The 55,346-nt window shown below is 63.7% G+C and carries 55 protein-coding genes and 2 pseudogenes (1 of these 57 running past the window's edge); 29 read left to right on the top strand and 28 right to left on the bottom strand.

The genetic code is table 11. The features are described 5' to 3' along the window. Positions 1–240 carry the final stretch of a C40 family peptidase gene (locus M1B34_RS12810; protein ID WP_123327626.1) on the top strand. It extends 387 nt beyond the left edge of the window, so only the last 240 of its 627 coding nucleotides appear in the window; its start codon lies off the left edge, out of view; the stop codon is at positions 238–240. A gap of 90 nt (positions 241–330) precedes the next feature. Here the strand turns inward: M1B34_RS12810 and M1B34_RS12805 are convergent, their stop codons facing one another. Beyond that, positions 331–1,365 carry a type IV pilus twitching motility protein PilT gene (locus tag M1B34_RS12805; RefSeq protein ID WP_268265326.1) on the bottom strand — a complete coding sequence of 345 codons (1,035 nt, stop codon included), beginning with the start codon at positions 1,363–1,365 and terminating at the stop codon, positions 331–333. Between the two features lie 57 nt (positions 1,366–1,422). Between M1B34_RS12805 and M1B34_RS12800 the strand changes: the two genes are divergently transcribed. The 11 genes from M1B34_RS12800 (at position 1,423) to M1B34_RS12750 (ending at position 9,074) form a co-directional block, all read left to right on the top strand. Beyond that, positions 1,423–2,121, top strand: a complete 699-nt coding sequence (locus M1B34_RS12800; protein WP_123327628.1) for a YggS family pyridoxal phosphate-dependent enzyme — start codon at positions 1,423–1,425, stop codon at positions 2,119–2,121. A 33-nt stretch (positions 2,122–2,154) separates the two neighbouring features. Next, on the top strand, positions 2,155–2,973 hold the full coding sequence (proC, locus tag M1B34_RS12795; protein WP_268265325.1) for a pyrroline-5-carboxylate reductase: 819 nt from the start codon (positions 2,155–2,157) through the stop codon (positions 2,971–2,973). A gap of 11 nt (positions 2,974–2,984) precedes the next feature. Further along, the gene (locus tag M1B34_RS12790) at positions 2,985–3,575 is read left to right on the top strand and encodes a YggT family protein (protein ID WP_123327630.1); all 591 of its coding nucleotides are present in this window, start codon (positions 2,985–2,987) and stop codon (positions 3,573–3,575) included. Positions 3,576–3,584: 9 nt separating this feature from the next. Beyond that, positions 3,585–3,878 (top strand): DUF167 domain-containing protein, encoded by a 294-nt coding sequence (locus M1B34_RS12785; protein ID WP_268262727.1) that lies wholly within the window; start codon positions 3,585–3,587, stop codon positions 3,876–3,878. 209 nt (positions 3,879–4,087) lie between these two features. After that, positions 4,088–5,227, top strand: a complete 1,140-nt coding sequence (gene metX / locus M1B34_RS12780; protein ID WP_268262726.1) for a homoserine O-succinyltransferase MetX — start codon at positions 4,088–4,090, stop codon at positions 5,225–5,227. 7 nt (positions 5,228–5,234) lie between these two features. Beyond that, positions 5,235–5,855 carry a methionine biosynthesis protein MetW gene (gene metW, locus M1B34_RS12775; protein ID WP_268265324.1) on the top strand — a complete coding sequence of 207 codons (621 nt, stop codon included), beginning with the start codon at positions 5,235–5,237 and terminating at the stop codon, positions 5,853–5,855. 27 nt (positions 5,856–5,882) lie between these two features. Continuing rightward, a complete protein-coding gene (locus M1B34_RS12770) occupies positions 5,883–6,317 on the top strand; it encodes a DUF4426 domain-containing protein (RefSeq protein ID WP_268265323.1) in 435 nt (144 codons plus the stop codon). Further along, the gene (rdgB, locus tag M1B34_RS12765) at positions 6,314–6,910 is read left to right on the top strand and encodes an RdgB/HAM1 family non-canonical purine NTP pyrophosphatase (protein WP_185039006.1); all 597 of its coding nucleotides are present in this window, start codon (positions 6,314–6,316) and stop codon (positions 6,908–6,910) included. Before M1B34_RS12770 ends, rdgB begins: the two co-directional genes overlap by 4 nt. Beyond that, entirely contained in the window at positions 6,907–8,109 is a 1,203-nt protein-coding gene (hemW, locus tag M1B34_RS12760) for a radical SAM family heme chaperone HemW (RefSeq protein ID WP_268265322.1), read from the top strand. The genes rdgB and hemW overlap by 4 nt, the downstream gene beginning before the upstream one ends. A 9-nt stretch (positions 8,110–8,118) precedes the next feature. Next, on the top strand, positions 8,119–8,442 hold the full coding sequence (locus M1B34_RS12755; protein ID WP_123327637.1) for a DUF3392 domain-containing protein: 324 nt from the start codon (positions 8,119–8,121) through the stop codon (positions 8,440–8,442). 83 nt (positions 8,443–8,525) lie between these two features. Then, positions 8,526–9,074: an RNA 2'-phosphotransferase gene (locus M1B34_RS12750; protein ID WP_123327638.1), complete on the top strand. Its 549-nt coding sequence runs from the start codon at positions 8,526–8,528 to the stop codon at positions 9,072–9,074. A 77-nt stretch (positions 9,075–9,151) separates the two neighbouring features. Here the strand turns inward: M1B34_RS12750 and trmB are convergent, their stop codons facing one another. From trmB to M1B34_RS12730, 4 genes are all read right to left on the bottom strand, one after another. Next, on the bottom strand, positions 9,152–9,877 hold the full coding sequence (trmB, locus tag M1B34_RS12745; RefSeq protein WP_123327639.1) for a tRNA (guanosine(46)-N7)-methyltransferase TrmB: 726 nt from the start codon (positions 9,875–9,877) through the stop codon (positions 9,152–9,154). A gap of 9 nt (positions 9,878–9,886) precedes the next feature. Beyond that, positions 9,887–10,681: a thiazole synthase gene (locus tag M1B34_RS12740; protein ID WP_078473523.1), complete on the bottom strand. Its 795-nt coding sequence runs from the start codon at positions 10,679–10,681 to the stop codon at positions 9,887–9,889. 68 nt (positions 10,682–10,749) lie between these two features. Continuing rightward, positions 10,750–10,950 (bottom strand): sulfur carrier protein ThiS, encoded by a 201-nt coding sequence (gene thiS, locus M1B34_RS12735; RefSeq protein WP_185039009.1) that lies wholly within the window; start codon positions 10,948–10,950, stop codon positions 10,750–10,752. Between the two features lie 71 nt (positions 10,951–11,021). Beyond that, positions 11,022–11,402 carry a DUF423 domain-containing protein gene (locus M1B34_RS12730; protein WP_123327640.1) on the bottom strand — a complete coding sequence of 127 codons (381 nt, stop codon included), beginning with the start codon at positions 11,400–11,402 and terminating at the stop codon, positions 11,022–11,024. 75 nt (positions 11,403–11,477) lie between these two features. On the opposite strand from M1B34_RS12730, the gene mtgA reads away from it, so the two are divergent. Further along, positions 11,478–12,200 (top strand): monofunctional biosynthetic peptidoglycan transglycosylase, encoded by a 723-nt coding sequence (mtgA, locus tag M1B34_RS12725; RefSeq protein WP_123328116.1) that lies wholly within the window; start codon positions 11,478–11,480, stop codon positions 12,198–12,200. 156 nt (positions 12,201–12,356) lie between these two features. Here the strand turns inward: mtgA and rpoH are convergent, their stop codons facing one another. The 4 genes from rpoH to ftsY all read right to left on the bottom strand — a co-directional run bounded on the left by rpoH (position 12,357) and on the right by ftsY (position 16,526). Continuing rightward, complete coding sequence (gene rpoH / locus M1B34_RS12720) at positions 12,357–13,211, bottom strand: RNA polymerase sigma factor RpoH (RefSeq protein ID WP_123327641.1); 855 nt, start codon at positions 13,209–13,211, stop codon at positions 12,357–12,359. 113 nt (positions 13,212–13,324) lie between these two features. After that, positions 13,325–14,347 (bottom strand): permease-like cell division protein FtsX, encoded by a 1,023-nt coding sequence (gene ftsX / locus M1B34_RS12715; protein WP_123327642.1) that lies wholly within the window; start codon positions 14,345–14,347, stop codon positions 13,325–13,327. Then, positions 14,344–15,015 carry a cell division ATP-binding protein FtsE gene (ftsE, locus tag M1B34_RS12710; RefSeq protein ID WP_123327643.1) on the bottom strand — a complete coding sequence of 224 codons (672 nt, stop codon included), beginning with the start codon at positions 15,013–15,015 and terminating at the stop codon, positions 14,344–14,346. The genes ftsX and ftsE overlap by 4 nt, the downstream gene beginning before the upstream one ends. Beyond that, on the bottom strand, positions 15,012–16,526 hold the full coding sequence (gene ftsY, locus M1B34_RS12705) for a signal recognition particle-docking protein FtsY (protein ID WP_268265321.1): 1,515 nt from the start codon (positions 16,524–16,526) through the stop codon (positions 15,012–15,014). Before ftsY ends, ftsE begins: the two co-directional genes overlap by 4 nt. Here ftsY and M1B34_RS12700 point away from each other — a divergent pair. From M1B34_RS12700 to M1B34_RS12675, 6 genes and pseudogenes are all read left to right on the top strand, one after another. Next, positions 16,525–16,719: a hypothetical protein gene (locus tag M1B34_RS12700; protein WP_123327645.1), complete on the top strand. Its 195-nt coding sequence runs from the start codon at positions 16,525–16,527 to the stop codon at positions 16,717–16,719. The genes ftsY and M1B34_RS12700 overlap by 2 nt on opposite strands. A 151-nt stretch (positions 16,720–16,870) precedes the next feature. After that, positions 16,871–18,226, top strand: coding sequence for a M16 family metallopeptidase (locus M1B34_RS12695; protein WP_268265320.1), 1,356 nt, complete (start codon positions 16,871–16,873; stop codon positions 18,224–18,226). Continuing rightward, positions 18,219–19,708: pseudogene (locus M1B34_RS12690) on the top strand (M16 family metallopeptidase). The gene M1B34_RS12695 and the pseudogene M1B34_RS12690 overlap by 8 nt, the downstream one beginning before the upstream one ends. After that, positions 19,708–20,328 (top strand): 16S rRNA (guanine(966)-N(2))-methyltransferase RsmD, encoded by a 621-nt coding sequence (rsmD, locus tag M1B34_RS12685; RefSeq protein WP_123327648.1) that lies wholly within the window; start codon positions 19,708–19,710, stop codon positions 20,326–20,328. The pseudogene M1B34_RS12690 and the gene rsmD overlap by 1 nt, the downstream one beginning before the upstream one ends. 58 nt (positions 20,329–20,386) lie before the next feature. Then, positions 20,387–21,388 (top strand): hydrolase, encoded by a 1,002-nt coding sequence (locus tag M1B34_RS12680; RefSeq protein ID WP_268265319.1) that lies wholly within the window; start codon positions 20,387–20,389, stop codon positions 21,386–21,388. Between the two features lie 3 nt (positions 21,389–21,391). Then, positions 21,392–22,219 carry an AraC family transcriptional regulator gene (locus tag M1B34_RS12675; protein WP_123327650.1) on the top strand — a complete coding sequence of 276 codons (828 nt, stop codon included), beginning with the start codon at positions 21,392–21,394 and terminating at the stop codon, positions 22,217–22,219. Between the two features lie 35 nt (positions 22,220–22,254). Here M1B34_RS12675 and M1B34_RS12670 read toward each other — a convergent pair whose 3' ends face one another. Further along, a complete protein-coding gene (locus M1B34_RS12670) occupies positions 22,255–23,109 on the bottom strand; it encodes a sulfurtransferase (protein ID WP_268265318.1) in 855 nt (284 codons plus the stop codon). 33 nt (positions 23,110–23,142) lie between these two features. Beyond that, on the bottom strand, positions 23,143–23,814 hold the full coding sequence (locus tag M1B34_RS12665; RefSeq protein WP_268262717.1) for a TetR/AcrR family transcriptional regulator: 672 nt from the start codon (positions 23,812–23,814) through the stop codon (positions 23,143–23,145). A gap of 147 nt (positions 23,815–23,961) precedes the next feature. On the opposite strand from M1B34_RS12665, the gene M1B34_RS12660 reads away from it, so the two are divergent. The 5 genes from M1B34_RS12660 to M1B34_RS12640 all read left to right on the top strand — a co-directional run bounded on the left by M1B34_RS12660 (position 23,962) and on the right by M1B34_RS12640 (position 28,572). Beyond that, complete coding sequence (locus M1B34_RS12660) at positions 23,962–25,392, top strand: coniferyl aldehyde dehydrogenase (RefSeq protein ID WP_123327653.1); 1,431 nt, start codon at positions 23,962–23,964, stop codon at positions 25,390–25,392. A gap of 41 nt (positions 25,393–25,433) precedes the next feature. Then, positions 25,434–25,979 (top strand): twin-arginine translocation pathway signal protein, encoded by a 546-nt coding sequence (locus M1B34_RS12655; protein ID WP_268265317.1) that lies wholly within the window; start codon positions 25,434–25,436, stop codon positions 25,977–25,979. Between the two features lie 45 nt (positions 25,980–26,024). Further along, positions 26,025–27,620, top strand: a complete 1,596-nt coding sequence (locus M1B34_RS12650; RefSeq protein WP_268265316.1) for a GMC family oxidoreductase — start codon at positions 26,025–26,027, stop codon at positions 27,618–27,620. 114 nt (positions 27,621–27,734) lie between these two features. After that, positions 27,735–28,214, top strand: a complete 480-nt coding sequence (gene coaD, locus M1B34_RS12645) for a pantetheine-phosphate adenylyltransferase (protein ID WP_123327656.1) — start codon at positions 27,735–27,737, stop codon at positions 28,212–28,214. Positions 28,215–28,320: 106 nt separating this feature from the next. Next, on the top strand, positions 28,321–28,572 hold the full coding sequence (locus tag M1B34_RS12640; protein ID WP_123327657.1) for a YfhL family 4Fe-4S dicluster ferredoxin: 252 nt from the start codon (positions 28,321–28,323) through the stop codon (positions 28,570–28,572). Positions 28,573–28,663: 91 nt separating this feature from the next. On the opposite strand, the gene mutM is transcribed toward M1B34_RS12640, so the two are convergent. Both mutM and M1B34_RS12630 read right to left on the bottom strand, forming a co-directional pair. After that, the gene (mutM, locus tag M1B34_RS12635; RefSeq protein WP_268262715.1) at positions 28,664–29,476 is read right to left on the bottom strand and encodes a bifunctional DNA-formamidopyrimidine glycosylase/DNA-(apurinic or apyrimidinic site) lyase; all 813 of its coding nucleotides are present in this window, start codon (positions 29,474–29,476) and stop codon (positions 28,664–28,666) included. Positions 29,477–29,509: 33 nt separating this feature from the next. Next, positions 29,510–30,322 (bottom strand): HDOD domain-containing protein, encoded by an 813-nt coding sequence (locus tag M1B34_RS12630; protein WP_185039041.1) that lies wholly within the window; start codon positions 30,320–30,322, stop codon positions 29,510–29,512. Positions 30,323–30,539: 217 nt separating this feature from the next. Between M1B34_RS12630 and M1B34_RS12625 the strand changes: the two genes are divergently transcribed. Next, positions 30,540–31,736, top strand: coding sequence for a class I SAM-dependent rRNA methyltransferase (locus M1B34_RS12625; protein WP_123327660.1), 1,197 nt, complete (start codon positions 30,540–30,542; stop codon positions 31,734–31,736). 56 nt (positions 31,737–31,792) lie between these two features. Here M1B34_RS12625 and M1B34_RS12620 read toward each other — a convergent pair whose 3' ends face one another. The 3 genes from M1B34_RS12620 to M1B34_RS12610 form a co-directional block, all read right to left on the bottom strand. Beyond that, positions 31,793–33,469 (bottom strand): DUF4153 domain-containing protein, encoded by a 1,677-nt coding sequence (locus M1B34_RS12620; RefSeq protein WP_268265315.1) that lies wholly within the window; start codon positions 33,467–33,469, stop codon positions 31,793–31,795. Positions 33,470–33,602: 133 nt separating this feature from the next. Then, positions 33,603–35,315, bottom strand: coding sequence for a DUF4153 domain-containing protein (locus tag M1B34_RS12615; RefSeq protein ID WP_268265314.1), 1,713 nt, complete (start codon positions 35,313–35,315; stop codon positions 33,603–33,605). Positions 35,316–35,344: 29 nt separating this feature from the next. Then, positions 35,345–35,923 (bottom strand): hypothetical protein, encoded by a 579-nt coding sequence (locus M1B34_RS12610; RefSeq protein WP_123327663.1) that lies wholly within the window; start codon positions 35,921–35,923, stop codon positions 35,345–35,347. Between the two features lie 298 nt (positions 35,924–36,221). On the opposite strand from M1B34_RS12610, the gene ilvD reads away from it, so the two are divergent. Continuing rightward, a complete protein-coding gene (gene ilvD / locus M1B34_RS12605; protein WP_123327664.1) occupies positions 36,222–38,063 on the top strand; it encodes a dihydroxy-acid dehydratase in 1,842 nt (613 codons plus the stop codon). 153 nt (positions 38,064–38,216) lie between these two features. Here the strand turns inward: ilvD and M1B34_RS12600 are convergent, their stop codons facing one another. The 4 genes from M1B34_RS12600 to M1B34_RS12585 form a co-directional block, all read right to left on the bottom strand. Then, complete coding sequence (locus M1B34_RS12600; protein ID WP_268262711.1) at positions 38,217–39,443, bottom strand: SGNH/GDSL hydrolase family protein; 1,227 nt, start codon at positions 39,441–39,443, stop codon at positions 38,217–38,219. A gap of 1 nt (position 39,444) precedes the next feature. Then, complete coding sequence (locus M1B34_RS12595; RefSeq protein WP_268265313.1) at positions 39,445–40,608, bottom strand: SGNH/GDSL hydrolase family protein; 1,164 nt, start codon at positions 40,606–40,608, stop codon at positions 39,445–39,447. Next, positions 40,595–41,995 carry an MBOAT family O-acyltransferase gene (locus tag M1B34_RS12590; RefSeq protein WP_268265312.1) on the bottom strand — a complete coding sequence of 467 codons (1,401 nt, stop codon included), beginning with the start codon at positions 41,993–41,995 and terminating at the stop codon, positions 40,595–40,597. The genes M1B34_RS12595 and M1B34_RS12590 overlap by 14 nt, the downstream gene beginning before the upstream one ends. A 224-nt stretch (positions 41,996–42,219) precedes the next feature. Beyond that, entirely contained in the window at positions 42,220–43,275 is a 1,056-nt protein-coding gene (locus M1B34_RS12585) for an HAD family hydrolase (RefSeq protein WP_123327668.1), read from the bottom strand. Positions 43,276–43,517: 242 nt separating this feature from the next. On the opposite strand from M1B34_RS12585, the gene M1B34_RS12580 reads away from it, so the two are divergent. After that, entirely contained in the window at positions 43,518–44,909 is a 1,392-nt protein-coding gene (locus M1B34_RS12580; protein WP_123327669.1) for an L-cystine transporter, read from the top strand. 87 nt (positions 44,910–44,996) lie between these two features. On the opposite strand, the gene M1B34_RS12575 is transcribed toward M1B34_RS12580, so the two are convergent. After that, positions 44,997–45,509 carry a dihydrofolate reductase gene (locus M1B34_RS12575; protein ID WP_268262708.1) on the bottom strand — a complete coding sequence of 171 codons (513 nt, stop codon included), beginning with the start codon at positions 45,507–45,509 and terminating at the stop codon, positions 44,997–44,999. 96 nt (positions 45,510–45,605) lie between these two features. On the opposite strand from M1B34_RS12575, the gene M1B34_RS12570 reads away from it, so the two are divergent. Together M1B34_RS12570 and M1B34_RS12565 are read left to right on the top strand one after the other, a co-directional pair. Beyond that, the gene (locus M1B34_RS12570; RefSeq protein WP_268265311.1) at positions 45,606–46,985 is read left to right on the top strand and encodes a DUF2868 domain-containing protein; all 1,380 of its coding nucleotides are present in this window, start codon (positions 45,606–45,608) and stop codon (positions 46,983–46,985) included. Next, positions 46,978–48,366, top strand: a complete 1,389-nt coding sequence (locus M1B34_RS12565) for a GTPase/DUF3482 domain-containing protein (protein WP_268265310.1) — start codon at positions 46,978–46,980, stop codon at positions 48,364–48,366. The genes M1B34_RS12570 and M1B34_RS12565 overlap by 8 nt, the downstream gene beginning before the upstream one ends. Positions 48,367–48,412: 46 nt before the next feature. On the opposite strand, the gene M1B34_RS12560 is transcribed toward M1B34_RS12565, so the two are convergent. The 7 genes and pseudogenes from M1B34_RS12560 to M1B34_RS12530 form a co-directional block, all read right to left on the bottom strand. Then, positions 48,413–48,967, bottom strand: a complete 555-nt coding sequence (locus tag M1B34_RS12560; RefSeq protein WP_268265309.1) for a phosphonate degradation HD-domain oxygenase — start codon at positions 48,965–48,967, stop codon at positions 48,413–48,415. Further along, entirely contained in the window at positions 48,967–50,100 is a 1,134-nt protein-coding gene (locus tag M1B34_RS12555) for a TIGR03364 family FAD-dependent oxidoreductase (protein ID WP_268265308.1), read from the bottom strand. The genes M1B34_RS12560 and M1B34_RS12555 overlap by 1 nt, the downstream gene beginning before the upstream one ends. 59 nt (positions 50,101–50,159) lie before the next feature. Beyond that, the gene (locus M1B34_RS12550; RefSeq protein WP_123327675.1) at positions 50,160–51,185 is read right to left on the bottom strand and encodes a putative 2-aminoethylphosphonate ABC transporter substrate-binding protein; all 1,026 of its coding nucleotides are present in this window, start codon (positions 51,183–51,185) and stop codon (positions 50,160–50,162) included. A 48-nt stretch (positions 51,186–51,233) separates the two neighbouring features. Then, positions 51,234–52,958, bottom strand: a complete 1,725-nt coding sequence (locus M1B34_RS12545) for a putative 2-aminoethylphosphonate ABC transporter permease subunit (RefSeq protein WP_268265307.1) — start codon at positions 52,956–52,958, stop codon at positions 51,234–51,236. 1 nt (position 52,959) lies between these two features. Next, on the bottom strand, positions 52,960–54,048 hold the full coding sequence (locus M1B34_RS12540) for a putative 2-aminoethylphosphonate ABC transporter ATP-binding protein (RefSeq protein WP_425273511.1): 1,089 nt from the start codon (positions 54,046–54,048) through the stop codon (positions 52,960–52,962). 124 nt (positions 54,049–54,172) lie between these two features. Next, on the bottom strand, positions 54,173–55,036 hold the full coding sequence (locus M1B34_RS12535; protein ID WP_123328117.1) for a LysR family transcriptional regulator: 864 nt from the start codon (positions 55,034–55,036) through the stop codon (positions 54,173–54,175). Positions 55,037–55,192: 156 nt separating this feature from the next. Then, positions 55,193–55,346: pseudogene (locus M1B34_RS12530) on the bottom strand (aminoacetone oxidase family FAD-binding enzyme); the annotation flags it as partial.

Below are 55,346 nucleotides of genomic sequence, written 5' to 3'. Positions count from 1 at the left end.
GGGCAGAAAGTCGAGCGTAAGGACCTGAAGCCGGGCGACCTGCTGTTCTTCAACATCAAGAGCCGCAAGGTCAACCACGTGGCCATCTACCTGGGCAACGACCGCTTCATCCATGCCCCGCGCCGCGGCAAGGCCGTGACCATCGACACCCTGAAAAAGCCCTACTGGCAGAGCCATTACGTGGTGGCCAAGCGCGTGTTGCCGAAAGAACAGGAACCCCTGCGGGTCGTTCAGCGCTAACACGCGGCGCCCCTCAAGCCTCTATCGCCGGTACGCCAGCTCCCACGGAGCCGGGCGACCCGCGATAAGCTTGCCCCTTCTCTTCCCCCTTCAGAAACTCTCCGGCACCCGCGCCTGTTCACGGGCCTGCTCGCGACTGATCAAGCCTTTGCCCAGCAGCTCCTTCAAGCTCATGTCCAGGGTCCGCATGCCCAGCAGGCCGCTGGTTTGAATCGCCGAGTACATCTGCGCCACCTTGTCCTCACGGATCAGGTTACGAATGGCCGGGCTGCCCAGCATGATCTCGTGGGCCGCCACGCGCCCACCCCCAACCTTCTTCAGCAAGACCTGGGCAATCACCGCCTGCAACGACTCCGCCAGCATCGACCGCACCATGGCTTGCTCATCACCGGCGAACACATCCACCAGCCGGTCGATGGTTTTCGCCGCCGAACTGGTGTGCAGGGTGGCCAATACCACGTGCCCGGTTTCGGCGGCCGTCAGGGCCAGGCGGATGGTTTCCAGGTCCCGCAACTCCCCCACCAGGATCACATCCGGGTCTTCCCGCAGGGCCGAGCGCAGGGCGGTGGCAAAGCTCTGGGTATCACGGTGCACCTCGCGCTGGTTCACCAGGCAACCCTTGGGCGGGTGGATGAATTCGATGGGGTCTTCGATGGTGAGGATGTGTTGCCGCCGAGTCTGGTTCAGGTGATCGATCATCGCCGCCAGGGTGGTGGATTTGCCCGACCCAGTGGGCCCGGTGACCAGCACCAGCCCGCGAGGCACTTCGGCAATCTGCCGAAACACTTGCCCCAGGCCTAGTTGATCCAGGTTCGGCACCCGCGAAGGGATGCTGCGCAACACCGCACCGGCGCCGCGCTGATGCTGGAACGCATTGACCCGAAAGCGCCCCACGGCGGCCAACTCATAAGCGAAGTCGAGGTCCTGTACGGCCTCGAACTCCCGGCGCTGGGCCTCGCTCATCAGGCTGTGAATCAGCGCCAGTACCTGGGGTCGCTGCAGCACCGGCCAGTCGAGGGGCTGGATGTCGCCATCGATGCGCACCATGGGTGCCAGCCCGGCGGACAGATGCAGGTCGGAGGCGCCCCGGGCAGCGCTCAGGAGCAACAGCTCAGTGATGTCCATAGTGTTCCGCAATTCCAGTAGAATGCCGCCAACCTCAAACCCGCTGGCGCAGATCGAATGTCCACGATAGCAGACAACATTGCCCTGGTCGGCGCACGCATCCGTGCCGCGAGCCTGGCCGCACAGCGCGCTGAAGACAGCGTGCAACTGCTGGCGGTGAGCAAGACCAAACCCTCGCAAGCCCTGCGTGAGGCTTACGCCGCCGGGCTTCGCGACTTCGGTGAGAACTACCTGCAGGAAGCCCTGGGCAAACAGCAGGAGTTGAGCGACCTGCCCTTGATCTGGCACTTCATCGGCCCCATTCAGTCGAACAAGACGCGTTCTATTGCCGAACATTTCGACTGGGTGCATTCCGTGGACCGCCTGAAGATTGCCCAACGCTTGTCCGAGCAACGGCCAGCCGAGCTGCCGCCGTTGAACATCTGTATTCAGGTCAACGTCAGTGGTGAAGCCAGCAAGTCCGGCTGCACCCCTGCCGACCTGCCTGCCCTGGCCAGCGCCATCAGCGCCTTGCCGCGCCTGAAGCTGCGCGGGCTGATGGCGATTCCCGAGCCGACTGAAGATCGCGCCGCCCAGGACGCCGCCTTTGCTGCCGTCGGTGCCTTGAACAAGCACCTGCAAGACAGCCTCAACCTGCCACTCGACACACTGTCCATGGGCATGAGCCACGACCTCGAAGCGGCCATCGCCCAGGGCGCCACCTGGGTGCGGATCGGTACCGCGCTGTTTGGCGCCCGTGACTACGGCCAGCCCTGACGTGGCTGGCTCTTCTATTAATAAGGATCTGTCATGAGCAAGACTCGTATCGCCTTTATCGGCGCTGGCAACATGGCTGCCAGCTTGATCGGCGGCCTGCGGGCCAAAGGGCTGGACGCGGCGCAGATCCGCGCCAGCGACCCGGGCGCCGAAACCCGCGCCAAGGTCCAGGCCGAACACGGCATTGACGTGTTTGCCGACAACGCCGAGGCCATCCTCGGCGTGGACGTTATTGTCCTGGCCGTCAAGCCCCAGGCCATGAAAGCCGTGTGCCAGGACCTGCGCCCGCACCTGCAAGGCAACCAGTTGGTGGTGTCCATCGCCGCCGGCATCACCTGCGCCAGCATGCGCAACTGGCTCGGCGACCAACCGATTGTGCGCTGCATGCCCAACACCCCGGCGCTGCTGCGCCAGGGCGTCAGCGGCCTGTACGCCACCGAAGAGGTCAGTGCCCACCAGCGGCAACAGGCCGAAGACTTGCTGTCTGCCGTGGGCATCGCCCTGTGGCTGGAGCAGGAGCAACAACTGGATGCGGTGACCGCCGTCTCCGGCAGCGGCCCGGCGTACTTCTTCCTGCTGATCGAAGCCATGACCGCCGCTGGCGAGAAACTCGGCCTGCCTCGGGAAACCGCAGCCCAACTGACCCTGCAAACCGCCCTGGGCGCCGCGCACATGGCCGTATCCAGTGATGTGGACGCCGCCGAACTGCGCCGCCGCGTGACCTCGCCCGCCGGCACCACCGAAGCGGCGATCAAGTCGTTCCAGGCCAATGGTTTCGAAGCCCTGGTGGAAAAAGCATTGGGTGCCGCCGCGCACCGCTCGGCCGAAATGGCCGAACAACTGGGCCAATAAAGGAGCCGATGATGATTGGATTGAATACTGCGGCGGTGTACGTGCTGCAAACCCTGGGCAGCCTGTACCTGCTGATCGTGCTGCTGCGTTTTGTGCTGCAACTGGTCCGCGCCAACTTCTACAACCCGCTGTGCCAGTTCGCCGTGCGCGCCACTCAACCGCTGCTCAAGCCAATGCGTCGGATCATTCCCAGTGTATTCGGCCTGGATATGTCGTCCCTGGTCCTGGCGATCCTGGTGCAACTGGCACTGATGGCACTGACCCTGCTGCTGACCTACGGCACCACCGGCAATCCGCTGCAGTTGCTGGTCTGGTCGCTGATCGGTGTGACCGCGCTGTTCCTGAAGATTTTCTTCTTCGCCCTGATCATCAGCGTGATCCTGTCCTGGGTCGCCCCCGGCAGCCACAACCCTGGCGCCGAACTGGTGAACCAGATCTGCGAACCGGCCCTGGCGCCGTTCCGGCGCATCCTGCCGAGCATGGGCGGCCTGGATATCTCGCCGATCCTGGCGTTCATGGTGCTCAAGCTGCTGGACATGCTGGTGATCAACAACCTCGCGGCGATGACCATGATGCCGGAAATCCTCCGTCTGCTGATCTGACGCCGACCCATGAGTTATTTCCGCTGGGACGGTGACGATCTGCTGCTCGATTGTCACCTGCAACCCAAGGCCAGCAGCGACGAGTTCGCTGGCCTGCATGGGGAACGCCTGAAGATCCGCCTGACCGCGCCCCCGGTGGAAGGCAAGGCCAACGCGCACCTGATGGCGTTCCTGGCCAAGGCCTTCGGTATCCCCAAGAGCAATGTCAGCCTGGTCAGTGGCGAGTTGAACCGGCAAAAGCGCGTGCGCTTGCAAGCGCCGAAAAAACTCCCGGACCTGCCAGGCCTGACACGCCCCACCTGATACTCACCACGCCACTCCGCACCTGTAGAAGCTGGCTTGCCAGCGAGGGTGTCGCCCAGATTGCCGCCCTATCCGAAGGCCCTTCGCCGGCAAGCCGGCTCCTAGATGATCCCCGTCGTTTTGGACAATAAAACGCCGGCCCGGGCTTTGCTTGCCGCTGGGGGCAGTGGTCTTTAGACTTACGCCTCATTTGAATGAGAGCAGGGTCGATGCCAACTGCCTTCCCCCCCGATTCTGTTGGTCTGGTCACACCGCAAATAGCCCATTTCAGCGAGCCCCTGGCCCTGGCCTGCGGCCGTGCGCTGCCAGCCTACGATCTGATCTACGAAACCTACGGCCAGCTCAACGCCACGGCGAGCAATGCCGTGCTGATTTGCCATGCCCTCTCCGGCCATCACCACGCCGCCGGCTACCACAGCGTCGACGACCGCAAGCCCGGTTGGTGGGACAGCTGCATCGGCCCTGGCAAGCCCATCGATACCCGCAAATTCTTTGTGGTCAGTCTGAACAACCTCGGCGGCTGCAACGGCTCCACCGGACCCAGCAGCCTCAACCCGGAAACCGGCAAGCCCTTTGGCGCCGACTTCCCGGTGCTGACCGTGGAAGACTGGGTGCACAGCCAGGCACGCCTGGCGGATCGCCTGGGTATCGGCCAATGGGCAGCCGTGATCGGCGGCAGCCTCGGCGGCATGCAGGCCCTGCAATGGACCATCACCTACCCGGACCGGGTACGCCATTGCCTGGCCATCGCCTCGGCCCCCAAACTCTCGGCGCAGAACATTGCCTTCAACGAAGTGGCGCGCCAGGCGATCCTGACAGACCCCGAGTTCCACGGCGGTTCGTTCCAGGAACAAGGCGTGATCCCCAAACGCGGGCTGATGCTCGCGCGCATGGTCGGGCACATCACCTACCTGTCCGATGACTCCATGGGCGAAAAATTCGGCCGTGGCCTGAAGAGCGAGAAGCTCAACTACGACTTCCACAGTGTCGAGTTCCAGGTGGAAAGCTACCTGCGTTATCAGGGTGAAGAGTTCTCCGGGCGTTTCGACGCCAACACCTACCTGCTGATGACCAAGGCCCTGGATTACTTCGACCCGGCGGCCAACTGCAACGATGACCTGGCGAAAACCTTCGCCGACGCCACCGCCAAGTTCTGCGTGATGTCCTTCACCACCGACTGGCGCTTCTCCCCGGCCCGCTCCCGGGAGCTGGTGGACGCGCTGATGGCCGCACGCAAGGATGTCTGCTACCTGGAGATCGACGCGCCCCAGGGGCACGATGCCTTCCTGATTCCGATCCCGCGTTACCTGCAGGCCTTTAGTCACTACATGAACCGCATAACCCTGTGAGGACACGATGAGAGCCGATCTGGAAATCATCCAGGAATGGATCCCCGCCGGCAGCCGCGTCCTCGACCTGGGCTGCGGTAACGGCGAGCTGCTGAGCTGGCTGCAGGAGCACAAGCAAGTCACCGGCTACGGCCTGGAAAACGACCCGGACAACATCGCCGATTGCGTGGCCAAGGGCATCAACGTGATCGAGCAGGACCTGGACAAGGGCCTGGGCAACTTTGCCAGCAACAGCTTCGACATCGTGGTCATGACCCAGGCCCTGCAAGCCGTGCACTACCCGGACCGGATCCTCGACGAAATGCTCCGGGTCGGCCGCCAGTGCATCATCACCTTCCCCAACTTCGGTCACTGGCGCTGCCGCTGGTACCTGGCCAGCAAGGGCCGCATGCCGGTGTCGGAGTTCCTCCCGTACACCTGGTACAACACGCCGAACATCCACTTCTGCACCTTCGAGGATTTCGAAGCCCTGTGCCGTGGACGCGAAGCCCGGGTGCTCGACCGACTTGCCGTCGATCAACAACACCGGCACGGGTGGGCCAGTAAGCTATGGCCTAACCTGTTAGGTGAGATCGGTATCTACCGGGTAAGCAGCCCCGGCCTGCAAGAACACAAGGTCGCGGTATAACCCCCCTTTTGCATGAGGAGAACGACCATGGGTCGCTTGGTGACTTTTCTATTGGCAGCCTGCCTGAGCATGTCGGCGCTCGCTGCCGATGCGATCAAGGGCGAGCGCAAGGAAGTGTTCGGTGACATCACCGTGCACTACAACACCTTCAACTCCACCTACTTGCAACCGGACGTCGCCAAGGCTGCCGAGTTGATTCGCAGCAAGAACCAGGGCGTGATCAATGTCTCGGTGATCAAGGCAGGCACCCCGGCCATCGCCCAGGTCAGCGGCACCATCAAGGACCTGACCAGCAAGAGCCTGCCCCTGAACTTCAAGCAGGTCACCGAGCAGGGCGCGATCTATTACATCGCCCAGTTCCCGGTGGAACAGCAGGAAACCCGAACCTTTACCATCAATGTGCAAACTGGCGGCGATACCCACAGCTTCAGTTTCAACCAAGAGCTTTTCCCAGGCGAATGATGAACCTCACCCAACTCGTACTGGCCAGCCATAACGCCGGCAAACTCAAAGAACTCCAGGCCATGCTCGGCGCCTCGGTGCAATTGCGCTCGATCGGTGAGTTCAGTCAGGTTGAACCGGAAGAGACCGGCCTGTCGTTCGTCGAGAACGCAATCCTCAAGGCCCGCAACGCCTCGCGGATTTCCGGCCTGCCGGCCCTGGCGGATGATTCGGGCCTGGCGGTGGACTTCCTCGGTGGCGCGCCGGGCATCTATTCCGCGCGTTATGCCGATGGCCAGGGCGATGCGGCGAACAACGCCAAGTTGCTGGAGGCCCTGAAAGAAGTGCCGGATGCCGAGCGCGGCGCCCAGTTCGTCTGCGTGCTGGCTTTGGTTCGGCATGCCGACGACCCACTGCCGATCCTCTGCGAAGGTCTGTGGCACGGGCGTATCCTCCACGCCGCCAGCGGCGAGCACGGCTTTGGCTACGACCCGTTGTTCTGGGTTCCGGAGCGTGATTGCTCCAGCGCCGAGCTGAGCCCCGGCGACAAGAACCAGATCAGCCACCGTGCCCGCGCCATGGCTATCCTGCGTCAACGCCTGGGTCTGCAATGACCAAAGACGCCTCTGCGCCGCCGCTGATTCACGGCAGCGCACCCACCCCTCGAGCGGCCCTGCCCCAACTACCGCCCCTGGCGCTGTACATCCATATTCCGTGGTGTGTACGCAAATGCCCTTACTGCGATTTCAACTCCCACACCGCCAGCCCCGAGCTGCCGGAAGAAGCGTACATCGACGCGCTGCTGGCCGACCTCGACCAGGACCTGCACGCGGTCTACGGCCGTGAGCTGAGTTCGATCTTCTTCGGTGGCGGCACGCCCAGCCTGTTCAGTGCGGCGGCCCTGGGTCGCCTGCTGGAAGGGGTGGAGCAACGCATTGCGTTTGCCAGCGACATCGAGATCACCCTGGAAGCCAACCCCGGGACCTTCGAGCAAGAAAAATTCACCGCTTACCGCGCCCTGGGCATCAACCGCCTGTCGATCGGCATCCAGAGCTTCCAGGAGCAGAAGCTCAAGGCCCTGGGCCGGATCCACAACGGTGCCGAAGCGATCCGCGCTGCCGACATGGCGCGCCAGGCCGGCTTCGACAACTTCAACCTGGACCTGATGCACGGCCTGCCCGACCAGTCCCTGGAAGACGCCCTCGACGACCTGCGCCAGGCCATCGCCATGCGCCCGACCCATCTGTCCTGGTACCAACTGACCCTGGAACCCAACACGGTGTTCTGGAACCAGCCGCCGGTGCTGCCGGAAGACGACACCCTGTGGGACATCCAGGAAGCCGGCCAGGCGCTGTTGGCTGAGCACGGCTACGCCCAGTATGAAGTCTCGGCCTATGCCCAGCCTGGGCGAGCAGCGCGGCACAACCTCAACTACTGGAGCTTCGGCGATTTCATCGGCATCGGTGCCGGCGCCCACGGCAAGCTCAGCCATCCGGACGGGCGCATCGTGCGCACGTGGAAAACCCGCCTGCCCAAGGATTACCTGAACCCGGCCAAAACCTTCAAAGCCGGGGAAAAAGCCCTGGCCAATGAAGAGCTGCCGTTCGAGTTCCTGATGAACGCCCTGCGCCTGACCGATGGCGTCGATGCGGCACTGTTCGCCGAGCGCACCGGCCTGTCCCTGGACAGCCTGGGCGAAGCCCGTCGCGATGCCGAACAAAGTGGCTTGTTGCAGGTCGAACCGTCACGCCTGGCGGCTACGGCCCGTGGCCAACTCTTCCTCAATGACCTGCTGCAACACTTTCTGATCTAAGGAAATCGAATGGATTTGGTACTCGATCTGCTCGCCACCGTGTCTCGCTGGAGCCGCAGCAACCTTTCGGAAATTTCCCTGGCCCTGGTGGGCTGCCTGCTGGTGCTGTTCGGCGCTGATATCAAAGGCTGGGTCGAGCAACGCCTGGGCGGCGTCGCCGGCGCCCTGCGGGTACCTCTGATGGCCCTGCTGTGCATGATCGGCAGCGGCCTGGCACTGATCTACGCCACCCCGTGGATCGTTCGTGGCCTGAGCCAGTTCAACAACTACAGCCTGGCACCGGTGTTGCTGGTGGTGTTGGTGCTGATTGGCGTGGTGGCGGATCGTCGCTGATTCGTCAGAGTTTGATCGCCGGCAAGCCGCCTCCTAAGGCGGCGCGGGGACGTGAGCGGGGATACCCGCTATCAAGGATGAGCATGAGCAAGAAAATCATCGACGACACCAGCAAGTTCCTCAGCTACGTGCTGCGCCATGAACCCCAGGCCATTGGCCTGGAACTGGACAGTGAGGGCTGGGGCGATATCGACGCGCTGATCGGCGGCGCGGCGCAAGACGGTCGGGCACTGACTCGGGCGTTGATCGAACAAGTGGTGGAGAGCAACGACAAGAAGCGCTTTGCGCTTTCGGCCGACGGCCAGCGCATCCGCGCAGTGCAAGGCCACTCCAGTAACAGCGTGCAGCTGCAATTGGACGAAAAACAGCCACCGGCCATTCTCTACCACGGCACGGCCAGCCGTTTTATGGATTCGATCAATGAGCAGGGGCTGATTCCGGGTTCACGGCATCACGTGCACCTGTCCCAGGAGATCGAAACCGCCAAGGCCGTGGGCCAGCGTTACGGCAAGGTGGTGCTGCTGCAGATCGATGCGCAGGCCATGCAGGCCCAGGGCTTCAAGTTCTATCAGGCAGAGAATGGGGTGTGGCTGACCGACCAGGTGCCGGTGAGCTTTATCAGCACGTTGTAGGGGCCAGCTTGCTTGCTGGCGAAGGCGTCCTCACGGGCCCCTTCGCCGGCAAGCCGGCGCCTACAGGGGCTGGCTCGTTAAGCCAGCTTTTCGAACTTCAGGTCCCACACGCCGTGGCCCAGGCGTTCGCCGCGACGCTCAAACTTGGTGATCGGGCGTTCGGTCGGGCGCGGCACGCATTTGCCGTCCTCGGCCAGGTTACGGTAACCCGGGGCCACGTTCATCACTTCCAGCATGTATTCGGCGTAGGGCTCCCAGTCGGTAGCCATGTGCAGAATGCCGCCGACCTTGAGCTTGCTGCGCACCAGCTCGGCGAAGGAAGCCTGGACGATGCGACGCTTGTGATGACGGCTCTTGTGCCAAGGGTCGGGGAAAAACAGCATCAAGCGATCCAGGCTGTTGTCCGCGATGCAACGGTTGAGCACTTCAATGGCGTCGCAATCATAGACCCGCAGGTTGCTCAGGCCCTGGGTCAGCACGCCATTGAGCAGCGCGCCGACACCCGGGCGGTGAACTTCCACGCCAATAAAGTCCTGCTCCGGCGCCGCCGCAGCCATTTCCAGCAGCGAGTGGCCCATGCCGAAGCCGATTTCCAGGGAGCGCGGGGCCGAACGGCCGAACACCTGGTCGAAATCCACCGGCGCGTCGGCCAGGGGCAGCACGAACAGTGGCGCGCCCTGCTCCAGGCCTTTTTGCTGGCCTTCGGTCATGCGCCCGGCACGCATCACAAAACTCTTTATGCGGCGGTGCTGGCGCTCGTCGCCGGCTTCCGGCTGGATAGGCGTGTCGTTTGATTCAGTCATCAATGGCTCTTACTTGATCAGACCATCCAGCGGCGAAGAGGCGCTGGCATAGAGTTTTTTCGGCATGCGGCCGGCGAGGTACGCCAGGCGGCCCGCGACAATCGCATGTTTCATGGCTTCGGCCATCAAAATCGGCTGCTGGGCGTGGGCGATGGCGGAGTTCATCAGCACCGCTTCACATCCCAGTTCCATGGCGATGGTGGCGTCGGAGGCGGTACCGACACCGGCATCCACCAGCACCGGGACCTTGGCTTCTTCGAGGATGATCTGCAGGTTGTAAGGGTTGCAGATCCCCAGGCCCGTGCCGATCAGGCCCGCCAGCGGCATGACCGCGATGCAGCCCATTTCCGCCAGTTGGCGAGCGATGATCGGGTCATCGCTGGTGTACACCATCACGTCGAAACCTTCCTTGACCAGCACTTCGGCGGCCTTGAGGGTTTCCAGGACGTTGGGGAACAGGGTCTTCTGGTCGGCCAGCACTTCCAGCTTGACCAGGTTGTGGCCGTCCAGCAGCTCGCGGGCCAGGCGGCAGGTGCGCACAGCTTCCACGGCGTCATAGCAGCCGGCGGTGTTGGGCAGGATGGTGTAGCGATCCGGCGGCAGGATATCCAGCAGGTTCGGCTCACCCGGGTTTTGACCGATGTTGGTGCGGCGCACGGCCACGGTCACGATCTCGGCACCCGAGGCTTCGATGGCCAGGCGGGTTTCTTCCATATCGCGGTACTTGCCGGTGCCTACCAGCAAACGTGACTGGTAGGTACGACCGGCCAGGACGAAGGGCTTGTCGCTACGAACATTGCTCATCGGAAATCCTCTGTTGGGGTGAGGTTCTTGCAGAATTCTTGCGCTATGCGGGGCCTGGGCCCAAGGGGCTAGCCGCCGCCGATGGCGTGGACCACTTCGATTTGGTCACCCTCTTTAAGGAGGGTTTCGCCGTGCTGGCTGCGCGGAACGATATCCAGGTTGAGCTCTACCGCGATCCGCCGCCCGGTCAGTTCCAGGCGGGTCAGCAGGCCCGCAACGGTCTCGCCGTCAGGGAGTTCAAAGGATTCACCGTTCAACTGAATGCGCATGCTCGAGGCCGCCATCATTTTTAGGGGCCAGCATTCTAGCCCGATCGTGACCCAAAGGTCAGCTACAAGCGTCAGGCGGCGAGCTGTAGGCGCCAGGCGGCAAGGCCCAGGAAGAACCAGCCAAGCAGGAAGGCCAGGCCGCCAAACGGGGTGACGATGCCCAGCTTGCTGATGCCGGTCAGGGTCAGCAGGTACAGGCTGCCGGAGAACAGCAGGATACCGATCACGAACGACACCCCGGCCCAGGTCACCAGGCGCCCGGGGATATGGGTGGCCAGCAGGGCTACGCCGAACAGGGCCAGGGTGTGCACGAGCTGATAGGTGACGCCGGTGTGGAAAATCGCCAGGTACTCGGCGCTGAGCCGACTCTTCAGGCCGTGGGCGGCAAATGCGCCGAGGGCGACACCGGTAAAGCCGAAAAAGGCGGCCAGCATCAAGAAGCCACGCAACATGGGGAACTCCAGTCAGAATCATCGGGCAGGGTCTGTATAATGGCCCGCTTCCACGGGTTCGGCCAAGCCATCTCTATGCTGCGTTTACTCTTTCGTCGCCTCACTAAAGCCCTGCTCTGGTTTGTAGCGGGCAGCATCTTGCTGGTCCTGGTGTTTCGCGTGGTGCCGCCTCCGGGCACGGCGCTGATGGTCGAGCGCAAGGTCGAGTCGTGGTTCGATGGCGAGCCCATTGACCTGCAACGCACCTGGAAACCCTGGGATGAGATTTCCGACAACATCAAGGTGGCGGTGATCGCCGGTGAGGACCAGAAGTTTCCCGAGCACTGGGGCTTCGATATCGACGCCATCCAGGCAGCCCTTGCCCACAACGAGCGCGGCGGCTCGATCCGCGGCGCCAGCACCCTGAGCCAGCAAGTGTCGAAAAACCTATTCCTGTGGTCGGGGCGCAGTTGGCTGCGCAAGGGCCTTGAAGCCTGGTTTACCGGGCTGATCGAAATCTTCTGGCCCAAGCAGCGGATTCTTGAGGTTTACCTCAACAGTGTGGAGTGGGATGAAGGCGTGTTTGGCGCCGAAGCGGCAGCACGGCACCACTTTGGCGTCAGCGCGGCCTCACTGACACGCCAACAGGCCAGCTTGCTGGCGGCGGTGCTGCCTAACCCGCGGGTCTGGAGCGCCGGGCATCCCAGCACCTATGTCCTGCAGCGCGCAGGCTGGATTCGGCGGCAAATGAGCCAATTGGGCGGCGCCGAGTACCTCAGCAAGCTGAATGATTCACGCACAGCGCCCTGGACCAACTAACCGCAGGAGCCGGCTTGTCGGCGATAAAGCCCTTGAGGTTGGCCTTGAATCTGTTGGCGCTATCGCTGGTAAGCCCGCTCCCACAAGGTCACAGCGTGGGCCGGAAACAAAAACGCCCCGATCAATGATCGGGGCGTTTTTTTTACGCGTTGCGGCTTACGCGGCAATCGATAGCTTCAGCTTGTTCATCGCGCTTTTCTCAAGCTGGCGAATCCGCTCGGCCGACACGTTGTACTTCTGTGCCAGGTCGTGCAGCGTGGCTTTCTCTTCCGCCAGCCAGCGCTGATAGAGGATGTCGCGGCTGCGGTCGTCCAGCACTTCCAGGGCTTCGTGCAAGTTGCTGGTAGAGTTGTCGGTCCAGTCGGCATCTTCCAGTTGGCGCGCCGGGTCGTAACGGTGGTCTTCCAGGTAGTTGGCCGGCGATTGGAAGGCGCTGTCGTCGTCCGCTTCCGCAGCGGGGTCGAAGGCCATGTCCTGGCCGGTCAGGCGACTTTCCATCTCGCGCACTTCACGCGGCTCAACACCGAGGCTTTCGGCCACGCGGTGGACTTCTTCGTTGTTCAACCAGGCCAGGCGTTTCTTCTGGCTGCGCAGGTTGAAGAACAGTTTGCGCTGGGCCTTGGTGGTCGCCACTTTCACGATGCGCCAGTTACGCAGGATGAACTCGTGGATTTCCGCCTTGATCCAGTGCACAGCAAAGGACACCAAGCGCACACCCATTTCCGGGTTGAAGCGCTTCACGGCTTTCATCAGGCCAACGTTGCCTTCCTGAATCAGGTCAGCCTGGGCCAAACCGTAGCCGGAATAGCTACGGGCGATATGTACAACAAAACGCAGGTGGGCGAGCACCATCTGCCGAGCCGCCTCAAGATCCTGCTCATAGTAGAGACTCTCGGCCAGTTCACGCTCCTGCTCAGGGGTCAGCAATGGAATGCTGTTCACCGTGTGCACGTAGGCTTCCAGGTTTGCGCCTGGAACCAAGGCATAAGCAGGTTGCAAAGAAGTGGTCATACGAAAAAACCTCCGACTCACATAACTCGTGCAGTTCAGCACTGCGAAAATTGACCGGGAACCGCAGAACAAGTTCCCATAAATGCTGAAAGGTCAATACAAGCAAAAAGACATTACTTCGGTGCCAGTTCCCTCAGGTGACGGGCCACCGCAATCCACGCACCGATATAACCCAACAGCACCGCGCCTAGCAAGAGCGACAGACCATCTGCGACCGGCACACCCGCGAGGGCGAAATCACTGCCGTACAAACCGGCCAGCCCGACGACCGCATCGTTCAGCCAGTTGAGGCCGAACGCCAGGACGCCCCAGGACAGAAGCCCGGCACCGAAGCCGTACAACGCCCCCATATAAAGGAAGGGACGCCGCACATAGCTGTCTGTACCGCCGACGAGTTTAATCACTTCTATCTCGATGCGGCGGTTTTCAATATGAAGACGAATGGTATTGCCTATCACCAAAAGTAATGCAGACACCAACAGCACCGTCAGGCCGAAGACAAAACGGTCTCCCAGCTTGAGGATCGCCGCCAGCCGCTCGACCCAGACCAGGTCCAGCTGCGCCAGTTGCACCTTGGGCATATCCGCCAGGCGCTGACGCAAGGCTTCCAGGGTTGGCTTGTCGACTTCATCCGGGGTCACCAGCACCACGCCCGGCAGCGGGTTGTGCGGCAGCTCGCGCAAGGCCTCGCCCAGGCCGGACTGCTGCTGGAATTCCTGCAGGGCCATGTCCTTGCTGATGAACTCGGCATCCGCCACACCCGGCAGGCCTTTGATCTGCTGACTGAGCTGCTCGCCCTCGGTGGCGCTGGCATCCAGCTCAAGGTACAGGGAAATCTGCGCCGCCCGCTGCCAGGAACCGCCCAGGCGCTCGACGTTGTTCAGCAACAGCGACAGACCCATGGGCAAACTCAGGGCCACGGCCATCACCAGGCAGGTAAAGAAGCTGCCGATCGGCTGCTTGCCCAGGCGCCGCAGGCTGTCCAGCAAGCTGGCGCGATGGCTTTCAATCCAGGCACGCAACAAGGTGCCGAAATCCGGGCCGTCGTCTTCGTCGTGTTTTTTCTTCGACGGTTGCGGGTCGGAGGCTTTGGGCGCTACGCGCTCAGCCACTTTAGGGGTGCGAGTGGCACTCATACGCCGGCCTCCCCATCGCCGATCAAGCGACCGCGTTGCAGGGTCAGCATGCGATGGCGCATGCGCGCGATCAGCGCCAGGTCGTGGCTGGCGATCAATACGCTGGTGCCCAGGCGATTGATGTCTTCGAACACCCCCATGATTTCCGCCGCCAGGCGCGGGTCGAGGTTACCCGTGGGTTCATCCGCCAGCAGCAAGGCCGGGCGATGGACGATGGCGCGGGCGATACCGACACGCTGCTGCTGGCCGGTGGAGAGGTCCCCCGGGAACAGATCGGTCTTGTCCGACAGCGCCACGCGCTCCAGGGCCGAATCCACACGTTTGGCGATTTCCGCCTTGGACAGGCCGAGGATTTGCAGCGGCAAGGCGACGTTGTTGAACACGGTGCGATCGAACAACAGCTGGTGGTTCTGGAACACCACACCGATCTGCCGACGCAGAAAAGGAATCTGCGCGTTGCTGATCTGCCCCAGGTCCTGCCCGGCCAGCAACAACTTGCCGCTGGTGGGGCGCTCCATGGCTAGCAGCAGGCGCAGCAAGGTACTTTTACCGGCACCGGAGTGCCCGGTGACAAACAGAAACTCGCCGCGACGGACTCGAAAGCTCAGCTCATGCAAGCCGACGTGACCGTTCGGATAGCGTTTACCGACCTGTTCGAAACGAATCATGAACGCTCCCGCTCGGCAAACAGTGCCTGGACAAAGGGTTCGGCTTCAAAGGTACGCAGATCATCGATGCCTTCGCCAACACCGATATAACGGATCGGCAGGCCAAATTGCTTGGCCAGGGCGAAGATCACCCCGCCTTTGGCGGTGCCGTCGAGCTTGGTCAGGGCCAAACCGGTGAGCTGCACCGTCTGGTTGAACTGCTTGGCCTGGTTGATGGCGTTCTGACCGGTACCGGCGTCCAGCACCAACAGCACCTCGTGAGGCGCGTCGGCGTCGAGCTTGCCGATCACCCGGCGCACCTTCTTCAGTTCTTCCATCAAATTGTCTTTGGTGTGCAGGCGACCGGCGGTGTCGGCGATCAGCACGTCGATGCCGCGGGCCTTGGCAGCCTGCACGGCGTCGAAGATCACCGAAGCCGAGTCCGCACCGGTGTGTTGGGCAATCACCGGGATCTTGTTGCGCTCGCCCCAGACCTGGAGCTGCTCCACCGCCGCCGCACGGAAGGTGTCACCCGCGGCCAGCATGACTTTCTTGCCTTCCAGTTGCAGCTTCTTCGCCAGCTTGCCGATGGTGGTGGTCTTGCCGGCGCCGTTGACGCCCACCACCAGGATCACGAACGGCTTGTTCTGGGCCACGATCTGCAGCGGCTGCTCCACAGGCTTGAGCATGCCGGTGAGTTCGGCCTGCAACGAGGCGTACAGCGCGTCGGAATCGGTGAGCTGCTTGCGCGCCACCTTCTGGGTCAGGTTCTGGATGATCACCGACGTGGCTTCAACCCCAACGTCGGCGGTCAGCAGACGGGTTTCCAGGTCTTCCAGCAGCTCGTCGTCGATGGTTTTCTTGCCCAGGAACAGGCTGGCCATGCCTTCGCCAATGCTGGCGCTGGTCTTGGACAGGCCCTGCTTGAGGCGAGCGAAGAAACCGACCTTGCCTTCTTCGGCGGTGCGAACAGGCTCGACCACAGGCTCGGGCTCCACAAGCGCCACCGGCTCGGCTACAGGAGCAGGAGCAGGAGCAGGAGCAGGAGCAGGAGCAACAGGCTCAGGGGCAACGAATACGGGGGCTAGCGGAGCCTCGGCCTCGACCACTGGCGCCGGTGTAGTCACAACCACCTCAGCCACCGGCTCGGGGATAACGTCCAGCACCGGAATAGGCGGGGCGACGTGTTCGGCCTGGGTGTCTTCCACCAAGGCCACCGGCTCTTCCGCCACCGGCAAGGTCAGCCAGGGCTCGTGCTCGGGCGGCGGGGTCAGGGGCAACTCGGCAGCTGGGACCGGCTCAGGTTCGGCCTCGACACGGGGCTGCAGCACCGGCTCCGCAAGCGGCAGGACCACCGGAGCCGGCGTTTCGGCGATGGGGGGTTGTTCGGCAACGGGCGCCGGAGCGGCCTCGGAAGGGACTTGCGGCTGTTCGACGACGGTTTCCTGCGGTTTCTTACGCAGCCATCCGAACAGGCCTTTCTTCTCGCCAGCCGCAGCTGGGGTCTTCTTGTCGTCGTTGGAACCAAACATGGAGGACGGCTATCTCAAGGTAGCGATGCGCCAAGGTGGCGCCTCGGTAAATAAATATTCGATGCAGAACAGACTGCGTTTAATCCAGCTTGTTCACGCGCAACATTTTGTTGAAGTGCCAACGGGCGCTTCAAAGATCGATTTCACTCAGGACTGGAACGGCAAAATCGGCGAAAAAGCGAAGTTTAGCTGATAAAAACCGACCTTCCGCAGCAAACCCATACAACCTGACCCGGCACAAAGGCCCGATAGGCGTGGCCGCCGCCAAAACGGATCAGTATCCTAGCACCTCCTCGCCCGCCGACGCTAAGACCAAGCGGGCAGCCCAACAGGTTTAAAAACGAATGAATGCTCTAGCCCGCCGCGCTGCAGGCCTGCTGCTCAGCACAGTTTGTCTGCCCCTTTCAGCTTTGGCTGCCGCCCCCCAACCCACGCATGAATTCACCCTGGATAACGGCCTCAAAGTGGTCGTGCGCGAAGACCATCGCGCGCCGGTTGTGGTCTCCCAGGTCTGGTACAAGGTCGGCTCCAGCTACGAAACCCCGGGCCAGACTGGTTTGTCCCATGCCCTGGAACACATGATGTTCAAAGGCAGCGAAAAGGTCGGCCCCGGCGAAGCCTCGCTGATCCTGCGGGACCTGGGCGCCGAAGAAAACGCCTTCACCAGCGACGATTTCACCGCCTACTACCAAGTACTGGCCCGCGACCGCCTGGGCGTCGCCTTCGAGCTGGAAGCCGATCGCATGGCCAGCTTGCGCCTGCCGGCCGACGAGTTCGCCCGCGAAATCGAAGTCATCAAGGAAGAACGTCGCCTGCGCACCGATGACAAGCCGATGTCCAAGGCCTACGAGCGCTTCAAGGCCATGGCTTACCCGGCCAGCGGCTACCACACGCCGACCATCGGCTGGATGGCCGACCTCAATCGCATGAAAGTCGAGGAGCTGCGCCACTGGTACCAGTCCTGGTACGTGCCGAACAACGCCACCCTGGTGGTGGTCGGCGACGTCACCCCGGACGAGGTGAAAACCCTGGCCCAGCGTTACTTCGGCCCGATTCCCAAGCGTGATGTGCCCGCTGCGAAGATCCCCATGGAACTGGCCGAACCCGGCGAGCGCCAGATCACCCTGCACGTGAAAACCCAACTGCCGAGCCTGATGCTGGCCTTCAACGTGCCAAGCATCGCCACCGCCGAAGACAAGCGCTCGGTCAACGCCCTGCGCCTGGCCTCGGCTCTGCTCGACGGCGGCTACAGCGCGCGCATTCCGACCCAACTGGAGCGCGGCGAAGAGCTGCTGTCCGGCGGTTCCACACGCTATGACACCTACACCCGGGGCGACAGCCTGTTCATGCTCTCGGCCACCCCCAACAGCCAGAAGAAAAAAACCATCGCCCAGGCAGAAGCCGGCCTGTGGCGCATGCTGGAGCAGTTGAAAACCACCCCGCCGAGCGCCGAGGAGCTGGAACGCGTGCGCGCCCAGGTCATCGCCGGCCTGGTTTTCGAACGTGACTCCATCACCAGCCAGGCCAGCTCCATCGGCCAACTGGAAACCGTCGGCCTGTCCTGGAAGCTGATGGACACCGAACTGGCAGAACTGCAGAGCGTGACCCCGGAAGACATCCAGAAAGCTGCCCGGACCTATTTCACCCGCGAACGCCTGAGCGTGGCCCATGTATTGCCTGAGGAGTCCGCTCATGAATAAGCGCAAGACTGCATCCCCGATCCTGCTCGGCCTGGCGCTGCTGGCCCTGATCATTGCCGCCGGCCTGTACCTGTTGCGCTCCAGCGAGTCCAAGGCCAGCCAGGCCCTGGACCAGGCCAAGAGCAGCCAGAAGCTGCAATCCCTGGCCGAACTGGACGGCAAGGCGCCCAGCCATCGCAACCTGAATGTGCAGACCTGGAACACCGCCGAAGGCGCCAAGGTGCTGTTCGTCGAAGCCCGCGAACTGCCGATGTTCGACCTGCGCCTGATCTTCTCCGCCGGCAGCAGCCAGGATGGCAACGCCCAGGGCCTGGCCCTGCTGACCAACGCCATGCTCAACGAAGGTGTGGCCGGCAAAGACGTCGGCGCCATCGCCCAGGGCTTTGAAGGCCTGGGCGCGGACTTCGGCAACGGTGCCTATAAAGACATGGCCGTGGCCTCCCTGCGCAGCTTGAGCGCGGTGGATAAGCGCGAGCCGGCCCTGAAGCTGTTCGCCGAAGTCGTGGGCAAACCGACCTTCCCTGCCGACTCCCTGGCGCGGATCAAGAACCAGATGCTCGCCGGTTTCGAATACCAGAAGCAGAACCCCGGCAAGCTGGCCAGCCTGGAGCTGATGAAGCGCCTGTACGGCGATCACCCTTACGCCCATGCCAGCGATGGCACCGCGAAAAGTGTTCCGGGCATCAGCCTCGACCAACTGCGTGCATTCCACGCCAAGGCCTACGCCGCTGGCAACGTGGTGATCGCCCTGGTTGGCGACCTGTCCCGCAGCGACGCTGAAGCCGTCGCCGCCCAGGTATCGGCTGCCCTGCCCAAGGGCCCGGCCCTGGCGAAGATCGCCCAGCCCAGCGAACCCAAGGCGAGCATCGGTCATATCGAGTTCCCATCCAGCCAGACCAGCCTGATGCTGGCGCAACTGGGCATCGACCGTGACGACCCGGACTACGCGGCCGTGTCCCTGGGTAACCAGATCCTCGGCGGCGGTGGCTTCGGCACCCGCCTGATGAGCGAAGTCCGGGAAAAACGCGGCCTGACCTACGGCGTCTACTCGGGCTTCACCCCGATGCAGGCCCGCGGCCCGTTCATGATCAACCTGCAAACCCGCGCCGAGATGAGCGAAGGCACCCTGAAACTGGTGCAGGACGTCCTCGCCGACTACCTCAAGACCGGCCCGACCCAGAAAGAACTGGACGACGCCAAGCGCGAACTGGCCGGCAGCTTCCCGCTGTCCACCGCCAGCAACGCCGACATCGTCGGGCAACTGGGCGCCATGGGCTTCTACAACCTGCCGCTGAGCTACCTCGAAGACTTCATGCGCCAATCCCAGGCGCTCACGGTGGAACAGGTCACGACCGCGCAGAACAAACACCTGAGCGTCGACAAGATGGTCATCGTCACGGCCGGCCCTACCGTTGCACAAAAGCCGTTGCCGGCCCCTACTGATAAACCCGCCGAGCAACGCTCGGGGTTCCGGAGCATTGATGGCCCGTTCACCGCATCCCAGCAAGAAACCCGTTCACAACCAGCACAACGGTGTGGGCAACCTGCGCATCATCGGCGGCGAATGGCGCAGCCGTAAGCTGAGCTTCCCCGACCTGCCGGGCCTGCGCCCCACCCCGGACCGGGTGCGGGAAACCCTGTTCAACTGGCTGGCGCCTTATGTAGCCGGGGCCAAGATCATCGATCTGTTCGCCGGCAGCGGCGCGGTGTTCCTTGAAGCCCTGTCCCGCGGCGCCGCCTCGGGCCTGGCCCTGGACAGCAGCAACGTCGCGATCTCCAGCCTGCGCGAGCACCTGGGCACCCTGCGTTGCACCGTGGGCCAGGCGCAGACCGCCGACGCCCTGCGCTACCTGGAAAGCCAGCCGGCAACACCGTTCGACCTGGCCTTCCTCGACCCGCCGTTCAACCAGAACCTGCTGCCTGCCGCCTGCGCCCTGCTGGAAGAGCGTGGCTGGCTGGCTGACAACGCCTGGATTTATACCGAAAGCGAAACCGCGCCCTCTACCCTGGGCCTGCCCGGGACCTGGCGCCTGCATCGTGAGCAAAAATCCGGGCAGGTGTATTACGCGTTGTGGCAACGTATGGCAGACACCGCCGGTTAACCCATCGGCCTGAAACATGTGCGCAGCCTGCTGCGCACCGCTGCCCTTGAGAATCACCGTGCCCCTATCGCCTGCCGCCCCCTTCTCTCCTGCCTTCGGCCTCGGCAACCCGCACCTGCAGACCCTGTGGGGCCCGTTGTGGCGCAAAACCACGCACCTGGAACGCCCGCGTGAGCGCCTGTGGCTCGAAGACGGCGATTTTCTCGACCTGGACTGGCACGGCCCGCATACGGCGGACGCGCCCTTGGTGCTGGTGCTGCATGGCCTGACCGGCTCGTCCAACTCGCCGTACGTGGCGGGCCTGCAAAAAGCCCTGGCGACTCGAGGCTGGGCCAGTGCGGCACTGAATTGGCGCGGCTGCTCCGGCGAGCCCAACCTGTTGCCCCGCAGCTATCACTCCGGCGCCAGCGAAGACCTGGCCGCCGCCATCGATCACCTGCGGGCCCAACGGCCACTGGCGCCGTTGTACGCCGTGGGCTACTCCCTGGGCGGCAATGTGCTGCTCAAGTACCTGGGGGAACGGGCCGCCGACAGCCCGCTGCGGGGTGCAGTGGCGGTGTCGGTGCCGTTTCGCCTGGACCAGTGCGCGGACCGTATCGGCCAGGGGTTCTCCAAGGTCTACCAAGCGCACTTCATGCGCCAGATGCTGGCCTATATCAGGGACAAGCAACGCCGCTTCCAGCACGACGGGCGCCATGAGGGCCTGGCCACCCTGGCCAACCTCGGCTCCCTGGAGAAGATGCGTACCTTCTGGGATTTCGACGGCCGGGTCACCGCACCGCTGCACGGCTTTACCGACGCCACGGATTACTACCGCCGCGCGTCCAGCCGTTATTTCCTCGGGCAGATCCACAGCCCGACCCTGATCATCCAGGCAGCGGACGATCCCTTTGTCTTCCCCCACAGCCTGCCGCTGGCCGAGGAATTGTCGCCCAGCACTGAGTTCGAGTTGCAGACCAAGGGCGGACACGTGGGCTTTGTCGAGGGCTCGCTGCAACACCCCGGTTACTACCTGGAGCGGCGGATTCCAGAGTGGCTGGCCGGCCTGGAGCGGCACTGACCCATGGACGGCACTCAGGGCGAATCCATCCGGTTCTGGCAAAGCGCACCGCTGGCGGGGGTCGAATTGCTGTCAGCGCGCTACATCGAGCAGCGCTTCGTGCCCCACGTTCACGATGGTTTCGTGATCGGCATGATCATGGCCGGCGCCCAACGCTACCGTTATCGCGGCGCGGAACACTTGGCGGGCAGCGGCACCCTGGTGCTGATCAACCCGGACGAATTGCACACCGGCGCCAAAGGCACCGAGAACGGCTGGCTGTACCGGGCGTTTTACCCGGATAACCAGCAGATCGTGACCCTGCTCGACGAGCTGGAACTGCCCAGCGACCCGCTGCCGGCCTTCGGCGCCACCCTGTACCGCGACCCGGACCTGGTCAGCGGGTTCTGCCGCCTGCACCACCTGCTGGAAAGCCCGGCCACTGCCCTGCAGCAGCAAACCCTGTGGCGGGAAATGATGCTTCAGCTGTTGCAGCGTCATGCCGGGGTCAACAGCCCGCGGCAACCGGGGCAGGAACACCGGGCCATCGTCCAGGCCAAAGAGTTGTTGCGCGCCCAATTGGCGGCCCCGCCGTCCCTGGAAGAGCTGGGCGCAGCGGTAAATCTGTCGCCCTTTCACTTCGCCCGGGTGTTTCGCCGCGCCACCGGGGTTCCACCCCATACCTGGCTGATGCAGCAACGGATCGCCAAAGCCCGGGCACTGTTACGCGACGGCTGCCTGCCGCTGGAAGTGGCAACTCAATTGGGCTTCGCCGACCAGAGTCACCTCAGCCGGCAGTTCAAGCAGGTGTATGGCGTGGCGCCAGCGGCCTATCGCGCCGCCGTGCTCTAGGAACCGGCGGCCCTTGGCGCCGCGCCATCATGGGTTCAGTCACCGGTGGCGATGGCTCGCTGGGGGTCGGTGATCCACTCGCTCCAAGAACCCGCGTACAGCTGCGCCAAGGGGTAACCCGCCAGGCACAGGGCAAACAGGTTGTGGCAGGCGGTCACGCCCGAGCCGCAATAGGCCACCAGCCCGTCCACCGAACGATTGCCCAACTGGGCGGCGAAGCGCTGCTTGAGCTGCTCCGCCGGTAGGAAGCGCCCGTCGCTGCCCAGGTTGTCGCTGAAGGCTGCACATTGGGCACCGGGAATATGCCCGGCCACGGGGTCGATCGGCTCGACTTCACCGCGAAAACGCGGCAAGGCACGGGCATCGAGCAAGGTCAGCTCCGGCTGGCCCAGGCGCTGCTGCAGTTGTTCGGCGCTGAGCAGCAAGCGGTTGTCGGGCTGGCCGACAAAGCTGCCGGGCACACTGGACGGGGCATCCAGGCTCAGGGGCAAGCCGGCGCCGTGCCACGCCTTGAGGCCGCCATCGAGGATAAACACGCCATCGCGCTTGCCCAGCCAGGCCAGCAACCACCAGGCCCGTGCGGCAAAGGCGCCGGGACCGTCGTCATACAGCACGATGTCGCTGTTCGCCTCGATGCCCCAGGCCCGCAGGCGCGCCAGCAATGGCTCCGCCTGGGGCAACGGGTGGCGCCCGGTCAGGCCCTTGCTCACCGGCCCGCTGAGGTCACGCTCCAGGTCGGCAAAATGCGCCCCGGCAATATGCCCTTCGCTATAGCTGCGCTGCCCGTAGTCGGGGTCCTCCAGGGCAAAGCGGCAGTCCAGAATCACCAGGCCGGGCTGCTCTTTCCTCTGGTCCAGGGCAAGCGGGCTGATCAGTTGCGCAATGGGCATAGCGGGCTCCTGTGAATGGGTCAGGGATTGATCCTACTGCACTTCTTCCAGCGCCTGGGCCAGGGGCACATAAAACTCCTCGAACAGACGCTTGACCGCCTCCCGGGCCTGCTCGGTGACAAACCCGGCCTCCAGCACCAGCACTTGGTAAACCCCACGCTTCATCGCTTGTTCACTGAGGTGGGCGGAGTTTTCCCGGGTGGTGCACAGAAAGCGCACCCAGGACGTGAGGATGATCCAGGCATTGAGGGTCAGGGCTTCGATCTGCACCTTGTCCATGGCCAGGATATCGGCCTCGACGAACCGCTCGTAGATGGCCGCGCCCTGGACCAGGCAGCGCTGGGAGAAGCGTTGATAACGCGCCGCCAGCTCGGGGTCGCTGTCGAGCAGGTGCTCCAGGTCACGGTGCAAGAAACGGTATCGCCACATGCCGACCAGCAGCGCCTGCAGGTAATGGCGCTTGTCTTCCACAGTCACCGGACGCTCCTGGGGCGGGCGCAGGAAGCTGTCCACTAGGGTTTCGTACTCCTGGAACAGCACGGCGATGATCGCCTGCTTATTGGGGAAGTGGTAGTACAGGTTGCCCGGGGAGATCGCCATATGCGCCGCAATATGGTTGGTGCTGACAGTGCGTTCGCCCAACTGATTGAACAGCTCGAGGCTGTTCTGGACGATGCGTTCGCGAGTTTTGATCCGTGGGGCCATGGGCTTGAGCTTTACTCACTGAAAAGGCTGGTCGGCATCTTACGACCTATCCTCGACCGGATAAATCGCAGACCGTCTGGAGTAGAATTTGACAAATTAGAGTATAAACTCTAAAAACTAGCCACCCCCAAATCACTGGAGCCGTCCATGCCTGCCGAAATCGCTTACCTACAGGATTCCCATCAGCACCCGGACGCGCTCGACACGCTGTTTGCCGCCCAGCGCCAAGCCTACGCGGCCAACCCCATGCCCCCTGCGGCGCAACGCCAGCAGTGGCTCAAAAGCCTCTCGACCCTGCTCAGCAACGAACGCCAGGCGCTGATCGACGCCATCAGCCAGGACTTCAGCAACCGCAGCGCCGATGAAACCCTGCTTGCCGAACTGATGCCCAGCCTGCACGGCATCCACTACGCCAACAAACACCTCAAGGGCTGGATGAAAGCCTCGCGGCGCAAGGTCGGCCTGGCGTTTCAGCCCGCCTCGGCCAAGGTCATCTACCAACCGTTGGGGGTGGTTGGGGTCATCGTGCCGTGGAACTACCCGCTGTACCTGGCCATTGGCCCGCTGGTGGGCGCGCTGGCCGCCGGCAACCGGGTGATGCTCAAGCTCAGCGAGTCGACCCCGGCCACCGGCCAGTTGCTCAAGAGCCTGCTGGCGCGGATCTTTCCCGAAGACCTGGTGTGCGTGGTGCTGGGCGAGGCGGAAGTGGGCATGGCCTTTTCCAGGCTGCGCTTTGATCACCTGCTGTTCACCGGTGCCACCAGCATCGGCAAACACGTGATGCGTGCCGCCGCCGAGAACCTGACCCCGGTGACCCTGGAACTGGGCGGCAAGTCCCCGGCCATCGTCTCCAGCGACGTGCCCCTCAAGGACGCCGCCGAGCGCATCGCCTTCGGCAAGACCCTCAACGCCGGGCAGACCTGCGTGGCCCCCGACTACGTGCTGGTGCCGGAAGACCGCATCGGCGCCTTCGTCGAGGCCTACCGCAAGGCCGTGCGCGGCTTCTATCCCAAGCTCCAGGACAACCCGGACTACACCGCGATCATCAACCCCCGGCAACTGGCCCGGCTCAACAGCTACCTCAGCGACGCCACCGGCAAGGGCGCGTTGCTGATGCCGATCTTCGAGCAGAACCAGGAGCGGCGCATGGGCCACAGCCTGCTGCTCAACGTCAGCGACGACATGACGGTGATGCAGGACGAAATCTTCGGCCCGATCCTGCCCGTGGTGCCCTACAAGACCCTGGACCAGGCCTTTGCCTACATCAACCAGCGCCCAAGGCCCCTGGCGCTGTATTACTTCGGCTATGACAAGGGCGAGCAGAACCGGGTGCTCAACGAGACCCACTCCGGCGGCGTCTGTCTCAACGACACCTTGCTGCACGTGGCCCAGGACGACCTGCCCTTCGGCGGCATTGGCCAGTCCGGCATGGGCCACTACCACGGCCATGAAGGCTTCTTGACCTTCAGCAAGGCCAAGGGCGTGCTGACCAAGCAACGCTTGAATGCGGCGCGCCTGATTTACCCGCCTTACGGCAACGCCATCCAGAAACTGATCCAGAAGCTGTTCATTCGTTGACCAGCACCTCGCCGGGTAATAACCATCGGGTAATAACAACAATGACCCCAAGCCTGTCTGAATCACCCGCGCTGTCACGGCGCGGCCTGCTGAAAATCGGCCTCTGCGCCAGTGCCTTCCTCGCCACGGCTGGTCTCGGTGCCAGCCTCAGCGGCTGTTCCGCCAGCACCCCAGCCAGCGGCTTCGCCAACCTGCGCAGTGGCGACCTGCCATTTCTGCGGGCGCTGGTCCCGGTGATGCTCGACGGTGCAGTCACGGCCACGGCAATGCCGGCGGCCATCGAAGGCACCCTCAAATGCCTGGACAACGCCCTGGATCACCTGTCGCCAGAGATGCTCAAGCTCACCCGCCAACTGTTCGACGTACTGGGCATGGCCGTGACGCGCGGGCCCCTGACCGGCATCTGGGGCCGTTGGGAAAACGCCAGCGCCGAGGACATCCGGCGCTTTCTCCAGCGCTGGGAAAACAGCGCCTTGTCCCTGCTGCGCATGGGCCACGCCTCGCTGCTGCAACTGGTGATGATGGCCTGGTACAGCCGCGCCGAATCCTGGGCCCATTGCGGTTATCCAGGCCCGCCCACGGTCTGACCCGCGCCATGGCTGCGACACCACAATAAAAAGAGAGCGCCCGATATGCCCGTCCCTGATCTGTTCCGCGAAGGCCTGGCCCGCGGCTGGAAAACCTACAACGCCTCACAACTCGAACAGGACCTGACCCTGGAAGCCGACGTCGCCATCATCGGCAGCGGCGCCGGCGGCGGGACCACCGCGGAAATCCTCAGCGCCGCCGGCTACAAGGTGCTGTTGATTGAGGAAGGCCCGCTGAAAACCAGCAGCGATTTCAAGATGCTCGAAGACCAGGCCTACACCAGCCTTTATCAGGAAGGCATCGGGCGCATGAGCAAGGACGGCGCCATCACCATCCTCCAGGGCCGCGCCGTGGGCGGCACCACGTTGATCAACTGGACATCGAGCTTTCGCACCCCGGACCCGACCCTGGAGCATTGGGCCGCGGAGCACGACGTGAAAGGCCACAGCAGCAGCGAAATGGCGCCCTGGTTCGAGAAGATGGAGCAACGTCTCGGCGTCGCCCCCTGGATGATTCCTCCCAACGCCAACAACGACGTGGTCCGCAAAGGCTGCGAACAGCTCGGCTACAGCTGGCACGTGATCCCGCGCAACGTGCGCGGCTGCTGGAACCTGGGTTATTGCGGCCTGGGCTGCCCGACCAATGCCAAGCAATCCATGCTGGTGACCACCATCCCGGCCACCCTGGAGCACGGCGGCGAGTTGCTGTACCTGGCGCGGGCGGAGCGCCTGCAGATCAAGGATGACAAGGTCAGCGGCCTGGAATGCATGGCCATGGACTCACGCTGCGTGGCCCCCACCGCGCGCCGTATCACAGTCAAAGCCAGGCACTACGTGCTGTCCGGCGGCGGCATCAACAGCCCGGCCCTGCTATTGCGCTCCGACGCACCCGACCCTCACTCGCGCCTGGGCAAGCGGACCTTCCTGCATTTGGTGAACTTCTCCGCCGGGCAGTTCGATGAGGTGATCAACCCGTTCTACGGCGCGCCGCAGTCGATCTACTCCGACCACTTCCAATGGCTGGACGGCACCACCGGAAAAATGTCCTACAAGCTCGAAGTACCACCCCTGCAACCGGCCCTGGCCAGCACCTTGTTGGGCGGCTTCGGCCCCCAGAGCGCCCTGAGAATGGAACAACTGCCCCACACCCACGCCATGCTGGCGCTGCTGCGGGACGGCTTTCACCCCGACAGCATCGGCGGTAGCGTCGAATTGCGCAGCGACAACACCCCGGTGCTCGACTACCCGGTGTCGCCCTACACCTGGGACGGCCTGCGCCGGGCCTTCCACAGCATGGCGCAGATCCAGTTCGCCGGCGGCGCCAAGGCAGTGATGCCGCTGCACAGCGACGCACACTTCGTCAAAACCCTGGCCGAGGCCAAAAGCATGATCGACGGCCTGAGCCTGGAGCTGTACCGCACCCGCCTGGGCAGCGCCCACGTCATGGGCGGTTGCGCCATGGGCGAAAACCCGAAAAATGCCGTCACCGACAGCCTGGGGCGCCACCACCAACTGCAGAACTTGTCGATTCACGATGGCTCGCTGTTTCCCACCAGCATCGGCGCCAACCCCCAGCTGTCGGTCTATGGGCTGACCGCGCAACTGGCCACGGCCTTGGCCGAACGCCTGAAAAATCCTTGAAAAGACGCTTATTCGTCGCGTCTATAGTGCTTTCTTCCGTAACAGGCGACTTGGCCGACCGGAAAGGCTGCGATACCATCCGACTCCCCAACGGACTCCCGCCAGGACGACGCGATGAACCGAGTGTTGTACCCAGGTACCTTCGACCCTATTACCAAGGGCCATGGCGATCTGGTCGAACGCGCCGCGCGCCTGTTCGACCACGTGATTATCGCTGTCGCCGCCAGCCCGAAGAAAAACCCTTTGTTCCCCCTGGAACAGCGGGTAGAGCTGGCCCGCGAGGTCACCAAACACCTGCCGAACGTTGAAGTCGTCGGTTTCTCCACCCTGTTGGCGCATTTCGCCAAAGAGCAGAACGCCAATGTGTTCCTGCGTGGGCTGCGGGCGGTGTCGGACTTCGAATACGAATTCCAGCTGGCCAATATGAACCGCCAACTGGCCCCAGACGTGGAAAGCCTGTTCCTCACCCCGTCGGAGCGTTATTCGTTCATTTCCTCGACCCTGGTCCGGGAAATTGCAGCCCTGGGCGGCGACATCAGCAAATTCGTCCACCCTGCCGTGGCGGACGCCCTGACCCTGCGCTTCAAGAAGTAAGCGGCACAGCCCATCGCGCCCGCGTGCACTGCGGGCGCCAATGCGGCACAATTGCGCCCATTGGTTTTTCAAATGCCCGGGCCTGCCGCCCTGGCCGGAGTGCCCCATGTCCCTGATCATCACCGACGATTGCATCAATTGCGACGTCTGCGAACCCGAGTGCCCGAACGCCGCCATTTCCCAGGGCGAAGAAATCTACGTCATCGACCCGAGCCTGTGCACCCAGTGCGTTGGCCACTACGACGAACCGCAGTGCCAGCAGGTATGCCCGGTGGATTGCATTCCGCTGGACGAAGCCCGTCCGGAAACCGAAGAAGAGTTGATGGCCAAATACCGGAAGATCACCGGTAAGGCTTGAGGCATTTGCCGTCTTTTAGAACATTTTCGCCGGCAAGCCGGCCCCTACAGACACCACCCTTTGTAGGAGCCGACGTGTCGGCGAAGCGTTTTCAGCTCTGGCAACGCGGGCAATAAACGCTGGCCCGCTGCCCCAGTTTGATCTCCCGCAGGCCTGTACCACAGACCTTGCAGTGCTCCCCGCCACGCCCGTAGACGAACAGTTCCTGCTGGAAGTAGCCCGGCTGGCCGTCGCCACCGATAAAGTCGCGCAAGGTGGTGCCGCCCCGCTCGATGGCCGCCGCCAGGATGCGCTTGATCTCGATCGCCAGCTTCAAGTACCGCGCCCGGGAAATGCCCTTAGCTTCGCGACGCGGGTCGATGCCAGCGGCGAACAGGGCCTCGGTCGCGTAGATATTGCCCACCCCGACCACCACTGCGTTGTCCATGATGAACGGCTTGACCGCCATGGAACGCCCTCGGGACAGCTGGTAGAGGCGTTCGCCATCGAACAGGTCCGTCAGCGGCTCCGGCCCCAGGCGCACCAGCAACTCGTGGTTGAGCGGGTCCAGGCTCCAGAGCATCGCGCCAAAGCGCCGGGGATCGGTGTAGCGCAGGGCCAGGCCCGACTCCAGTTCGATGTCCACATGCTCGTGCTTGGCCGCCGGCAGCCCGGCTTCCACCAGGCGCAGGTTGCCGGACATGCCCAGGTGGCTGATCAGGGTGCCGACCTCGGCCTGGATCAGCAGGTACTTGGCCCGCCGCTCCACCAGCACAATGCGCTGCCCGGACAGGCGCACATCCAGGTCTTCGGGGATCGGCCAGCGCAAGCGCCGGTCACGCACGATCACGCGGCTGACGCGCTGCCCCTCCAGGTGCGGCGCGATACCGCGCCGGGTGGTTTCGACTTCGGGTAATTCAGGCATGGGCCCCTCAGAGACTCGGCAAGCGGTAAAGAATCAGTGCGCGCCCAGTTCGCGCACGGTTTCCTTGAGGTTCTCGAAGTCGTAGTCCGACAGCCCGACATAATCCAGCACCAGCGGCCCGACAGCCTGCCACTCATGGTCCTCGGACTGGTTGCCCAGCACCCGGTAGGACGCACAGATGTGCTCGGCCATCTTGAGGATCGCCAGCAGGTTCTTCAGTTGGCTGTTGCGCGAGGACTCGTCGCTGAAGATCGCCAGGGCATTGTGGTGATTGGCGATGGCGTTGGTCACGTGCTCCGGCAGGCGCCAGGACTTGGCGGTGTAATAGCCGACCACCGCATGGTTGGTGTTGAACGCCCGGTTCTCGGTGTCCACCACGCGGTTCTGCGGCCCGGCGCTGCCGTAGGCTTCTTCCAGCACAGTCATGTAGTTGGGGAAGCGCTTGAGCATCAGCGGCACGCCACAATCGTGAAACAACCCTAAGGCGTAGGCTTCGTCGATGGCCTGGGAGCCGGTGCGCTTGGCCAGGGTCAGGCAAGTCATGGCGACGTCCTGGGCGGTGTCCCAGAAGCGGTTGAGGGTGACGATGGTCTCGTCGCTCATCTCGCCCTTGATCGACTGCGCGTTGATCAGGTTGATGATCGAGCGGCTGCCCAGCAAGTTCACCGCGCGCTGGATCGAGGCAATCTTGTTGCTCAAGCCGTAATACGGCGAGTTGACGATCTTCAACAAGGCGCCGGACAGGCCAGGGTCCTGGGAGATCAGCTTGGCGATCACCTCCAGGTCGGGGTCGGGCATGTACTGCTCCATCTGCAAATCCACCATGATCTGCGGTTGAGGCGGCACGCTGATACCTTGCAGGGCTTGCTGAATCTGCTCTTCGGAGAGTTCTTGGGACATAAGTACACACTCTGGAATAGGCGGCGATTCTAACCCCTAACGCGCAAAAGTGGCCCACATGGACAGGAACTTTACACAACCGCCCCACCACCACAGGTCCAGCCACCCACGCGCCTGATCGCTAACGGGTTATACTCGCGCCCTTTTTTCCCGGAGCGACGTCATGTCCCTGCCAAGCCTGCGCCTCAAAGCCAATGCCGATCGCCGCCTGCGCGCCGGTCACCTGTGGGTCTACAGCAACGAAATCGATGTAGCCGCCACCCCGCTCCACGGCTTCAAGGCAGGCGACCAGGCAGTCCTGGAAGCCGCCGGCGGCAAGCCGCTGGGGATCGTGGCCATGAGCCCGAACAACCTGATCTGCGCTCGCCTGCTGTCCCGCGATGCCAAGCTGGCCCTGGACAAATCGCTGCTGGTGCACCGCATCAACGTGGCCCTATCCCTGCGTGAGCGCCTGTTCGACAAGCCGTTCTACCGCCTGGTCTACGGTGACTCCGACCTGCTGCCGGGCCTGGTGGTGGACCGCTTCGGCGACATCCTGGTGGTGCAGCTCGCCTCCGCGACCATGGAAGCGCACAAGGACGACGTGATCGCCGCCCTGGTCCAGGTGCTCAAGCCCAGCGGCATCCTGTTCAAGAACGACTCCGCCGCGCGTGATGCCGAAGGCCTGGAGCGTTACGTGGAAACCGTATTCGGCCTGGTGCCGGAGTGGGTTGCCCTGGAAGAAAACGGCGTGAAGTTCGAAGCCCCGGTGATCCAGGGTCAGAAAACCGGCTGGTTCTACGACCACCGCATGAACCGCGCTCGCCTGGCGCCCTACGCCAAAGGCAAGCGCGTACTCGACCTGTACAGCTACATTGGCGGCTGGGGCGTGCAAGCGGCGGCGTTTGGCGCCAGTGAAGTGTTCTGCGTCGACGCATCCGCCTTCGCCCTCGACGGCGTCGAGCGCAACGCGGCGCTGAACGGCGTGGCCGAGAAGATGACCTGCATCGAAGGCGACGTGTTCGAAGCCCTGAAAGAACTCAAGGCCAGCGAAGAGCGTTTCGACGTGATCGTCGCCGACCCGCCCGCCTTCATCAAACGCAAGAAAGACATGAAGAACGGCGAAGGCGCCTACCGCCGCCTGAACGAGCAAGCCATGCGCCTGCTGAGCAAGGACGGCATCCTGGTCAGCGCTTCGTGCTCCATGCATTTGCCGGAAGACGACCTGCAGAACATCCTGCTGACCAGCGCCCGTCACCTGGACCGCAATATCCAGATGCTGGAACGCGGCGGCCAAGGCCCGGATCACCCGGTGCACCCGGCCATCCAGGAAACCCGCTATATCAAGAGCATCACCTGCCGCCTGCTGCCTAACAGCTGAGTGCAGCCCTGATGCAAAAATCCCGGCCATGTGCCGGGATTTTTTTGCTCGCCTGCTCAGTCGCGCAGGTTGTAGAGCCTCAAGTTCAACTCTACCCCGTCCACTTTCGGGACTTTGTAGCGCGGCGTCACCAAGGTGGCTGTGCCGCGACGGATCTGTTCGATCAGCAGCGGCGTATCCTGCAGGCCTTCCAGCTTGCCCGCTTCCTGCCACACACCGGGCTTTTGCTGCACAAACAGCGCCGCAGAGGACGCCCACTGGTTCTTGGAAATCAGCAAGACTTCGTCATGACCGTCGCTGTCCAGGTCCACCGCCCAGGCCACACAACCGCGCCGGCCGCACTGATTGTCGGCTCCCTGGGACTGGAGAATCTGCCCGCTGCCCTCCGGCTCCGGGCTCAACCATTCGACTTTGGGCTTTTCTTCTTCCTGCGCCCAACGCTGGGTCGTTGACTCCTGCATCCGTTCCGCCAGGCGCTGGCGGCCAGCCTCATCAAGCACCTGCCCCTCCTGCACACGCTTGAGCAGCGCCTCGAACTGCTCCTCGCCCGGCTGGCCCAGGTGGTAGCGCAGCAATCGGGCATCGAATTCCTCCACCGGCGTCAGGCCATTCACCACACGCTCGACCTGGCTGCGAGCACTGAACGCCAGCGGGTTCAGCAGCGGCGTGAACACCAGGATCAGCACCACAAAGCTCAACACCGCAATCCACGGGTTGCTGCGCCGCAGGCTGCCCAGCCAGACCGGCTGCCGGGCCAGCACCGCCCACAATGCCGCCAGGCTGTGCACCAGGGCCAGGATAACCAGGAGCATGGCCAGGAAACGCTGGGGCGTCAGGCCGTATTGATCAATACGCAACCACGTCGAATAGCCGCCCAGCAGCACCAGCAAGGGTTGGCAGAACAGACTGGCGTTGACCAGGAACTTCAGCGGCCGGGCGTAACCCGCATCCTGCTCGCCGTCCTGGAACACACCGTTGAGCAGAAACAGGTTGGCGGCCACCAAGCACAGCAGGATGGCCGTGGAATACCCGGTGTCCCAGATCGGCTGCAGGCCACTGAACACCAGGGCCAGGGTGAAGATCACGGCAATCAGCGCGCTGAGCGGCAACAGGTAACGGCACACCGTCAGCAGGATGCCCCGCAGCAGGCCGATGACCTTTTCGTTCTCCAGGCCCATGCGCATGCCCAGGGAGAAGAACAGCGGAACGCTGAATGACAGAAAGTAGCGTGAGGCGAACAGTTGGCTCAGTTGGGGCATGCCCAGGATCGAGAACAACTTGCCGCACAACCACAGCAACAGGAAGAAGGCCAAAGTCACCAGGCTGGCCAGCAACACGATAAAGGCGTTGTTCCAGGCGTGCCGGAACAGGTCCTGGTAACGCGGGCACAGGCCTTCGCGGGTCGGCCAGCTGAGAATAAAGGCCGTGCCGATGTACAGCAGCACCACCGATGCCAGGTGCCAGCGAGCCCATAACCAGCTGTAGTTTTCTGTCGCATACAACGACAGGCTGAACCCGGCCATCAGCAGGCTCAAGGCGATGACCAGGCACCAGGTGCCCCGTTGCCAGGCGGCCCGGCCAAGCAGTTGCAAGTTGACCCCGCCCACCACGGCCAAGGTGCAGCAGGCAAAGGCCAGTGCAGGCACGTCATGCATCTGGCCACTGACAAACAACAGCCCCTGGACCAGGGCGATGACCAGGTAAAACAACAGCGAGTGGTTCGGCGCAGGCATTGCAAATCCTTTTGTGGGAGCGTGCGAGGGCACGAAGTCTAGGGCCAATGGCCCGTGGTCGACCAGCACCGGCCCCACGCAAGGGGAGCCAGGTGCTTAAACCATCGACCGCCAGGGTGGCGGCCTCAATCCATTACTCGCGCAGCAACGGCGTGAGCAACATGTCGCTGGACTGCAATTGCTGATAACGCGGCTGGGTCACCTTGACCCGGCCTTTGCGAATGTCTTCGATCAGCACCTTCACGTCCATGACGCCGCGCATCTGGCCCCAAAGCAGCTCGCCGTTTTCCACCCAGAGGCCATCCTCGCGCCGGGCATAAATGCGCGACGAACTCTCGGTGTCGGCGGCTACCTCAAGGGCCAGGGCAACCACTTCGGCTTGCCCGTCCAAGTCCAGGTCCACCGCCCACAGGGCACAGCCATGGGTCTCGCACGGGGAACCGGATTCCAGGCTGAGCTCGACAAACTGCTCGCTGCCCGGCGGCTTGGGCCCCAGCCACTCCAGGGGCAATTGCCGCCGCCGTGCTTGCTCCTCGGTGTATTGCTCCTTATAACTCTGGGCCTCAACGCCGATCCGCCTGCGCAAGGCCTCACGCCCATCGGCGTCCAGGATGCGCCCCTGCTCAAGATCGGCCCGCAAGGCATCGAACGCCTGCTCGCCGGGCTTGCCCAGGTCAAACCGCAAGGCCCGGACATCGAAGGCTTCCGGCTTGAGGGCGCCCGACCGCAGGCGCCCAACTTGATCCTCGGCGCTCAGGCGCAGGGGATTGAGCAGCGGCGTATTCAGCGCCAGCAACAGGGCACAGCAAAGCACCGCCAACAACGGGTTACTGATGCGCAGGCTGTTGAGCCAGGGCTGGGAGCGCAACACCACCGCCCAGGCGGCCGCCAAGGCATAGGCGCCCACCACCAGCGTCAGCAGCACGCCCAGGAATCGTTGCGGGGACAAGCCATATTGCTCGACGCGCAACCAGCTGGAGTAAGTCGCCAACCCCGCCAGCAACGGCAGGCACAGCAGGCTCAGTTCAACCAGGCGCAACAACGGGCGCGGATAAGGCAGGGCTTGCCGACCGTCCTGGAACACACCATTGAGCAACAGCAGCACCGAACCCACCAGCACCAGCAGGATTGGCGTCGAATAGCCCGTGGCCCAGATCGGCTGCAGGCCACTGAACACCAACGCCAGGCTGAAAATCACGGTGATCAGCGCGCTGAGTGGCAACAAATAACGGCACACCGTCAGCAGGATGCCCCGCAGCAGGCCAATGACCTTTTCGTTTTCACGACCCATGCGCATGCCCAGGGAAAAAAACAGGGGCAGGCTGAAACAGAGGAAGTACGACGAGGTAAACAGATCGCCCAGCTGGGGCACGCCAAGAATGCTGAACAGACGCCCGCACAACCACAGCAGCAGGCTGAAAGCCAGGGTCACCAGCAGCGCCAGGAGCACGATGAACGCATTGTTCCAGGCGTGCCGGAACAGATCTTGATAGCGCGGGCGATGGCCCTCGCGAGTCGGCCAACTGAGGATAAACGCGGTGCCGATGTAGGTCAGCACCAGCCACATGAACGGCCAAAGGCTCCCCATCCAGCCGTAGGCATCGTGGATCATTACCCAGCCGGACAGCCCGGCCAGCAACAGGCTCAAGCCCACGACCAGAGCCCAGGTGCCACGCTGGCGCACGTCACTGCCGAGCAGTTGCAGGTTGATCCCGGCCACCACCGCCAGCGTGCCGACGAAGGTATAGAGTTCGATCCGGCGCAAGGACAGGCTAACGCTCAGCAGCGCCCCCTGGACCAGAGCGATGGCGATATAGAACAACAGGGAGCGATTCAGCACGGGCATTGCAAATCCTTTTGTGAAGACCGGCAGCACTAGTGGCTCGCCGCCATAGTGTGACGCCGTAACACCGCAGCACCGCACAGGCCGATCAGGAACAGGCCCAGGGAGAACGCCAGGGTTGGCCCGGCAAAGAACACCAGCCCCTCCCAACCGCCCTTGAACGGGTCGCGGTAATGGCTGCGGGTCCAGGCTTTGAACAGGGCCTGGGCGAGCCAGGGCAATGGCAAGGCCAGCGCCACCCATAGCCCGAGACCCAAGAAACGCCGCCAGAAGTGCGCCAGCCCCGGCAACACGGCCGCACTGATCAGGGTCAGCAGGACCAGCCCCGCCGCCACGCTGCTCAGCACCAGTAAGGTCAACGGCAGCCCGCGACACGCCAGGACCAGGCCTGCCGCCACCAGGGCCAAGCCCCCCGCCGCCAACCAGGTCCGCCCATGGCTGCGACGTTCCGGCAGCAGTTGCAACAGGCCGCCGCCCATCAACAGCCCCGCGCTGCTCGCGGCCATTACCCCGACGGACTCTGTGTTGGAGAGCCAGACAGCCATCAACAACAGGCCCTGGGTCAGCCCCATGGCCAGGTAAAATCTCAAGGTTCGAAGCGTCGCAGACATTCCAGTTCCATTGGAGTGTGATCGGGGGGCGCGCAGTCTAACCCAGCGTCCCACCACCCGGCAGCAGGCGATCGCAAACCGCAGAGCGGCCACAACGTTCCTTCCTGACGCCAGCGGTGTAGAATCGGCGGATTCATCGCCATTCATCCCCCGGCGGGTTTATGAGCTCAGGCTGAGGCGCGCGGCGATCCCGCGGCGTCATCGGCAGCTTTCGGACACACGGCCATTTCTGAGTGTTCCCAAGGTCAATAGAAGCTCACTCCCCATTTGTTCCCTGATTAGCCGCCCGGAGTGCTCCATGCCTGATTACCGCTCGAAAACATCCACCCACGGCCGCAACATGGCCGGCGCCCGCGCACTGTGGCGCGCCACGGGGATGAAAGATGACGACTTCAAGAAGCCGATCATCGCCATTGCCAACTCCTTCACCCAGTTCGTACCGGGCCACGTGCACCTGAAAGACCTGGGCCAACTGGTCGCCCGGGAAATCGAACGGGCCGGTGGCGTGGCCAAGGAATTCAACACCATCGCCGTGGACGACGGCATCGCCATGGGCCACGACGGCATGCTGTATTCGCTGCCGAGCCGCGAGATCATCGCCGACTCCGTCGAGTACATGGTCAACGCCCACTGCGCCGACGCCATCGTCTGCATCTCCAACTGCGACAAGATCACCCCTGGCATGCTGATGGCCGCCCTGCGCCTGAACATCCCGGTGATCTTCGTTTCTGGCGGCCCAATGGAAGCCGGCAAGACCAAGCTCGCTTCCCACGGCCTCGACCTGGTGGACGCCATGGTGATCGCCGCCGACTCCAGCGCTTCTGACGAGAAGGTTGCCGAGTACGAGCGCAGCGCCTGCCCGACGTGCGGTTCGTGCTCCGGCATGTTCACCGCCAACTCGATGAACTGCCTGGTGGAAGCCTTGGGGCTCGCCCTGCCGGGCAACGGTTCGACCCTGGCCACCCACAGCGACCGCGAGCAGCTGTTCCTGCAGGCCGGGCGCACCATTGTCGAGCTGTGCAAGCGCTACTACGGCGACAACGATGTGTCGGTGTTGCCGCGCAACATTGCCAACTTCAAGGCGTTCGAAAACGCCATGACCCTGGACATCGCCATGGGCGGTTCCACCAACACCATCCTGCACTTGCTGGCCGCCGCCCAGGAAGCCGAGATCGATTTCGACCTGCGCGACATCGACCGTCTTTCGCGCCACGTGCCGCAACTGTGCAAAGTCGCGCCGAACATCCAGAAGTACCACATGGAAGACGTGCACCGCGCCGGCGGCATCTTCAGCATCCTCGGTTCCCTGGCCCGTGGCGGCCTGCTGCACACCGACCTGCCGACCGTGCACAGCACCTCCATGGCCGAAGGCATCGCCAAGTGGGACATCACCCAGACCACCGACGAAGCCGTGCATCACTTCTTCAAGGCTGGCCCGGCAGGCATCCCGACCCAGACCGCATTCAGCCAGTCGACCCGTTGGGAAACCCTGGACGACGACCGTGAAAACGGCTGCATCCGCAGCGTCGAACACGCCTACTCCAAAGAAGGCGGCCTGGCCGTGCTCTACGGCAACATTGCCCTGGACGGCTGCGTGGTGAAAACCGCTGGCGTCGACGAGTCGATCCACGTGTTCGAAGGCAACGCCAAGATCTTCGAAAGCCAGGACAGCGCCGTGCGCGGCATCCTCGCCGACGAAGTGAAGGCCGGCGACATCGTGATCATCCGTTACGAAGGCCCGAAAGGCGGCCCGGGCATGCAGGAAATGCTGTACCCGACGTCGTACCTGAAGTCCAAGGGGCTGGGCAAAGCCTGTGCCCTGCTGACCGACGGCCGTTTCTCTGGCGGCACCTCGGGCCTGTCCATCGGCCACGCGTCTCCAGAAGCCGCTGCTGGCGGTGCCATCGGCCTGGTGCAGGACGGCGACAAGGTACTGATCGACATTCCGAACCGCTCGATCAACCTGTTGATCAGCGACGAAGAACTGGCCGCACGCCGGATCGAACAGGACAAGAAAGGCTGGAAACCGGTCGAGAAGCGTCCACGTAAAGTGACCACCGCGTTGAAGGCCTACGCCCTGCTGGCCACCAGCGCCGACAAGGGCGCCGTGCGCAACAAGGCCATGCTCGACGGCCTGTAATCACCCTCGCCCGGAAATGAAAATGCCCCGCCAAGTGCGGGGCATTTTTTTTCAGCAACCATCACCTCAACACACCCCTGCGTAGGAGCCGGCTTGCCGGCGATAAGCCCTCAAGCTGAGCGCCAATCGTTGGCAAGCCAGCGCCCACAAGGCTTAGGGCATGCGTTCGCCCAGTTGTCCGCGCAGGTAGCGGTACAAACCGTCGGCGCTTTTGCGGTAACCCTCGGCGCTCAGGTGCACCAGGTCATTGCGCGCCAGCTCGCTGGCCTGCCATTGGCGGATGGAGCAGTCACCGCCCATAAAGGCCTGCCAGTCCCAGAACAGCGTGCGGTTGCGCTGGGCCATGTCCTTCTGGATCTGAATCACCTGGCGCAACGGCTGGGGCTGAGCGGCGGCGCAACTGCCGGCGCCGCGGCGCTTGATCGAGTCCGGCGGGCCCACCAGCACAATCACCGCCTTGGGCAGGTTCTGGCGCAGCAGGTTGACCTTGTCCTGCAACTGGCTGCGGTACAGGGCCAGGTCCAGGTCGTCATCAAAGGCCTCGTTGGTGCCATAGGCCAGCACCACCATGTCCGGGCGCAGTGCCTTGAGACTGTCCATCCAGCCCGGCTGCCACTTGTCTTGCACGTCCAGTCGGGCGCCGTTGATGCCCAGGGACGAATAAATCACCCCGGCGCTCTTCTGGGCGAGGATGTTCCAACCGCCCAGGGCCAGCCCCTGGTCACTGCCGACGCTGAAGTCTGCCGGCAATGTCAGGTTGTTGAACGGCGGGCTGAAGCGCCATTGCCCACCGGTCGCGGCGAGCATGCGGCTGGCCTTGTTGCGGTTGTCCCGGGCATTCAGGCTGCTGTTGCTGGTGGCCGAGTACAGCGCGGAGATCCGATATTGCTGGGTGCTGGGCTGGCGTTCGGCGATGTTGACCCGGGCGCCCGGGGTCATCGGCAATGACAGGTAGCCGCCCAGGGGGAACTGGTTGCTTTGTTGATTGCGCGCCGACACCAGCGACCATTGGCGCTTGGCAACGTTGAGGATCACCCGCTCATAGCGCGTACCGGGCACCGGTGTTGCGGCAATGAAACCGATGCCGCCATCACCGTATTGGGCTTGCAGCAACCGGCGCATTTCGCCGCTGAACAGATCGGCCGCCGTGTGCGAATCGCCCAACTGGACAATGCTGATAGGCGTGCGGTCAGAGGTCTTGAGTTTGCGCGCCAGGCCCGCGAGGTTGGGGTCACTGCCCAGCACCGGTTGAGGTTTCTTCGCACTCGCTCCTGCCTTGCCCTGGAGCGTGGCCGGCGTCGCCTGGACTTCGGCAGTCGGGCTGCAGCTGCACAGCAAAGTAATGCTCAGCAACAGCGCGACGCCCTGCAGTCGGCCCATGTCAGTGCTCCGTCAATTGTGGGGTGGGAAATTGGATCAGGGACAGCACCCCCTCGGCGATCAACTTCTGCCCCGTGGGGGTGAAATGGATGCCGTCGTCAACGCGGGTCTTGACCTTCTTCTGGCCGTTGGCGGTCAGGTAATAGGAAAACGTGTCGTTTTCATAGCCCAGGATCCGGTTGGCCGAGACAAAGTGCTGGTGGTAAAGCTCGATCTGGCTTTTATAGAGCTCATTCAAGTACGCCATAGCCGCCGACAGCTTGGCTTTTTCCATGTTCGGCGGGCCGACCCAGATCACCTGCACGCCGCGGTCACGGGCAACGTCGAGGATCGAGTCGATGCGTTGCCGGTAGGCCACTTCCCAGTCCGGGTGTTTGAAGCGCAAGAACGGCTTGCCTTTGCCATCGGGCATGTCCCAAGGGTCGTTGGGCCCCAGGAAAATCACCATCAGGCGGATCTTCGGGTTGGCCGCCAAGGTGCTCTCGACCGTCTTGGGCCAGTTGAAGAAGTTGGGGTAGGCCAGCCCGGTGCTCTGCCGGCTGAGGTTGGTGCTTTTCACGTTGTAGCGTTTGCGCAGGGTGTTGGCCATGTGTGGCGCCACGCCCTGCATCAGCGAGTCGCCGACAAAAAACACTTCATCACCTTCCGCCAGGGTGACCACCAGCGGCAGGGCCGGCGGTGCCGGGTGCGAGGTCTCCACCACGGTGGCCGGCGCCGGCGCTTCGACGTCCGGCGCAGGCAGCCCATGGGCGACCGGCACGGTCTCGTGTGTCGGCTCGTGTGTCGCTTGATGCGCGGCTTGATGGCCAGCTTCATGCTGCGGCTCGGGCTGCGGCTCAGGCTCGACCGCCAGGCTCGGCAACGGCGCCAGGGGTTCATCCTCGGACGCGGCCTGCGCCTGGGCCACCAGGTTCACGTCGAAACGGCCGAAGAAAGCCACGCGGGCCTCCTCCAACTGCTGGTTGAGTTGGCCCCCCAGGCGCCACTCGGGGTTTTGCGACAGCGCCGGGATGTCACAGCCGTCGTGATACTTCTGCTGGCAGTACAGGCGAATGGAGTTCTGGTTGAACCAGAACAGCATCAGGCTGATGACCAGGATGGCGTACAGCACTTTGGCGGCGCCGGTGTGGCGGCGCAGCAAGGAAGAACGCTTAGAAACTGGCATAGATAAACCCCGGCACGCCCGACGGTGAAGCAAAAATGACCAAACCTATAAACAGCCCCACCGGCAGCGGATACAGCAGCCACGGCAGGCGGGTACTGGCCTCGAACACCCGGCGCAGCAGCGCCACGACAAGGGGGTAGAAGGCCACGAACAGCAGGCAGCCCAACAACACCGCACCGTCACGGGCCAGCCCGGCCAGGGACAGGCCGCCCAGGCCGGCGAACATGTCCAGAGCGTCGCTGAAGGTGGCGCAGCGGAAGAAGATCCAGGCCAAGGCCACGTAGTGGAAAGTCAGCAGGCGCGCCAACAGGTCGCCGACCAGGCCACTCGAGCGCTCCGGCAACCAGGAACTGCAGAGTTTGTAGAGCGCCAACCCGACACCGTGCAGCGCGCCCCAGATAATGAAGTTAGCGCTGGCGCCGTGCCACAGCCCGGAAATCAGCATGGCCAGCAGCATGTTCAGGTTGCCACGCCATACGCCACGGCGATTGCCCCCCAGGGGGATGTAGACGTAGTCGCGGATAAAGGTCGACAGGCTGATGTGCCAGCGCCCCCAGAATTCTTTGAGGTTGCGCGCGGCGTAGGGGTAGTTGAAGTTCTGCGGCAGGCGAAAGCCCAGCAACAGGGCAATGCCAGTCACCAGGTCGGTGTAGCCGCTGAAGTTGAAGTAGATCAGGAACGAATAGCCGTAGACGCTGCGCAGGATCTGTTCGGCGCTGAAGCTCACCGGGCTGTCGAACACCGGGTCGACCCATTCGTTGGCCAGCCAGGAACTGAGGAAAAACAGCTTCACCACCGCCAGGGCAATCAAGCCCAGGGCGCGTTGGGGTTCCAACACCTCACGCAGTTGCGGCGGACGAATCTGCGGCAGCATGTGGCTGGCGCGGTTCACCGGGCCGGCGATCAGGCTGGGGAAGAACGCCAGGTACAGGGCCAGGTCCAGGGGTGAGCCGGGTTGCATCTCGCCCCGGTTGATCGATACCAGGTAGCTGACCGAATGGAAGGTGTAGAACGACAGCCCCACCGGCAGCAGCACTTCCAGTAACGGCAGTGACACTTCAAGCCCGAACTGGGCCAGGCCGGCCTGCACGCTGCTGGTAAAGAAGTCCTGGTACTTGAACAGGTAGAAGCAACCGAGCACCAGCAGCAGGATCAAGCCGTTGACGAAAGTGCGTCCGGGGTAACGCCGAGCCAGGTGGCCAAGCCCATACACCAGGGCGCTGTAGCCCAGCAGGATGTAGAGGAAGTCCAGGCTGAAACTGGCGAGGATGCCGTAACTGGCCGCCAGCAACAGCAGGTTCTGCAATCGCAGACTCCAGCACAGGCTCCAATACAGGACAAAGAACAGGATGAAGCAGAGGCCGAATTCGATCGAGAGGTAGCTCACAACGTATTCCATTACGCGCAGTCGGAAGGGAGCCCAGCACGCAAGGAACAAGCCGCGGCGTTAAGCGGCGGCGATTATGGCAGAGGGCCTTTATCTGTCACAAGTTGAAACATTCTCCCCCCCTGTAGGAGCTGGCTTGCCAGCGATGGCGCCCCCAAGGGTAGCGCCAAATACGGGGGCCTTATCGCCGGCAAGCCGGCTCCTACATAGGTGGGCCGAGGCGGTTACTGGATGTCTTCAGGTTTGACGATGACCCAGTTCTTGTCGGCGGTGACGGGCAGCCCTTCCTTGGCCTGGGCCGCGGCGTGCTTGGCCATCATGCCGTTGAGCTGGGTCATGTACTTGTCCTTGCGGTTGATCCACAGGTGGATGCCGCCTTTGGCCACGTCCACATCGTGGAACAGCATGTAGCCATCGCTGGTCGGGGTGTCACCGCCCACCAGCACCGGTTTTTTCCACTCGTCGATGTAAGTCAGGATCGCCGCATGCTTACCGGCCATCCAGGTCGCCGGGGTCCACAGGTAAGGGGTCAGTTCCAGGCCGAGGTTGGCCTTCTCGTCATACTTGCCGTTGCTGATCTGCTTGCGCGCGGTGGTCAGCTCGCCGGTCTTGCGGTCCTTGAGCAGGGTGGTCACGCCGATCACGTTCTGCGGTTTGACGTTGTAACCGTACTTGGGATCGGAGGCGACCATGCGCACCAGCTCTTCGGAGGCGGCGGTCATCACATAGACCTCGATGCCGTTCTCCATCAGCTTGTTGTACAGCTCGGTCTGGCCGGTGAAGACCTTGGGCGGGTTGACCTCGATGGTCTTGACCACGTCGCCGTCGTAGTAGGTGCTCGACACCGGCTTGCCCGACGCCATCAACTCGTCGACATAGCCCTTGAGTTCCTTGAGGGTGAAGCCCGAGAACACCTGGGCGACCCAGGGGTAGCAGACCATGTCGTCGACTTCACACAGGCGGTAGTAGTAGCTGAACAGGCTTTCCTTGTGCTCGGCGGTGTCCTTGAAGGGCATCAGCTTGAGGGACGGGTCGAGGGTTTCCCGGGTGATCAGGCCCTTGTTCTCCATAAAGGGCAGCAAGGACTCTTCGAGGTCGTAGCGGTAACTGGTGTTGTCCATGTCGAACACCGCGTAGTTACCCTTGTTGGCATTGGCCGCGATCATCGCGTCCAACTGCTTGGCCTGCTCCTGCGGCCAGTGTTTCAACTCGGTGGCAAAGGCCTGGCCGGCGAGGCCCAGGCAGAGTGCAACCGCCAGGAATTTCGGAGTACGTTTCATCGATATTTTCTCCCTGAGTGAAAGCGTTCGACGCTAACAAATCCGTGTGACAGTCCTCGTCTGCACACGACCGCCTGTTTCCCCTGAGCGCCAACCGCATGTGCCTGGGCGTCAACGGCTTATTCCAAAAACGACAGGGGCTATTCAATCTCGTTATTAATTCTTTATATATCAAGCTGTTAGAGTTTCCGGTTCGCCATCGCGGGCACACGCGATGGGCACACCTCTTAATCGGAGCCTCAATGAATCTGCCGCTGATCCTCAATCTGCTGGTGTTCCTCGCCCTGTTGCTGGGCCTGGCACAAACCCGCCACAGCTCCTGGAGCCTGGCCAAAAAAGTGCTCTTGGCCCTGGTGCTCGGGGTGCTCTTCGGCGCGGCGTTGCACGCCATCTACGGCGCTGGCAACCCGGTGCTCAAAGCCTCCATCGGCTGGTTCGACCTGGTGGGCAACGGTTACGTTCAGTTGCTGCAAATGATCGTCATCCCGCTGGTATTCGCCTCGATCCTCAGCGCCGTGGCGCGCCTGCACAACGCCTCGTCCCTGGGCAAAATCAGCTTCCTGACCATCGGCACCCTGCTGTTCACCACCGCCATCGCGGCACTGGTGGGCATCAGCCTGACCAACCTGTTCGGCCTGACCGCCGAAGGGCTGGTGGCGGGGACCCAGGAAATGGCCCGCCTGCAAGTGATCCAGAGTGACTACGCGGGCAAGGTCGCCGACCTCAACGTGCCGCAGCTGCTGCTGTCGTTCATTCCGCAGAACCCCTTTGCCGACCTGGCCCGGGCCAAGCCCACCTCGATCATCAGCGTGGTGATCTTCGCCGCCTTCCTCGGGGTCGCCGCCTTGCAGTTGCTCAAGGACGATGCCGACAAAGGCCAGAAAGTGCTCAACGCCATCGACACCCTGCAAGCCTGGGTCACCCGCCTGGTGCGCCTGGTGATGAAGCTCACGCCCTATGGCGTGCTGGCGCTGATGACCAAGGTGGTGGCCGGTTCGAACCTGCAGGACATCATCAAGCTCGGCAGTTTTGTGCTGGTGTCGTACCTGGGCCTGGGCCTGATGTTCGTGGTCCACGGCCTGCTGGTGGCCCTGGCGGGGATCAACCCGCTGCGCTTTTTCCGCAAGATCTGGCCGGTGCTGACCTTCGCCTTTACCAGCCGCTCCAGCGCCGCGACCATCCCGCTGAGCATCGAAGCCCAGACCCAGCGCCTGGGCATCCCATCGTCCATCGCCAGCTTCGCCGCTTCGTTCGGCGCGACCATTGGCCAGAACGGCTGTGCCGGCCTGTACCCGGCGATGCTCGCGGTGATGGTGGCACCCACGGTGGGCATCAACCCCCTGGACCCGCTGTGGATTGCCACCCTGGTGGCGATTGTGACCTTGAGCTCAGCCGGTGTGGCCGGTGTGGGCGGGGGCGCGACCTTTGCCGCGCTGATCGTGCTGCCGGCCATGGGCTTGCCGGTGTCTCTGGTGGCCTTGCTGATTTCCGTGGAGCCCCTGATCGACATGGGCCGCACCGCGCTGAACGTCAGCGGCTCGATAACCGCCGGCGCCATCACCAGCCAGGTGATGCAGCAAACCGACAAAGCGCTGCTGGACGCCGATGAGCATTCGGAGTTGAAGCAGGCGTAAAAAAACAGCAGCAAGCTGTAAGCCACAAGCTGCAAGAACGAGCCCGTCAGCTTCTACTTGCCGCTTGCAGCTTACGGCTTGTGTCTTTCAGCTCCTCTCCCACACCTCAAAGCTGTACGCCGGTTTGTCCCCTTCCGACGGATTCGGTACGTCCGACACCAATTGCCATTGGTCCAGATCGAACGCTGGAAACCAGGCATCCCCTTCCGGGCTCAGTGCTACCCGCGTCAGGTACAGGCGATCCGCCTGCTCCAGGCCCTGGGCATATAACTGGGCGCCGCCGATCAACATCAGTTCCTCCACGCCCTGCTCCAGGGCCCAGGCTTCGGCGCGCTCGACGGCGGCCTCCAAGGACGGAAAAACCTCGGCACCTTCGAGCACCAGATCGGTCTGACGACTGACCACGATGTTCAAGCGCCCCGGCAATGGGCGACCGAGGGAATCCCAGGTCTTGCGACCCATGATGATCGGCTTGCCGAGGGTGGTGGCCTTGAAGTATTTGAAATCCCCCGGCAAGTGCCAGGGCATGCTGTTGTCGATGCCGATCACGCGGTTTTCACCGAGGGCCGCGATCAGACTGAGGGGGAGAGTTTTTTTCATGCCGGCGAGGATACCAGAGGGCCGGGGCCTGGCAACTTCACCCGACCGCCGCTGCAGCAGTTATGCTCAGCGCACCTTTGAGCGATGGAATAACGCGTGACTGCACTGACTCCCCTGCAACGACTGTGGCTGACCGAAACCGTGCGCCTGCGGGAAGAACACGCCGGGCCACTGGACGATCAGGAAGCCAACCGCCTGGCCCGCAGCCAGGGCGGCGACCTGGCCACGCGCATCCAACACCGCGCCCTGTGGCTGGCCCAGCGCGACGGCCTGCACAGTGCCCTGCTGCACTGGCTGCAAGGCGCGCGCCTGGCCTTGCTGGTCCTGGCAGTACTGGCCGTGCTCAGTGGCGCCGGCCTGGCCTTCAGTGCCCTGGGCAATACCCAGCAGCCGGTGAATGTGTTCTGGGCCCTGGGGAGTTTGCTGGGCATCAACTTGATCCTGTTGCTGGGCTGGCTGCTGGGCCTGCTGTTCGCCGGTGAACACGGCGCCAGCCTGGGTCGCCTGTGGCTGTGGCTCAGCGAGAAGTTCTCCCGCGACGCCAAGGCCGCGCAATTGCCGCCGGCCCTGCTGCTGTTGCTGCAACGGCGCAAACTCAACCGCTGGGCCCTCGGCACCCTGGTCAACGGCCTGTGGTGCCTGGCCCTGTCCAGCGCCGTGGTCATGCTGCTGTTGCTGCTGACCACCCACCGTTACAGCTTTGTCTGGGAAAGTACCTTGCTGGGCGCCGATGCCTTCGTTGCCATTACCAACGTCCTCAGCACCCTGCCCCGGGGCCTGGGCCTCGGCGCCCCCAGCGTGGCGACCATTCAGGCCAGCACCCGGGACGTCTACAACACCGAGCTGATCCGCCAGTCCTGGGCCATCTGGCTGGTGGTGCTGGTGGTGATCTACGGCGTGCTGCCACGCCTGGTGCTGATGCTGTTCTGCCGCTGGCGCTGGAAGCACGGGCTGGCCCGCCTGCAACTGGACCTCAAGCTGCCAGGCTACAGCCAGCTGCGCGAACGCCTGATGCCCAGCAGTGAACGCCTGGGTGTGAACGACGCCGCGCCGCAACAGCTGCCGCAAATCGCCACGGGCACCGGCCGAGAGGACAGCACCGGGGCCTTGCTGGTCGCCATCGAACTGGACGATCAACACCCCTGGCCACCCAGCCTACCGCCGGGAGTGAGCGACGCCGGAATCCTCGACAGCCGCGAGTCGCGGCTCACGCTGCTGGAACAGATGAACCGCTTCCCTCCGGCCCGCCTGGTCATCGCTTGTGACCCCCGACGCTCGCCGGATCGCGGCAGCCTGGCGCTGATCGCGGAGCTGGCGCGCAATGCCAGCGCCACCCGTATCTGGCTGCTGCAGGCGCCCCCCGGCCAGGCCCTGGATGCCGAACGCCTGGGGGATTGGCACGCCGCCCTGCAACAACTGGAACTGCCATTCGCCGACTGCGCCCCTCTCAACTGGCTGGAGACCGGTCATGACTGATGCCCGCAACACCCCGCTGAAACTGGCGGTGGTCGGCCACACCAATGTCGGCAAGACCTCGCTGCTGCGCACCCTGACCCGGGACGTGGGCTTTGGCGAAGTCTCCCATCGCCCGAGCACCACCCGACACGTGGAAGGCGCGCGCCTGTCGGTGGAGGGCCAGGCCCTGCTGGAGCTGTATGACACGCCCGGGCTGGAAGACGCCATTGCCCTGCTGGACTACCTGGAGCGCCTGGATCGCCCCGGCGAACGCCTGGATGGCCCGGCACGGCTGGCGCGGTTTCTCGACGGCAGCGAAGCCCGGCAGCGCTTCGAACAGGAAGCCAAGGTCCTGCGCCAGTTGCTGGCCTCCGATGCCGGCCTTTACGTGATCGACGCCCGGGAGCCGGTGCTGGCCAAGTACCGCGATGAGCTGCAAGTGCTGGCCAGCTGCGGCAAACCCTTGCTGCCGGTGCTCAACTTCGTCAGCAGCGACCAGCACCGCGAGCCGGATTGGCGCGAAGCCCTGGCTCGCCTGGGCCTGCATGCCCTGGTGCGGTTCGACAGTGTGGCGCCGCCGGAAGACGGTGAACGGCGCCTGTATGAAAGCCTGGCCCTGCTGTTGGAAAGCGCCCGCCCGCAACTGCAACGGCTGATCGACGATCAACAAGCCCAGCGCCAGGCTCGCCGGCACAGCGCCGCGCGGCTGATCGCCGAATTGCTGGTGGACTGCGCCGCCTGCCGCCGCAGCGTGGTCAGCGATGCGGCCCTGGAACAAGCCGCCATCAGCGAGTTGCGCCAGGCCATTCGCCAACGCGAGCAGCGCTGCGTCGAGGCCCTGCTCAAGCTGTACGCCTTCCGCCCCGAGGACGCGGCAGCCCGTGACTTGCCGCTGCTGGACGGGCGCTGGGGCGATGACCTGTTCAACCCCGAAACCCTCAAGCAACTGGGGGTGCGTGTGGGCAGTGGGATTGCCGCAGGTGCGGCAGCCGGAGCCGGCGTGGACTTGCTGGTGGGCGGCCTGACCCTGGGCGCCGCGGCCCTGGCCGGGGCCATTGCCGGCGGCGCGCTGCAAACCGCCCGCAGTTATGGCAGCCGCCTGCTGGGCAAGCTCAAGGGCCAGCGCGAGCTGACCGTGGATGACAGCGTGCTGCGCCTCTTGGCCCTGCGCCAGCGCCAACTGGTACAGGCCCTGAACCTGCGCGGGCATGCGGCGATGGAGCACATCCAGTTGGCCACGCCCGAGGATAAAAGCTGGCGCGAGGGCAAACTGCCCGACGCCCTGAGCAAGGCCCGGGCCCATCCCCAGTGGTCATCCCTCAATCCCCAAGCGCGCCTGAGCCAGGCCGAGCGCCAGGAGCAGATCGAGGCGCTGGCTGAAACCCTGGTGGTGGAGGCGTAGATCGCCTTCGCCGGCAAGCCGGCTCCTACAAGGTCCGTAAGGGCCCTCAAGCCAACACCGCCAAGGCCTTGTCCTTGAGGATCTGCAAGTCCATCACCGGCACCCACATGTCCTTGGCCTGCTCGTCCCAGTGGCGCATGCGCAGGCTCACCGCACACAAGGGATCTAGCTCGAACGCAGCCGCCTCTGCTGCGCTCATCACCCCGCCCTGATACGCCAGGGTGCGTCGGCTGGCCTCGCTCAAGCGCTGGTAGTAGCCGGGGTCTTTGAAGGTCAGGTAGCGCTTGGCCTGGACGTGGTATTCCACCAGCCGCACCAGCCGCTCGCCGAACCCGGCACGGCGCAGATAATCCGCCCCCAGGCGCTCATGGCTGGCCACGCCAAAACCGCCCATGTTCTCGGCATCCTGCTGGCAGATGTGCCCGATATCGTGGAAGAACGCCGCCAGCACCACTTCGTCGTCATACCCTTCGGCGATGGCCAGTTGCGCCGCCTGGGACATGTGCTCGATCTGCGACACCGGTTCGCCGATGTAGTCGTAATCGCCAAAGCGCTCGTACAGGCCGAACACCTCGGCAATCACCTGTTGCTGTCGGTTCATCACGCCTCCCCCAGCACCCGGGCGATATTGCGCTCGGCCATCGCCGGGCCAACACTCATGCCCACCCCGGTGTGCATCAGCGCCGCATGCACCCCGGGCGCCGCCTCCAGGAACGAGAACGGCGCGGGCCCGCGCGCGCCATAAACGCCCTGCCAGCGCTCCACCACCTGGACCTTGCAGCCCAGGGTGTGTTCGGCCAGCTCGATCAACCAGTTATCCACCTGTTCGGCGTTGAACGGCGATGGATCCCTGCCGTAATCGTGGGAATCACCGATGATCAACTCGCCATAAGGGGTCGGGCTGATCAGCAGGTGGATGCCGTGTTCGTGCAAGTGGGGCGCCTCAGTGAGGATCTGCGCCTGCACCGCCGCCGCTTCCGGCAAATCGGCAAAGGCCCCGTAATGCACGCAGCTCAAGCCGGTGAGCAACGCGTGTTGCAGGTTCAAGTTGACCTGGGGCCGGGCGCGCAGCATCTGCAAGCGACAGATCTGCGGTTGCAAGGCGGCGATCTGCTCGGCCAGCAGGGTCTGATAATCATGCCCCGAACACAGCACGATGCGTGGCGCGCGGAAGCTCCCGGCGGTGCTGTGCAGTTGCCCCGGCTCGATATCCCGCACCAGGGTCGAGAAGTGAAACGCCACACCCAGGTCGCGCCGCAGGTAGTCGATCAACGCCGGGATGGCTTCCCGGGAGTACAGCTGCTGGTCGTCCAGGCCGTGGAGTGCCGCGCGGTGATGGCGGAACTGGCCGCCATACAGATCGTTCAAGGCCGCGCCCTGAAGCAGTTCAACCCGATAGCCATGCTCGCGGGCACGGCCGGCACAGAAGGCTTCCAGCAAATGCCCTTCGGCTTCACTGCGGGCGAACAGGTAGGAACCGTTGCGCTTGAGCGGCAGGCCCGCCAGTTGTTGCCAGTCGGCCCAGATCTCCCGGCTGGCGCGGGCCAGCTCCAGCATGATGCCCGGCGGTTGGCCGGTGACCAGGGCCTGGCCGAAGTTGCGCACCGAGGCGCCCAGGGGCGTGGCGCTGCGCTCGAAAACCCGCACCCGCAAACCGCGCTTGGCGGCCGCATAAGCGTGGGACAGACCGAGGATGCCGGCGCCGACGATCAGTAGATCGCTGTGATGGGTCATGAGGGGTGTCCTGGAGGGGAAGCGCCTTCGCCGGCTTGCCGGCGAAGGCGATTGATCGGTTACTGCTTGGCGACCTTTTCCGACTTGCCGTCATAGCGCTTGCGCCATTCGGCGAGGATCTCGTCGCGGTTCTTCGAGGCCCAGGCAAAGTCGTTCTTGATCAGGCGCTGCTCGTAGTCCGCCGGCAGTTCGGTCTGCGGCTTGGCGATGCCGGGCTGGGCCAGCACGGCGAAGTTTTCCTTGTACAGCTCCATGGCTTCGGGGCTGGCAGAGAAGTCGGCGAGCTTCTTCGCCGCCTCTTCATGGGGGGTGCCCTTGATCACCGCCGTGGCTTCGATTTCCCAGCCCAGGCCTTCCTTCGGCAGGACGATGTCCAGCGGCGCACCCTGGCGCTTGAGCTGCACGGCCGGGTACTCAAAGGAAATACCAATCGGGAACTCACCGGCGGCGGCCAGCTTGCACGGCTTGGAACCGGAGTGGACGTACTGGCCGATGTTCTGGTGCAGATCGTCCATGTACTGCCAGCCCTGCTTCTCGCCGAAGGTCTGCAGCCAGGCGCTGACATCAAGGAAGCCAGTGCCCGAGGACGCCGGGTTAGGCATGACGATCTTGCCCTTGTACTCGGGCTTGGTCAGGTCCTGCCAACTCACCGGTTTGGTCAGGCCCTGCTTTTCGGCCTCCACGGTGTTGAAGCAGATGGTCGCGGCCCAGACGTCCATGCCGACCCAGGCCGGCGGGTTGGCGGCATCGCGGTAGTTGCCGCCGATCTTGCCCAGGTCCTTGGGCGCGTAGCTTTGCAGCATGCCCTGCTGGTCAAGGATCGCCAGGCTGGAAGCGGCCAGGCCCCAGACCGCGTCCGCCTGTGGCCGGGCTTTTTCCGCCAGCAGCTTGGCGGTGATGATCCCGGTGGAATCACGCACCCACTTGATCTCCACGTCCGGGTTGGCCTTTTCGAAGGCCTGCTTGTAGGACTTCAATTGTTCGGCTTCGAGGGCGGTGTAGACCGTCAGCTCGGTTTTCGCAGCAAAGGCGTTCAGGCTGACAGCAGAGAGGACGGCAGCGGCAAGAGCCAGGGGCTTGAACATGGTGCGGTTCCTTAGTGAGTGCGGATCAGAGGGTGAGTGAGCAAGGCATCAGTGGCCCGGGGCGGTCTGCCGCCAGGCCTGGGAGCGGCGCAGCAGCCCGCGGGACGCCCAGGCCAGAAGCAGCGAGACGCCGGCGGAGGTGAACAGGATCAGGGTCGACATCGCCGCGGCGCCGCCGACGTTGCCGGCGTCGTCCATGTTCAGCACGGCGACGGCGGCAAGGATGGTGTCCGGGCTGTAGAGGAAGATCGCCGCCGACACCGTGGTCATGGCCGAGACGAACAGGTAGCGCACGATGTCCAGCAGCGCCGGCAGACAAATCGGCAGCGTGACCCGCAGGTAGTGCCGGTACAGCGGCGCCTTGAGGGACAGCGCGGCGGCCTCGAATTCGGCATCCAACTGGCGCAGGGCGGTGGTGGCGGTCATCTGCGCGGTGGTCAGGTAGTGGGCAATGGTGCACACCACCAGCAGGGCCATGCTGCCGTAGAACACATGCAGCGGGTTGCCGTTGAGGTTGAAGAAAAAAACGTAGCCCAGGCCCAGCACCAGACCGGGCACGGCCATGGGCACGAAGCTGAGCATGCGCAGCGCCAGGTTCAGGCCGCGCTGGCCGGAGGTTTTCTCCATCAGGTAGGCCCCCGTGAAGATCAGCACGCTACCGATCAGCGCGGTGCACAGGGCCATGGTCAGGCTGTTGCGGTAAGCCAGCCAGCCGCCACCGGCGGTGTCGTTGAACTGGTAGTGGTTCAGCGACAGCGACAGGTTGTACGGCCAGAATTTCACCAGGGAGGAATACACCGCCATGCCGAACACCAGCAACAAGGCCGCGCAGATCAGCAGCACGATGGCCAGGTAGCAAGCGTCGCGTCGCCGCGAGGCTGCCGGTTTGAATACCTGGGCACGGCCGCTCATGGAATCGCCGTGACGGCGGCGCAGCCAGGCATCGACACCGAAGCTAAACAGCGCCGGCAGCAACAGCACCATGCCGATCAAGGCCCCGCGCCCGAACTGCTGCTGGCCCACCACAGCCTTGTAGGCTTCCAGGGCCAGGACCTGATAATCACCGCCCACCACCACGGGCACGCCGAAGTCGGTGATGGTCAGGGTGAACACCAGGCAGAAGGCGGCGAACACCGCTTGCCGGGTGGCGGGCCAGGTGATGCTGCGAAACGCCTTGGCGGGGCTGGCGCCCATGCTCGACGCCGCATCGAACAGCCGCGCATCCGCCAGGGACAGGGCCGAGAGCAGGATCATCAAGGCGTGGGGAAAGGTGTAGATGACTTCGCCAAGGACAATGCCCCAGAAGCCGTAGATGTTCTCGGTGAACAGGCCACGCAGCATCCCTTGGTTGCCGAACAGGTAGACCAGGGCAATGCCCGGCAGCATCGACGGGGCCATCAGCGGCAGCAGCGACAGGCCGCGCCACAGCCTCTTTCCGGGAATCAGCGTGCGTTGCAGGGCGTAGGCGAACAGATACGCCAGGGGCACCACGATGGCGGCCACGCTGAGGGAGACTTTCAGGCTGTTGCCCAGCAACCAGTGGAAATTGGCGCTGGCCACCAGTTCACGGGCCGCCAGCCAGCCACCGCCCTGCCCGGCTTCGGCACTGAAGCCACGCCAGAAGATCGCCAGCAGCGGCAGCAGCACGGCGATCCCCAGCAGCAACAGCCACAGCCACTTGCCGCCGACCACGAACAGCCGGTCGCCGAACTCGGCACGGGAAGCCTGGCGCGTCCGTTTGGCGGGCAGCGGCAGGGTCATTTCAGCGGCCATCTCAGGCAAACACCTGGAGGCTGCGGGGCGGCAAGGCCACCCAGATCGCCTGGCCACCCAGGCGCGGCATGGCTTCCGGCGCCAACTCGGCCAACAACGGGTGCCCCGGCAATTGGTCGAGTTCGAAGCTCATGCGGCAGCGATTGCCGAGAAAGGTGATGTCGCGGACCTTGGCCGGGAACAGGTTCTCCTCGTGCACCGGCGGGTTCACGCTGATGGCTTCGGGGCGGCAGAACAGACGCCCCGAAGCGGCCTTGGCCGAATTCTCGGCGAGGCGCACATTCATCCCACCCACCTGGGCATGGCTGTCACTGTTGCGGCTGAAGGGCAGCCAGTTGCCCTGGCCGACGAACTCGGCGACGAAGGGCGTGGCGGGACGGTCGTAGATCTCCTGAGGCGTGGCGTACTGCTCGACCTTGCCGTTGTTCATCACGGCGATGCGGTCGGCCATCAGCATGGCTTCGTCCTGATTGTGGGTGACCATCAACGTGGTGATCCCCAGGCGCCGTTGCAGTTGGCGCAACTCGGTGCACAAGTGCTCGCGGACCCGGGCATCCAGGGCCGACATCGGCTCATCGAGCAACAGCAGCGAGGGTGCCGGGGCCAGGGCGCGAGCCAGGGCTACGCGCTGCTGCTGACCGCCGGACAGCTGGCCGGGGTATTTCTTTTCGCTGCCGGTCAGGCCCACCAGTTCCAGCATCTGCGCCACGCGCTGACGCACTTGCTCACGGCCGCTGCCGGCCAGGCCGTAGGCGATGTTGGCTTCCACCGTGAGGTTGGGAAACAGCGCGTAGGACTGGAACAGAATCCCATAGTCCCGGGCTTGCGGTGCCAGCAGCGAAACGTCCCGATCCCCCAGGTACAACTCGCCCTGATCCTGGTGCTCCAGGCCGGCGATGCAACGCAGCAGTGTGGTCTTGCCGCAGCCGGACGGGCCCAGCAGGCACACCAGCTCGCCGGCCGCGACGTCCAGGGACACGTTATCCAGGGCGGTGAAGGCGCCAAAACGCTTCTGGACACCCCGCACTTTCATCGGCGCGCGGGGTTGCTCAGGGCAGTTGCAGTGGAGTGGTTCATGGACGGACCTCATCAAGCAGATGCAGGCCATCCTAGGGAGCGAATGCGTAGGTCTCGTGGCAATCAGGCAAAAGCTGCCGATAGTGGTATTGGTGAATTTGGGTTGAGCGAGCGCTGCACCGACGCCGACAAGGCATTCAGCAGCCGGCCATCTCTTGGGCCAGGCCCAGGAACGCCGCCGGCAGGCGCGCCTGCTTGCGCTCCTTGAGGCAGTACAGGTACTCGGCGATCTGTGGCGCGTTCTCGATGGTCAGCACCCGCAGTTGCGGGTCGTGGGGCACTTCCTGGCGGGCAATCAGGCTGATGCCGATATTGCGCAGCACCGCCTCGCGGATCGACTCCCGGCTGCCAATCTCCAGCAATGGGCCCAGGTTCACCTGGGCATTGTTGAGCAAGGCTTCGGTCAGGCTGCGGGTGGTGGAGCCCGGTTCGCGCATCAGCAAGGTGTGCCCGGCCAGGGCGCTGAGCGGCACGTGGCTGAGGCTGGCCAAAGGGTGGTTGCGGTGCACCGCCAGCACCAGGGGATCGGTGCCCAAGGTCCGCCGAACCAGCCGCGAGTCTTCGAGGAACTGGGATGAGGCGGCGACATCCACCCGGTAGTCTTCCAGGGCTTCGAGCACCTGCTGGGAATTGCCGATTTCCACTGACACCTCGACCTGGGGCAGGCGTTCACGGAAGGCCTTCACCAGGTCGAGAATGTAATACGGCGCCGTGGCGGCGATGCGCAATGTGCCTTGCACCTGCCCACTGTTACGCAGGAAAAACTCAATGTCGGCTTCCTGCTGCAACAGCCCCTTGACCATCGGCAGCAGGCGCGCGCCTTCGTCGCTGAGGCTCAGCCGACGGCCGCCACGGAAGAACAGCTCCACCGAATAGCGGCTTTCCAGCTGGCGAATCTGAGTGGTGACCGTCGGTTGGCTAAGGCCGAGCTTTTTCGCCGCCAGGGTAATGCTGCCCAGGCGGGCGACCATGTAAAAAGCTTTCAGCTCGGCACTCAGCATGGCGGCTTGTCACAGCTGCAAGCTTTCAGCAGCAAGCCGCAAGCTGAAGCCGGTGCATGTGAGTTCATCACTCTGGTTCTCCCCTCAGTCATCTGCCGCAAGCCGCTAGCCACTTGCAGCTTGCAGCTTGCAGCTTGTAGCTTGCAGCCTTGCAGCTCAACGCCTACCCCTCACCCACTCCAACATCCCCAATCCGCCCGGCGTCCGCTGCAAAGCAGGCCGTCAGCAGGTAGCCGCCGGTGGGGGCTTCCCAGTCGAGCATTTCCCCGGCGCAGAACACTCCGGGGCATTGCTTGAGCATCAGTTGCTC

The organism is Pseudomonas morbosilactucae (assembly GCF_023241715.1).
Taxonomy (GTDB): domain Bacteria; phylum Pseudomonadota; class Gammaproteobacteria; order Pseudomonadales; family Pseudomonadaceae; genus Aquipseudomonas; species Aquipseudomonas morbosilactucae.
The sequence above is the reverse complement of the archived record's forward strand: the minus strand, read 5'-3'. Positions and strand labels throughout refer to the sequence as shown.

Excerpts from the sequence above, each read along its gene's own strand:
- M1B34_RS12805 (WP_268265326.1), bottom strand. The coding sequence starts at position 1,365 with ATGGACATCACTGAGCTGTTGCTCCTGAGCGCTGCCCGGGGCGCCTCC.
- M1B34_RS12800 (WP_123327628.1), top strand. The coding sequence starts at position 1,423 with ATGTCCACGATAGCAGACAACATTGCCCTGGTCGGCGCACGCATCCGT.
- proC (WP_268265325.1), top strand. The coding sequence starts at position 2,155 with ATGAGCAAGACTCGTATCGCCTTTATCGGCGCTGGCAACATGGCTGCC.
- M1B34_RS12790 (WP_123327630.1), top strand. The coding sequence starts at position 2,985 with ATGATTGGATTGAATACTGCGGCGGTGTACGTGCTGCAAACCCTGGGC.
- M1B34_RS12785 (WP_268262727.1), top strand. The coding sequence starts at position 3,585 with ATGAGTTATTTCCGCTGGGACGGTGACGATCTGCTGCTCGATTGTCAC.
- metX (WP_268262726.1), top strand. The coding sequence starts at position 4,088 with ATGCCAACTGCCTTCCCCCCCGATTCTGTTGGTCTGGTCACACCGCAA.
- metW (WP_268265324.1), top strand. The coding sequence starts at position 5,235 with ATGAGAGCCGATCTGGAAATCATCCAGGAATGGATCCCCGCCGGCAGC.
- M1B34_RS12770 (WP_268265323.1), top strand. The coding sequence starts at position 5,883 with ATGGGTCGCTTGGTGACTTTTCTATTGGCAGCCTGCCTGAGCATGTCG.
- rdgB (WP_185039006.1), top strand. The coding sequence starts at position 6,314 with ATGATGAACCTCACCCAACTCGTACTGGCCAGCCATAACGCCGGCAAA.
- hemW (WP_268265322.1), top strand. The coding sequence starts at position 6,907 with ATGACCAAAGACGCCTCTGCGCCGCCGCTGATTCACGGCAGCGCACCC.
- M1B34_RS12755 (WP_123327637.1), top strand. The coding sequence starts at position 8,119 with ATGGATTTGGTACTCGATCTGCTCGCCACCGTGTCTCGCTGGAGCCGC.
- M1B34_RS12750 (WP_123327638.1), top strand. The coding sequence starts at position 8,526 with ATGAGCAAGAAAATCATCGACGACACCAGCAAGTTCCTCAGCTACGTG.
- trmB (WP_123327639.1), bottom strand. The coding sequence starts at position 9,877 with ATGACTGAATCAAACGACACGCCTATCCAGCCGGAAGCCGGCGACGAG.
- M1B34_RS12740 (WP_078473523.1), bottom strand. The coding sequence starts at position 10,681 with ATGAGCAATGTTCGTAGCGACAAGCCCTTCGTCCTGGCCGGTCGTACC.
- thiS (WP_185039009.1), bottom strand. The coding sequence starts at position 10,950 with ATGCGCATTCAGTTGAACGGTGAATCCTTTGAACTCCCTGACGGCGAG.
- M1B34_RS12730 (WP_123327640.1), bottom strand. The coding sequence starts at position 11,402 with ATGTTGCGTGGCTTCTTGATGCTGGCCGCCTTTTTCGGCTTTACCGGT.
- mtgA (WP_123328116.1), top strand. The coding sequence starts at position 11,478 with ATGCTGCGTTTACTCTTTCGTCGCCTCACTAAAGCCCTGCTCTGGTTT.
- rpoH (WP_123327641.1), bottom strand. The coding sequence starts at position 13,211 with ATGACCACTTCTTTGCAACCTGCTTATGCCTTGGTTCCAGGCGCAAAC.
- ftsX (WP_123327642.1), bottom strand. The coding sequence starts at position 14,347 with ATGAGTGCCACTCGCACCCCTAAAGTGGCTGAGCGCGTAGCGCCCAAA.
- ftsE (WP_123327643.1), bottom strand. The coding sequence starts at position 15,015 with ATGATTCGTTTCGAACAGGTCGGTAAACGCTATCCGAACGGTCACGTC.
- M1B34_RS12700 (WP_123327645.1), top strand. The coding sequence starts at position 16,525 with ATGGAGGACGGCTATCTCAAGGTAGCGATGCGCCAAGGTGGCGCCTCG.
- ftsY (WP_268265321.1), bottom strand. The coding sequence starts at position 16,526 with ATGTTTGGTTCCAACGACGACAAGAAGACCCCAGCTGCGGCTGGCGAG.
- M1B34_RS12695 (WP_268265320.1), top strand. The coding sequence starts at position 16,871 with ATGAATGCTCTAGCCCGCCGCGCTGCAGGCCTGCTGCTCAGCACAGTT.
- rsmD (WP_123327648.1), top strand. The coding sequence starts at position 19,708 with ATGGCCCGTTCACCGCATCCCAGCAAGAAACCCGTTCACAACCAGCAC.
- M1B34_RS12675 (WP_123327650.1), top strand. The coding sequence starts at position 21,392 with ATGGACGGCACTCAGGGCGAATCCATCCGGTTCTGGCAAAGCGCACCG.
- M1B34_RS12670 (WP_268265318.1), bottom strand. The coding sequence starts at position 23,109 with ATGCCCATTGCGCAACTGATCAGCCCGCTTGCCCTGGACCAGAGGAAA.
- M1B34_RS12665 (WP_268262717.1), bottom strand. The coding sequence starts at position 23,814 with ATGGCCCCACGGATCAAAACTCGCGAACGCATCGTCCAGAACAGCCTC.
- M1B34_RS12660 (WP_123327653.1), top strand. The coding sequence starts at position 23,962 with ATGCCTGCCGAAATCGCTTACCTACAGGATTCCCATCAGCACCCGGAC.
- M1B34_RS12655 (WP_268265317.1), top strand. The coding sequence starts at position 25,434 with ATGACCCCAAGCCTGTCTGAATCACCCGCGCTGTCACGGCGCGGCCTG.
- M1B34_RS12650 (WP_268265316.1), top strand. The coding sequence starts at position 26,025 with ATGCCCGTCCCTGATCTGTTCCGCGAAGGCCTGGCCCGCGGCTGGAAA.
- coaD (WP_123327656.1), top strand. The coding sequence starts at position 27,735 with ATGAACCGAGTGTTGTACCCAGGTACCTTCGACCCTATTACCAAGGGC.
- M1B34_RS12640 (WP_123327657.1), top strand. The coding sequence starts at position 28,321 with ATGTCCCTGATCATCACCGACGATTGCATCAATTGCGACGTCTGCGAA.
- mutM (WP_268262715.1), bottom strand. The coding sequence starts at position 29,476 with ATGCCTGAATTACCCGAAGTCGAAACCACCCGGCGCGGTATCGCGCCG.
- M1B34_RS12625 (WP_123327660.1), top strand. The coding sequence starts at position 30,540 with ATGTCCCTGCCAAGCCTGCGCCTCAAAGCCAATGCCGATCGCCGCCTG.
- M1B34_RS12620 (WP_268265315.1), bottom strand. The coding sequence starts at position 33,469 with ATGCCTGCGCCGAACCACTCGCTGTTGTTTTACCTGGTCATCGCCCTG.
- M1B34_RS12615 (WP_268265314.1), bottom strand. The coding sequence starts at position 35,315 with ATGCCCGTGCTGAATCGCTCCCTGTTGTTCTATATCGCCATCGCTCTG.
- M1B34_RS12610 (WP_123327663.1), bottom strand. The coding sequence starts at position 35,923 with ATGTCTGCGACGCTTCGAACCTTGAGATTTTACCTGGCCATGGGGCTG.
- ilvD (WP_123327664.1), top strand. The coding sequence starts at position 36,222 with ATGCCTGATTACCGCTCGAAAACATCCACCCACGGCCGCAACATGGCC.
- M1B34_RS12600 (WP_268262711.1), bottom strand. The coding sequence starts at position 39,443 with ATGGGCCGACTGCAGGGCGTCGCGCTGTTGCTGAGCATTACTTTGCTG.
- M1B34_RS12595 (WP_268265313.1), bottom strand. The coding sequence starts at position 40,608 with ATGCCAGTTTCTAAGCGTTCTTCCTTGCTGCGCCGCCACACCGGCGCC.
- M1B34_RS12585 (WP_123327668.1), bottom strand. The coding sequence starts at position 43,275 with ATGAAACGTACTCCGAAATTCCTGGCGGTTGCACTCTGCCTGGGCCTC.
- M1B34_RS12580 (WP_123327669.1), top strand. The coding sequence starts at position 43,518 with ATGAATCTGCCGCTGATCCTCAATCTGCTGGTGTTCCTCGCCCTGTTG.
- M1B34_RS12575 (WP_268262708.1), bottom strand. The coding sequence starts at position 45,509 with ATGAAAAAAACTCTCCCCCTCAGTCTGATCGCGGCCCTCGGTGAAAAC.
- M1B34_RS12565 (WP_268265310.1), top strand. The coding sequence starts at position 46,978 with ATGACTGATGCCCGCAACACCCCGCTGAAACTGGCGGTGGTCGGCCAC.
- M1B34_RS12560 (WP_268265309.1), bottom strand. The coding sequence starts at position 48,967 with ATGAACCGACAGCAACAGGTGATTGCCGAGGTGTTCGGCCTGTACGAG.
- M1B34_RS12555 (WP_268265308.1), bottom strand. The coding sequence starts at position 50,100 with ATGACCCATCACAGCGATCTACTGATCGTCGGCGCCGGCATCCTCGGT.
- M1B34_RS12550 (WP_123327675.1), bottom strand. The coding sequence starts at position 51,185 with ATGTTCAAGCCCCTGGCTCTTGCCGCTGCCGTCCTCTCTGCTGTCAGC.
- M1B34_RS12545 (WP_268265307.1), bottom strand. The coding sequence starts at position 52,958 with ATGGCCGCTGAAATGACCCTGCCGCTGCCCGCCAAACGGACGCGCCAG.
- M1B34_RS12540 (WP_425273511.1), bottom strand. The coding sequence starts at position 54,048 with ATGAGGTCCGTCCATGAACCACTCCACTGCAACTGCCCTGAGCAACCC.
- M1B34_RS12535 (WP_123328117.1), bottom strand. The coding sequence starts at position 55,036 with ATGCTGAGTGCCGAGCTGAAAGCTTTTTACATGGTCGCCCGCCTGGGC.